This is a genomic window from Pseudomonas mandelii (assembly GCF_900106065.1).
Classification (GTDB): Bacteria; Pseudomonadota; Gammaproteobacteria; order Pseudomonadales; family Pseudomonadaceae; genus Aquipseudomonas; species Aquipseudomonas mandelii.
The window spans coordinates 3,924,289-3,981,959 of the sequence record NZ_LT629796.1 but is presented as its reverse complement, the minus strand read 5'-3'; the positions used below and the strand labels follow the sequence as shown (position 1 = coordinate 3,981,959).

The 57,671-nt window shown below is 57.5% G+C and carries 49 protein-coding genes and 1 riboswitch (1 of these 50 running past the window's edge); of the genes, 21 read left to right on the top strand and 28 right to left on the bottom strand.

What is annotated here, in order from left to right; all coding sequences use genetic code 11:
* Both alaS and ltaE read right to left on the bottom strand, forming a co-directional pair.
* Positions 1 to 1,841 carry the 5' portion of an alanine--tRNA ligase gene (alaS, locus tag BLU63_RS18375; RefSeq protein ID WP_010457228.1) on the bottom strand. Its footprint begins 784 nt before the window's first position, so the window shows 1,841 of its 2,625 coding nt (coding positions 1-1,841); its start codon is at positions 1,839 to 1,841; the stop codon falls past the left edge of the window.
* Positions 1,842 to 1,987: 146 nt separating this feature from the next.
* Positions 1,988 to 2,992 (bottom strand): low-specificity L-threonine aldolase, encoded by a 1,005-nt coding sequence (ltaE, locus tag BLU63_RS18370; protein WP_083375933.1) that lies wholly within the window; start codon positions 2,990 to 2,992, stop codon positions 1,988 to 1,990.
* 197 nt (positions 2,993 to 3,189) lie between these two features.
* A riboswitch (FMN riboswitch) is annotated at positions 3,190 to 3,361 on the top strand.
* 102 nt (positions 3,362 to 3,463) lie between these two features.
* Here ltaE and BLU63_RS18365 point away from each other — a divergent pair.
* Positions 3,464 to 3,973, top strand: a complete 510-nt coding sequence (locus BLU63_RS18365; RefSeq protein ID WP_007943897.1) for a 6,7-dimethyl-8-ribityllumazine synthase — start codon at positions 3,464 to 3,466, stop codon at positions 3,971 to 3,973.
* A 125-nt stretch (positions 3,974 to 4,098) separates the two neighbouring features.
* Here the strand turns inward: BLU63_RS18365 and astE are convergent, their stop codons facing one another.
* From astE to BLU63_RS18330, 7 genes are all read right to left on the bottom strand, one after another.
* Complete coding sequence (gene astE, locus BLU63_RS18360) at positions 4,099 to 5,109, bottom strand: succinylglutamate desuccinylase (RefSeq protein WP_010457232.1); 1,011 nt, start codon at positions 5,107 to 5,109, stop codon at positions 4,099 to 4,101.
* A gap of 12 nt (positions 5,110 to 5,121) precedes the next feature.
* Positions 5,122 to 5,409, bottom strand: a complete 288-nt coding sequence (locus tag BLU63_RS18355) for a hypothetical protein (RefSeq protein ID WP_010457234.1) — start codon at positions 5,407 to 5,409, stop codon at positions 5,122 to 5,124.
* A 20-nt stretch (positions 5,410 to 5,429) separates the two neighbouring features.
* Positions 5,430 to 6,776 carry an N-succinylarginine dihydrolase gene (gene astB, locus BLU63_RS18350; RefSeq protein ID WP_083375932.1) on the bottom strand — a complete coding sequence of 449 codons (1,347 nt, stop codon included), beginning with the start codon at positions 6,774 to 6,776 and terminating at the stop codon, positions 5,430 to 5,432.
* A 161-nt stretch (positions 6,777 to 6,937) separates the two neighbouring features.
* On the bottom strand, positions 6,938 to 8,407 hold the full coding sequence (gene astD / locus BLU63_RS18345) for a succinylglutamate-semialdehyde dehydrogenase (protein WP_167362295.1): 1,470 nt from the start codon (positions 8,405 to 8,407) through the stop codon (positions 6,938 to 6,940).
* On the bottom strand, positions 8,404 to 9,429 hold the full coding sequence (gene astA / locus BLU63_RS18340; protein ID WP_010457241.1) for an arginine N-succinyltransferase: 1,026 nt from the start codon (positions 9,427 to 9,429) through the stop codon (positions 8,404 to 8,406). Before astA ends, astD begins: the two co-directional genes overlap by 4 nt.
* Positions 9,430 to 9,499: 70 nt before the next feature.
* Positions 9,500 to 10,519: an arginine/ornithine succinyltransferase subunit alpha gene (gene aruF / locus BLU63_RS18335; RefSeq protein ID WP_010457242.1), complete on the bottom strand. Its 1,020-nt coding sequence runs from the start codon at positions 10,517 to 10,519 to the stop codon at positions 9,500 to 9,502.
* A 203-nt stretch (positions 10,520 to 10,722) separates the two neighbouring features.
* Positions 10,723 to 11,943 (bottom strand): aspartate aminotransferase family protein, encoded by a 1,221-nt coding sequence (locus tag BLU63_RS18330; RefSeq protein ID WP_083375931.1) that lies wholly within the window; start codon positions 11,941 to 11,943, stop codon positions 10,723 to 10,725.
* Between the two features lie 286 nt (positions 11,944 to 12,229).
* Here BLU63_RS18330 and BLU63_RS18325 point away from each other — a divergent pair, with 286 nt between their 5' ends.
* The gene (locus BLU63_RS18325; RefSeq protein ID WP_083375930.1) at positions 12,230 to 17,095 is read left to right on the top strand and encodes a dermonecrotic toxin domain-containing protein; all 4,866 of its coding nucleotides are present in this window, start codon (positions 12,230 to 12,232) and stop codon (positions 17,093 to 17,095) included.
* 2 nt (positions 17,096 to 17,097) lie between these two features.
* Here BLU63_RS18325 and BLU63_RS18320 read toward each other — a convergent pair whose 3' ends face one another.
* The 7 genes from BLU63_RS18320 to acs all read right to left on the bottom strand — a co-directional run bounded on the left by BLU63_RS18320 (position 17,098) and on the right by acs (position 25,137).
* Positions 17,098 to 18,078: a GlxA family transcriptional regulator gene (locus BLU63_RS18320; protein WP_010457247.1), complete on the bottom strand. Its 981-nt coding sequence runs from the start codon at positions 18,076 to 18,078 to the stop codon at positions 17,098 to 17,100.
* A 247-nt stretch (positions 18,079 to 18,325) separates the two neighbouring features.
* On the bottom strand, positions 18,326 to 19,090 hold the full coding sequence (locus BLU63_RS18315) for an ABC transporter ATP-binding protein (protein WP_010457249.1): 765 nt from the start codon (positions 19,088 to 19,090) through the stop codon (positions 18,326 to 18,328).
* Between the two features lie 27 nt (positions 19,091 to 19,117).
* Complete coding sequence (locus BLU63_RS18310; protein ID WP_083375929.1) at positions 19,118 to 20,230, bottom strand: M14 family metallopeptidase; 1,113 nt, start codon at positions 20,228 to 20,230, stop codon at positions 19,118 to 19,120.
* A 1-nt stretch (position 20,231) separates the two neighbouring features.
* A complete protein-coding gene (locus tag BLU63_RS18305; RefSeq protein WP_010457252.1) occupies positions 20,232 to 20,930 on the bottom strand; it encodes an ABC transporter permease in 699 nt (232 codons plus the stop codon).
* A complete protein-coding gene (locus BLU63_RS18300) occupies positions 20,927 to 21,616 on the bottom strand; it encodes an ABC transporter permease (RefSeq protein WP_010457254.1) in 690 nt (229 codons plus the stop codon). Before BLU63_RS18300 ends, BLU63_RS18305 begins: the two co-directional genes overlap by 4 nt.
* Before the next feature lie 91 nt (positions 21,617 to 21,707).
* Positions 21,708 to 22,481, bottom strand: a complete 774-nt coding sequence (locus BLU63_RS18295) for an ABC transporter substrate-binding protein (RefSeq protein ID WP_010457256.1) — start codon at positions 22,479 to 22,481, stop codon at positions 21,708 to 21,710.
* Positions 22,482 to 23,181: 700 nt separating this feature from the next.
* Positions 23,182 to 25,137, bottom strand: coding sequence for an acetate--CoA ligase (acs, locus tag BLU63_RS18290; protein ID WP_083375928.1), 1,956 nt, complete (start codon positions 25,135 to 25,137; stop codon positions 23,182 to 23,184).
* A gap of 460 nt (positions 25,138 to 25,597) precedes the next feature.
* Between acs and BLU63_RS18285 the strand changes: the two genes are divergently transcribed.
* The 4 genes from BLU63_RS18285 to BLU63_RS18270 all read left to right on the top strand — a co-directional run bounded on the left by BLU63_RS18285 (position 25,598) and on the right by BLU63_RS18270 (position 29,378).
* Positions 25,598 to 25,861, top strand: a complete 264-nt coding sequence (locus BLU63_RS18285; protein WP_010457261.1) for a DUF2790 domain-containing protein — start codon at positions 25,598 to 25,600, stop codon at positions 25,859 to 25,861.
* A 188-nt stretch (positions 25,862 to 26,049) separates the two neighbouring features.
* Entirely contained in the window at positions 26,050 to 26,334 is a 285-nt protein-coding gene (locus BLU63_RS18280; protein WP_077748655.1) for a hypothetical protein, read from the top strand.
* A 517-nt stretch (positions 26,335 to 26,851) separates the two neighbouring features.
* Positions 26,852 to 28,102 carry a ribonucleotide-diphosphate reductase subunit beta gene (locus BLU63_RS18275; RefSeq protein WP_017340233.1) on the top strand — a complete coding sequence of 417 codons (1,251 nt, stop codon included), beginning with the start codon at positions 26,852 to 26,854 and terminating at the stop codon, positions 28,100 to 28,102.
* A 118-nt stretch (positions 28,103 to 28,220) separates the two neighbouring features.
* Positions 28,221 to 29,378 carry a hypothetical protein gene (locus tag BLU63_RS18270; protein WP_083375927.1) on the top strand — a complete coding sequence of 386 codons (1,158 nt, stop codon included), beginning with the start codon at positions 28,221 to 28,223 and terminating at the stop codon, positions 29,376 to 29,378.
* A gap of 260 nt (positions 29,379 to 29,638) precedes the next feature.
* On the opposite strand, the gene BLU63_RS18265 is transcribed toward BLU63_RS18270, so the two are convergent.
* Complete coding sequence (locus tag BLU63_RS18265; RefSeq protein WP_083375926.1) at positions 29,639 to 30,502, bottom strand: DUF3226 domain-containing protein; 864 nt, start codon at positions 30,500 to 30,502, stop codon at positions 29,639 to 29,641.
* A gap of 2 nt (positions 30,503 to 30,504) precedes the next feature.
* Positions 30,505 to 32,679 (bottom strand): AAA family ATPase, encoded by a 2,175-nt coding sequence (locus tag BLU63_RS18260; protein ID WP_083375925.1) that lies wholly within the window; start codon positions 32,677 to 32,679, stop codon positions 30,505 to 30,507.
* A gap of 599 nt (positions 32,680 to 33,278) precedes the next feature.
* Here BLU63_RS18260 and BLU63_RS18255 point away from each other — a divergent pair.
* Positions 33,279 to 33,812 carry a BRO-N domain-containing protein gene (locus BLU63_RS18255; RefSeq protein ID WP_083375924.1) on the top strand — a complete coding sequence of 178 codons (534 nt, stop codon included), beginning with the start codon at positions 33,279 to 33,281 and terminating at the stop codon, positions 33,810 to 33,812.
* 176 nt (positions 33,813 to 33,988) lie between these two features.
* Here BLU63_RS18255 and BLU63_RS18250 read toward each other — a convergent pair whose 3' ends face one another.
* Positions 33,989 to 35,086, bottom strand: coding sequence for an HNH endonuclease (locus tag BLU63_RS18250; RefSeq protein ID WP_083375923.1), 1,098 nt, complete (start codon positions 35,084 to 35,086; stop codon positions 33,989 to 33,991).
* Between the two features lie 627 nt (positions 35,087 to 35,713).
* Here BLU63_RS18250 and BLU63_RS18240 point away from each other — a divergent pair.
* A complete protein-coding gene (locus BLU63_RS18240) occupies positions 35,714 to 36,712 on the top strand; it encodes a hypothetical protein (protein WP_083375922.1) in 999 nt (332 codons plus the stop codon).
* Here the strand turns inward: BLU63_RS18240 and BLU63_RS18235 are convergent.
* Together BLU63_RS18235 and BLU63_RS18230 are read right to left on the bottom strand one after the other, a co-directional pair.
* Positions 36,698 to 37,870 (bottom strand): hypothetical protein, encoded by a 1,173-nt coding sequence (locus BLU63_RS18235; protein WP_027923910.1) that lies wholly within the window; start codon positions 37,868 to 37,870, stop codon positions 36,698 to 36,700. The two genes, BLU63_RS18240 and BLU63_RS18235, sit on opposite strands and share 15 nt — an antisense overlap.
* 101 nt (positions 37,871 to 37,971) lie before the next feature.
* Positions 37,972 to 38,787, bottom strand: a complete 816-nt coding sequence (locus tag BLU63_RS18230) for a sulfite exporter TauE/SafE family protein (protein ID WP_083375921.1) — start codon at positions 38,785 to 38,787, stop codon at positions 37,972 to 37,974.
* A gap of 112 nt (positions 38,788 to 38,899) precedes the next feature.
* Between BLU63_RS18230 and BLU63_RS18225 the strand changes: the two genes are divergently transcribed.
* The 3 genes from BLU63_RS18225 (at position 38,900) to BLU63_RS18215 (ending at position 40,362) form a co-directional block, all read left to right on the top strand.
* Entirely contained in the window at positions 38,900 to 39,667 is a 768-nt protein-coding gene (locus BLU63_RS18225; RefSeq protein WP_083375920.1) for an AraC family transcriptional regulator, read from the top strand.
* Between the two features lie 93 nt (positions 39,668 to 39,760).
* Entirely contained in the window at positions 39,761 to 40,078 is a 318-nt protein-coding gene (locus tag BLU63_RS18220) for a helix-turn-helix domain-containing protein (protein ID WP_010457271.1), read from the top strand.
* A gap of 11 nt (positions 40,079 to 40,089) precedes the next feature.
* Positions 40,090 to 40,362: a helix-turn-helix domain-containing protein gene (locus tag BLU63_RS18215; protein WP_010457272.1), complete on the top strand. Its 273-nt coding sequence runs from the start codon at positions 40,090 to 40,092 to the stop codon at positions 40,360 to 40,362.
* A gap of 101 nt (positions 40,363 to 40,463) precedes the next feature.
* Here the strand turns inward: BLU63_RS18215 and BLU63_RS18210 are convergent, their stop codons facing one another.
* On the bottom strand, positions 40,464 to 41,993 hold the full coding sequence (locus BLU63_RS18210; protein WP_083375919.1) for an amidase family protein: 1,530 nt from the start codon (positions 41,991 to 41,993) through the stop codon (positions 40,464 to 40,466).
* Between the two features lie 113 nt (positions 41,994 to 42,106).
* The gene (locus BLU63_RS18205; RefSeq protein WP_083375918.1) at positions 42,107 to 43,183 is read right to left on the bottom strand and encodes an MBL fold metallo-hydrolase; all 1,077 of its coding nucleotides are present in this window, start codon (positions 43,181 to 43,183) and stop codon (positions 42,107 to 42,109) included.
* 213 nt (positions 43,184 to 43,396) lie between these two features.
* Between BLU63_RS18205 and BLU63_RS18200 the strand changes: the two genes are divergently transcribed.
* Together BLU63_RS18200 and BLU63_RS18195 are read left to right on the top strand one after the other, a co-directional pair.
* Complete coding sequence (locus BLU63_RS18200) at positions 43,397 to 44,005, top strand: TetR/AcrR family transcriptional regulator (protein ID WP_083375917.1); 609 nt, start codon at positions 43,397 to 43,399, stop codon at positions 44,003 to 44,005.
* 139 nt (positions 44,006 to 44,144) lie between these two features.
* Complete coding sequence (locus BLU63_RS18195; protein WP_077748664.1) at positions 44,145 to 44,681, top strand: DUF1003 domain-containing protein; 537 nt, start codon at positions 44,145 to 44,147, stop codon at positions 44,679 to 44,681.
* Positions 44,682 to 44,688: 7 nt separating this feature from the next.
* Here the strand turns inward: BLU63_RS18195 and BLU63_RS18190 are convergent, their stop codons facing one another.
* On the bottom strand, positions 44,689 to 45,630 hold the full coding sequence (locus BLU63_RS18190) for a LysR family transcriptional regulator (protein WP_083375916.1): 942 nt from the start codon (positions 45,628 to 45,630) through the stop codon (positions 44,689 to 44,691).
* Between the two features lie 15 nt (positions 45,631 to 45,645).
* Between BLU63_RS18190 and BLU63_RS18185 the strand changes: the two genes are divergently transcribed.
* Together BLU63_RS18185 and BLU63_RS18180 are read left to right on the top strand one after the other, a co-directional pair.
* Entirely contained in the window at positions 45,646 to 46,350 is a 705-nt protein-coding gene (locus BLU63_RS18185) for a CTP synthase C-terminal region-related (seleno)protein (protein WP_083375915.1), read from the top strand.
* Positions 46,347 to 46,676 (top strand): antibiotic biosynthesis monooxygenase family protein, encoded by a 330-nt coding sequence (locus BLU63_RS18180; RefSeq protein WP_010457282.1) that lies wholly within the window; start codon positions 46,347 to 46,349, stop codon positions 46,674 to 46,676. Before BLU63_RS18185 ends, BLU63_RS18180 begins: the two co-directional genes overlap by 4 nt.
* A gap of 112 nt (positions 46,677 to 46,788) precedes the next feature.
* Here the strand turns inward: BLU63_RS18180 and BLU63_RS18175 are convergent, their stop codons facing one another.
* Entirely contained in the window at positions 46,789 to 47,115 is a 327-nt protein-coding gene (locus BLU63_RS18175; RefSeq protein WP_010457284.1) for a DUF2025 family protein, read from the bottom strand.
* Between the two features lie 235 nt (positions 47,116 to 47,350).
* Between BLU63_RS18175 and BLU63_RS18170 the strand changes: the two genes are divergently transcribed.
* The 3 genes from BLU63_RS18170 (at position 47,351) to BLU63_RS18160 (ending at position 50,363) form a co-directional block, all read left to right on the top strand.
* Positions 47,351 to 48,478, top strand: coding sequence for a glycerophosphodiester phosphodiesterase (locus BLU63_RS18170; RefSeq protein ID WP_083375914.1), 1,128 nt, complete (start codon positions 47,351 to 47,353; stop codon positions 48,476 to 48,478).
* A gap of 248 nt (positions 48,479 to 48,726) precedes the next feature.
* A complete protein-coding gene (locus BLU63_RS18165) occupies positions 48,727 to 49,032 on the top strand; it encodes a PepSY domain-containing protein (protein WP_083375913.1) in 306 nt (101 codons plus the stop codon).
* A 137-nt stretch (positions 49,033 to 49,169) separates the two neighbouring features.
* Complete coding sequence (locus BLU63_RS18160) at positions 49,170 to 50,363, top strand: GAF domain-containing sensor histidine kinase (RefSeq protein ID WP_083375912.1); 1,194 nt, start codon at positions 49,170 to 49,172, stop codon at positions 50,361 to 50,363.
* Here the strand turns inward: BLU63_RS18160 and BLU63_RS18155 are convergent.
* Both BLU63_RS18155 and BLU63_RS18150 read right to left on the bottom strand, forming a co-directional pair.
* Positions 50,360 to 50,689 (bottom strand): hypothetical protein, encoded by a 330-nt coding sequence (locus BLU63_RS18155; RefSeq protein WP_083375911.1) that lies wholly within the window; start codon positions 50,687 to 50,689, stop codon positions 50,360 to 50,362. The genes BLU63_RS18160 and BLU63_RS18155 overlap by 4 nt on opposite strands.
* 208 nt (positions 50,690 to 50,897) lie before the next feature.
* The gene (locus tag BLU63_RS18150) at positions 50,898 to 52,520 is read right to left on the bottom strand and encodes a methyl-accepting chemotaxis protein (protein ID WP_010457295.1); all 1,623 of its coding nucleotides are present in this window, start codon (positions 52,518 to 52,520) and stop codon (positions 50,898 to 50,900) included.
* Positions 52,521 to 52,796: 276 nt separating this feature from the next.
* On the opposite strand from BLU63_RS18150, the gene BLU63_RS18145 reads away from it, so the two are divergent.
* Entirely contained in the window at positions 52,797 to 53,819 is a 1,023-nt protein-coding gene (locus tag BLU63_RS18145; protein ID WP_010457297.1) for a transporter, read from the top strand.
* A gap of 212 nt (positions 53,820 to 54,031) precedes the next feature.
* Positions 54,032 to 55,648, top strand: coding sequence for an inorganic phosphate transporter (locus BLU63_RS18140; protein WP_077748672.1), 1,617 nt, complete (start codon positions 54,032 to 54,034; stop codon positions 55,646 to 55,648).
* Between the two features lie 130 nt (positions 55,649 to 55,778).
* Here the strand turns inward: BLU63_RS18140 and BLU63_RS18135 are convergent, their stop codons facing one another.
* Positions 55,779 to 56,675 carry a LysR family transcriptional regulator gene (locus tag BLU63_RS18135; protein WP_083375910.1) on the bottom strand — a complete coding sequence of 299 codons (897 nt, stop codon included), beginning with the start codon at positions 56,673 to 56,675 and terminating at the stop codon, positions 55,779 to 55,781.
* A gap of 121 nt (positions 56,676 to 56,796) precedes the next feature.
* Between BLU63_RS18135 and BLU63_RS18130 the strand changes: the two genes are divergently transcribed.
* Positions 56,797 to 57,555: an SDR family NAD(P)-dependent oxidoreductase gene (locus BLU63_RS18130; protein WP_010457302.1), complete on the top strand. Its 759-nt coding sequence runs from the start codon at positions 56,797 to 56,799 to the stop codon at positions 57,553 to 57,555.
* Positions 57,556 to 57,671 lie beyond the last annotated feature (116 nt).

Here is a 57,671-nt window from a genome sequence, read left to right as displayed (position 1 = left end):
ACGATGTCTTCCAGGGCCTTCAGTTGCTCAGGCTTGATGGCTTCGAAGTGGCTGAAGTCAAAGCGCAGGCGCTGACTGTCGACCAACGAGCCTTTCTGCTGAACGTGATCGCCCAGCACTTTACGCAACGCCGCATGCAGCAAGTGAGTGGCCGAGTGATTCAGCGAAGTGGCGTGGCGCACCTCGGCTTCAACGTGGGTTTCAACCGGCGAACCGATGATCAAGCTGCCCGATGCCAACACACCGTGGTGCAGAAATGCGCCGCCGGTCTTGGTGGTGTCACGCACGTCGAAGCGGCCACCGCTCGATTGCAGATAACCGCAATCGCCAATCTGGCCGCCGGACTCAGCGTAGAACGGGGTCTGATTGAGAACGACCACGCCTTCTTCGCCTTCACTCAGTACGTCGACCGCCTGGCCTTCTTTATAGAGGCCAACAACTTTCGCCGAACCGCTGGTGGCTTTGTAACCGGTGAATTCGGTGGCCACATCAACCTTGACCAGGCTGTTGTAGTCCATGCCGAAGGAACTGGCGGAACGGGCACGGACGCGCTGGGCTTCCATTTCGCGTTCGAAGCCTGCTTCGTCGATGGTCAAGTTGCGCTCGCGAGCGATGTCGCCCGTCAGGTCCATCGGGAAGCCGTAGGTGTCGTAGAGCTTGAACACCACATCGCCCGGCACCACGTCGCCTTTGAGTTCGGCCAGATCCTGCTCAAGGATTTTCAGGCCCTGCTCCAGGGTCTTGGCGAACTGCTCTTCTTCGGCTTTCAGGACGCGTTCGATATGTGCCTGTTGAGCTTTCAGCTCAGGGAAGGCTTCGCCCATCTCGGCAACCAGGGCCGCTACGATCTGGTAGAAGAAGCTGCCCTTGGCGCCCAGTTTGTTGCCATGACGGCAGGCGCGACGGACGATCCGGCGCAGCACATAACCCCGGCCTTCGTTGGACGGCAGCACGCCGTCGGCAATCAGGAAACCGCACGAACGAATGTGGTCAGCCACGACTTTCAGGGAAGCCTGAGCGTCGTTGGTGCAGCCGATAGCCTTGGCCGATGCGCTCAGCAGACTCTGGAACAGGTCGATTTCATAGTTCGAGTGAACGTGCTGCAGCACGGCACTGATCCGCTCCAGGCCCATGCCGGTGTCGACCGACGGCGCTGGCAGCGGGTGCAACACGCCATCGGCGGTGCGGTTGAACTGCATGAACACGTTGTTCCAGATCTCGATGTAACGGTCGCCATCTTCTTCCGGCGAGCCCGGCGGGCCGCCCCAGATGTCGGCGCCGTGATCGTAGAAAATCTCGGTGCAAGGACCGCACGGGCCGGTATCGCCCATGGTCCAGAAGTTATCGGAAGCGTATGGCGCGCCCTTGTTGTCGCCGATGCGGACCATGCGCTCGGCCGGAACACCGATCTCCTTGGTCCAGATGTCATAGGCCTCGTCATCGCTGGCGTAGACGGTGACCCAGAGCTTTTCCTTCGGCAGGTTCAGCCACTGCTCGGAGGTCAGGAAGTTCCAGGCGTAGGTGATCGCGTCGCGCTTGAAGTAATCACCGAAGCTGAAGTTACCCAGCATTTCGAAGAAGGTGTGGTGACGGGCGGTATAACCGACGTTTTCCAGGTCGTTGTGCTTGCCGCCGGCGCGCACGCATTTCTGGCTGGAGACAGCGCGGGTGTACGCGCGCTTTTCCTGGCCCAGGAAGCAGTCCTTGAACTGGTTCATCCCCGCGTTAGTGAACAGCAGGGTTGGGTCGTTGCCCGGAATCAAAGAGCTGGAGGCTACACGGGTGTGGCCTTGCTCTTCGAAGAAGCGAAGGAAGGCTTCACGGATTTCTGCGCTTTTCATTAGGTTCTTCCACGGAGGCTGCGGCCAAAGGCCTGTACGAAACGTCAACAGACGAAGCGACGGCAAAGGGCCGCATTATATCGGCCCAGCGCGCGGGGTACAGCGTGTTTATACGATAGAAACGGTCAATTGGACCGCCAAGGCGATCAGTTGCGAGAAAACTCGACGAATGTCGCGACGACCTGCTCAATTTGAGCGCGGTCAACGTCCATGTGCGTGACCATCCGCAGGCGTCCGGCAGCGCTCAGCTTGATGCCACGCTCGGCGGCAAAGGCCTTGATCGCCTCGGCCTTGTCGCCCATGTTCACGTAAACCATGTTGGTCTGCACCGGCTCGACTTCGTAACCGGCCTTTTGCAGTCCGTCGGCCAGAAATTGCGCATTGGCGTGATCGTCGGCCAGACGCTGAACGTTGTTATCCAGCGCATAAAGCCCCGCCGCGGCCAAAAGACCGGCCTGGCGCATGCCACCACCGACCATCTTGCGCAGGCGACGCGCCTTGCCGATCAACTCTGCCGAACCGCACAACACCGACCCGATCGGCGCGCCCAGGCCTTTGGACAGGCAGACCGAAACCGAATCGAAGTGCTGTGTGATCTCGCGGGCATCAACACCCAACTTGACGGCCGCGTTGTAAAGCCGAGCGCCGTCCAGGTGCAGCTGCAACCCATGTTCACGGGTAAGACTGCGTGCCTGGGCGAGATATTCCAGCGGCAGGACTTTGCCCTGCATGGTGTTTTCCAGCGCCAGCAACCGTGTACGAGCGAAATGGAAGTCGTCCGGTTTGATCGCGGCGACGACGTGCGCCAGGTCCAGCGAGCCGTCAGCCTGCACTTCCAGCGGCTGCGGCTGGATCGAGCCAAGCACCGCCGCGCCGCCACCTTCGTACTTATACGTGTGCGCCTGCTGGCCGACGATGTATTCGTCACCCCGTTCGCAATGAGCCATCAGGCCCAGCAGATTGCTCATGGTGCCCGTCGGCACGAACAACGCAGCGGCAAACCCCAACCGTTTTGCCAGTTCCGCTTCCAGGCGGTTGACCGTCGGATCTTCGCCATAGACGTCGTCACCGGTGGGCGCACTGGCCATCGCGTCGAGCATTCCGGCGGTCGGTTGGGTAACGGTGTCGCTGCGAAGATCGATAACGCTCATGAATCTGGCCTCGGTAAGCAGGGGAAAATCCCTTTCAGGTAGGAATTACTGCGGTCATGACAACGATTAATCAACCCCAAGCGAAGGAAAAGACCCGTCAAGTGAGCGAAAAAGTCGATAGCAATCATCAGATAGCAGCAATGCACAGGCAGGAAATATGTGTTAAAAAAGCTGCGCCGCCAAACAATCTGGCGGCAAAACGTTCTCAGGGCGGGGTGCAACTCCCCACCGGCGGTAATTGCGCGCAATGCGCATAGCCCGCGAGCGCTTGGTGACAGACACGGCTTCGGTGGTGTCTGGCGGCAAGGTCAGCAGACCCGGTGTGATCCCGGGGCCGACGGTCATAGTCCGGATGAAGAGAGAACGGGATTGGCGCCAAAGGGCCGTCCGCAGGCATTCGTGCGAGCGTGCGTACCCTTAAATCCCATTCGATTCATATGCCCTGTTTTTTACATAAACAGGAGTCAGAACATGCAACCCACCGCAATCGATAGCAAAAGCAAAAACCATCAGGGCGAGCGCGTTGCGTTCATCCAGGCCTGCTGGCACAAGGAAATCGTCGACCAGAGCCGTAAGGGCTTCGTTGCCGAAATGATTGCCCAGGGTTATCAGGAATCGGAGATCGATTTCTTCGAAGTCGGCGGCGCCTTTGAAATTCCACTGCACGCCAAGCTGCTGGCCAAGTCTGGACGTTATGCCGGCATCGTCGCGGCGGGCCTGGTGGTCGACGGCGGCATCTACCGTCACGAATTCGTCGCCCAGTCGGTGATCAGCGGCCTGATGCAGGTTCAGCTGGAGACTGAAGTGCCGGTGTTCTCGGTGGTTTTAACCCCGCACCACTTCCATGCCGGCGAAGAGCATCAGAAGTTCTTCTTCGAGCATTTCGTGCATAAAGGCCAGGAAGCGGCGAAGACCTGTGCCGATACGCTGCACAAGATGCGAGCGTTGCGTCGCAGCGAGCCTCGCGCGGTAGCCGTCTAAACCCCGAGCCAGTCCCCGTAGGAGCGAGGCTTGCCCGCGAAGGCGATTTCACAATCAACATTGATGTTGAATTTAAAATCGCTTTCGCGGGCAAGCCTCGCTCCTACAGGGGACTACTGTGTCTGTTATGCCAGGTTTTCGTCGGTGGCGGGCACGATCAGGATGCCGGCGCGCAGGCCGTTTTTGACCTTGGGGTTCGGGAAGATGATCCGGGCGCCCTTCTCTTCGATGATCCAGCGGGTCTGGGCGATGTCTTCGGCCAGTACGTAACCCACGTCCAACTCCGAAAAGTTCTCGATGTCCGCCGGCAGGTTCAGGCGGAAGCTATCGCTGTGCTTGATGATTTCCCGCGCCACGCTGAACAACTGCAAACCGTCCAGGCCTTCGTCGGTCACCGCAGGCTCGGTGCCTTCGATAATCTGCTGGAGGCGGGTTTCAAGCAGCGAGACGTTCACACCGTCGTTCTGCCCAAACGGCCGCGCCTTGCCCAGCTCAAGGGTGAAAGACTCGGCAGCGAGCTTGTCGTAGGTGTAAGAGCTGAACACAATCGACGGCTTGTTCTGCAACAGCACCGCTTCCATACCGGCAGCACGCAAACGGGCCAGCTCGAGGCGTGAATGCTGGCGCCCCTCTTTCCAGGGATACAACGCGAACTGCTCGATTTTCGAACCACGAATCGCAGTGTGCAGGTCGTAATGCAGGCGGCTGCGATCCGGCAGGCTGAAGAAACTCGCCGCCAGCCGCTCCAGTTCACAGGCGCGCAGGGCTTCGGAGCCGCTGGTTTGTTCGTGACGGCCGTTGAACAGCCGATTGACGTCCTGCTCGACGAAGCGCTCGCCTTTGCGAATCGCTTCCGGGTTGCCAAACAGGAACAGAATGCGTGCGCGCGGTTTCAAGTCGCCGCGAGCGATGTCATGCAACAGGCGATCGAGCAACTCGATCGGCGCTGTTTCGTTGCCATGGATACCCGCTGACAGCAGCAGGTCCAGGCCATTGTCGCGCGCCTCAGGCGGCCGGACTTCCAGCGCACCTTCGCTCAACCAGCGCATGCGCACGCCTTCGACAGTCAGTTGAGTCTTCTCCGCCGGTTCGCGGCCGGCGAGGGTCAGTTCAAGCAGTTTGCCGAGGGCGAGCATAGAGCGATTTCCTTAGTGGTCGTGTGCGCAATCCGGGCCGTGCACGTGGTCTTCGTCGCCGACTTCAGCCGGTTCCATTTCCAGTTGCAGACTTACCAGATTAGTCGCCAATGGGCGCAGCAGCAGGTTTGCGTATTCGGCATCACCTTCTTCAACGTCCACGCCGATCAGCAGCTGGCCGCGGCCGTCCTGCTGGATCCACAGCTCTTTGCCTTGCCACAGGACCGCGACGCGGGTGCAGGACGTTTCCAGTTGCGTGCCGTCGGTGTCTTCAAGGATCAGCTGCAGGGTATCGCTCATGTTTTTTACGCTCTCGACGTTCAATTGATCTGGAAAGGATAAACCGCGCCCAGTTTAAGGATTTGCGTCAGTTCATCCAGTGCCGTCCGGCACTCAAGCAGCAATTGCGGGTCCGCCAGGTCGGTTTCGGCCATGCGGTCACGGTAGTGCTTGTCGACCCATTCGGTCAGCGTGCCGTACAACGGTGCCGTCATGATAACCCCTGGATTGACCGCCGCCAGTTCGGTTTCATTCAGTGCGACACGCAACCGCAGGCAAGCCGGGCCACCGCCGTTCTGCATACTTTGTTTCAGATCGAAAACCTTCACTTCGCGGATCAGGCCGCCGGAGCTGGTCAAACCTTGCAGATACTGCCAGACGCGTTCATTGCCACGGCACTCTTCCGGCACGATCAACAGCATCGAACCGTCAGGGCGGGTCAGCAATTGGCTATTGAACAGGTAGGAACGAACGGCGTCTTCGACGGTAACGGCAGAACGCGGGACGCAAATTGACTGGAATTTCCCACCGACTTTTGCGAGTTTGCCCTGCAGTTCAGCGAGCATCTGCTCGGTGTCGAGGAACGCGTCCTCGTGATAGAACAGCACCTCGCCGTTACCTACCGCGATCACGTCGTTGTGGAACACGCCCTGATCGATCACCGATGGGTTCTGCTGAGCGAAGACCACGCCGTCATCGCTCAAGCCGTGCAGGCGGGCAACGGCTTGCGAGGCTTCAAGCGTCTGGCGCGCCGGGTACTTCTGGGGAGCCGGGTAGCGGGTGTCGAATGCGGAGCGACCGAACACGAAGAACTCGACGCCGGCGTCACCGTATTCACGGCAGAAACGGGTGTGGTTGGCCGCGCCTTCGTCGCCGAACTGCGCCACCGCCGGCAAGGCGGCGTGGTGAGCAAAGTGTTTCTGGTCAGCGAACATCGCCCCCAGCACGCGGCTGGTGGTCGGGTGTTCGATGCTGCGGTGGTATTTGCAGTTGAGGTTGGCAGCGGTGAAATGCACGCGGCCATCCGCAGTATCGGCACTCGGGCTGACCGTGGCGGCGTTGGCCACCCACATGCTCGACGCCGAGCAACTGGCGACCAGCAAGGGCATCGCGTCTTTGGCGGCTTTCTCGATCACTTGCGCGTCGGTGCCGCTGAAGCCCAGACGGCGCAGGGCCGCAACGTCAGGACGTTCCTGAGGGGCCAGAACGCCTTGCTGAAAGCCCATTTCCATCAGCGCTTTCATTTTCGCCAGGCCTTGCAGCGCGGCTTCCTTCGGGTTCGAAGACTGCTGGCTGTTGCTCTGGGACGCGACGTTGCCGTAGGACAAACCGCCGTAGTTATGGGTCGGCCCCACTAGACCGTCAAAATTGACTTCATAGGATTTCATCAGCGAGGCTCCACAAGAATCTGTTGTTATGGCTTCAGTAACTATTCAGTAAGACCGCGTCGCGGCCATCGCCAGCAAGCTGGCTCCCACAGTGATGGGGTCGTACACAAAATGTGTGAACACCACCGAACCTGTGGGAGCCAGCCTGCGGGCGATGGGCATCACGCCATCTTCACGCCAGGCGTAAGCGATGCAGGCAACACCAGGTTCGGCGTTTCCAGCGAAGCCACCGGGTACGCGCAGTAATCTGCGGCGTAGTAGGCGCTGGCGCGGTGGTTGCCCGAAGCGCCGACGCCGCCGAATGGCGCGCTGCTCGCGGCGCCGGTCAGCTGCTTGTTCCAGTTGACGATACCGGCACGGCTTTCCAGCCAGAACTGCTGATAACGCGCTTCGGAATCCGACAGCAAACCAGCCGCCAGCCCATAGTCCGTGTCGTTGGCTTCAGCAATCGCCGCTTCAAAATCAGCGTAGCGGATCACTTGCAGCAACGGGCCGAACAGCTCCTCGTCAGGACGATCGGCGACAGCCGTCACGTCCAGGATGCCCGGTGTCAGCAACGCGGCTTGCGCCTGAGGCTGAGTCATTTCCAGCAGCGCCACGGCGCCATTGGCCAGCAGATGCTCTTGCGCATCCATCAGCGCTTTCGCCGCGCCGAGGGAAATCACCGAGCCCATGAACGGCGCCGGTTGCTGGTCAAACGCACCGACTTCAATCGTCGAACTGACCGCCACCAGACGCGCCAGCAACGTGTCGCCCCAGGCGCCCTGCGGTACCAGCAAGCGACGGGCACAGGTGCAACGCTGGCCGGCGGAAATGAATGCCGACTGGATGATGGTGTAAACGGCAGCATCGAGGTCTGCGACCTGATCCACCACCAGCGGGTTGTTACCGCCCATCTCCAGGGCGAGGATCTTGTCCGGACGACCGGCGAATTGCTGGTGCAGGTGATTGCCGGTGCGGCTCGAACCGGTGAAGAACAGACCGTCGATGCCCGGGTTCGCCGCCAGGGCGATACCGGTTTCGCGAGCGCCTTGCAGCAGGTTCAACACACCCGCTGGCAGACCGGCTTCGATCCAGCATTTAACCGTCAGTTCGGCGACTTTCGGCGTCAGTTCGCTGGGCTTGAACAGCACGCTGTTACCGGCCAGCAGTGCCGGCACGATGTGACCGTTCGGCAAATGCCCCGGGAAGTTGTAAGGCCCGAACACCGCCACCACACCGTGTGGCTTGTGGCGCAACACGGCGGTGGCGTCGCCCAGCGGGCCGCTCTTCTCGCCGGTACGCTCGCGGTAGCTCTGCACCGAGATCGCAATCTTGTTGACCATGCTGGTCACTTCCGTTGCGGCTTCCCACAACGGCTTGCCGGTTTCCTCACCAATGGTGCGGGCCAGTTCGTCAGCGTGGTTTTTCAGCGCGGCGGCAAAGGCTTCAAGCACGGTAATGCGCTCGTCCAGGGTGCGACGGGCCCAGCCCGGAAACGCCTGACGAGCAGCCTGCACGGCCGACTCAACCTGAGCGGCGGTCGCGCCTTCGCCGGTCCACAGCACTTGCTGGGTCACCGGGTTCAGTGACTGGAAGGCTTCGCCCTGACCGGCCAGCCATTCACCTGCGATGTATAGCGAATTCATTATTTCGACTCCCTGGCAGCAGACAACGGAACGGCGCGCACTTGATCACCGGCGTTGAGTTGAAGACGTTTGGCGGTCAGCGGATCAACGACCAACGTACCGGCGGCGAAGCGTGCTGGCGCGGCAGTGATGCGGCAGTCTTCGCGCTTGCGGTTGTGAATCAGGAACGGAGTAGCGTCATCACCCGGCGTGCCGATGGCCAACACCAGTGCCTGGCTGTCGCGCACGGCGCGGATCTTGCCGGTTTCGCACTCGACCGCAGGGCCGGCGTCGAAGATGTCGACGTAGCCTTGGTAGCTGAAACCTTCGCTCTTGAGCATGGCCAGCGCCGGCTCGGTGTCAGGGTGAACCTGACCGATGACGTTGCGCGCGTCTGGCGACAGAAAGCAGGTGTACAGCGGAAATTTCGGCATCAGTTCGGCGATGAACGCCTTGTTGCCCACGCCAGTCAGGTAATCGGCCTGGCTGAATTCCATCTTGAAGAAGTGACGGCCCAGGCTTTCCCAGAATGGCGAGCGCCCGGCTTCGTCGGACACGCCGCGCATCTCGGCAATGATCTTGTTGCCAAACAGCTGCGGAAACTCGGCGATGAACAGCATCCGCGCCTTGGCCAGCATGCGGCCGTTGAGGCCCGTGCGGTAATCGGCGTGGAGGAACAGCGAGCACAACTCAGAGTTGCCGGTCAGGTCGTTGGCCAGGAACAGCGTCGGGATCTCGCGGTAGATGTTCAGCTCTTGCGAAGCGCTGACCGTCAGGCCGACCCGGAAGTTGTACCAGGGCTCACGCAGGCCGACAGCGCCGGCGATGGCGGAAATGCCCACCACGCGGCCATCATCGTCTTCGAGCACGAACAGGTAGTCTGCATCGCCCCGCCCGGCTTCACCGCGAAAGGTCTTCTCGGCCCAGCCGACCCGATGGGCCAGTCGTTCTTCGTTGGCCGGCAAGGTGGTCAGGCCAGTGCCGGTGCTGCGGGCCAGGTCGATCAGAGCGGGTAAATCGCTGCTGCGTACAGGACGAACGATCATGCTATCTCCTCAAACGGGCCGCTTGCGCCACCCGCGAAACTTCGCTGCTTTCTAAACACTCAAGCAGTCGTTAAACCGCCACCAGGCGCACGCTCGCACCCTCACCGACGCCCAGGGCTTCGGCCGCTTCAAGATCCAGGGTCACGGGTTTGCCCGGCGCGTAATCGAGCTCAAGCAATACAGCGCGGTAATCCTGCAACTGGGCGTTGGCCACCAGGTACTGACGACCGACACCTTTGACCGCCTCGCCAATTTTCACCGGCACCACACGGCTCTGCGCGATCGAGCGGATCCCGGAGACGCGGGCATGCAACGTCGGGCCGCCGTCGAAAATGTCGATGTAGTGATCGGTCTCGAAGCCTTCGCGCATCAGGATGTCGAAGGTGATCTGGGCTCGCGGATGCACCTGGCCCATCGCTTCTTGAGCGGTGTCCGGCAGCAAAGGCACGTAGATCGGGTAATGCGGCATCAGTTCGGCGAGGAAGGTCCGGCTCTTCAGGCCGCACAGACGCTCGGCTTCGGCGTAGTTGAGGTCGAAGAAGTTGCGACCGATGGCGTCCCAGAACGGCGAATCGCCATTTTCGTCGCTGTAACCGACGATCTCGGTCACCACGGAATCGGCAAAGCGCTCCGGATGGCTGGCAACGAACAGCAGACGACCACGGGAGTTGAGCTCGGCCCAGGGCGAACCCACCAACTCGCGCTGCACGTAGAAACTGGTCAGCAAGCTGTTGCCGGTCAGGTCGTGGCACTGCGAGAGCACGTGAATCTTGTTATGAATCTTCAGCTCGCGGGAGGCGTGCACGAAGGTTTCATTGCGAAAGCTGTAGAACGGCTCGGAGTAACCGGCGGAGGCAACGATTGCAGAGCAACCGACCAATTTGCCGGTGGTCGAGTCTTCGAGGACGAAGAAATAGCTTTCTTCGCCGTTGAAGCTGACTTCCGCGGAAAACGAGGCTTCGCTTGCGGCGATCTTGTCGCTCAGGCGTTCAACGTCATCCGGCAAGGAAGTGACACCAATCGGGCTGTCCGCAGCCAGACGCTGTACCTCGCCCAGATCAGCCATTTGCGCGGGGCGCATCACCAGCATGGTGTCACTCCTTTCTCGTAACTCTTTTGGGGGAAATAAGCCGAACCCTTGCAGGAGCGAGGCTTGCCCGCGAAAGCGGTGTGTCAGCCAATAACAAGGTGTCTGACACGCCGCTTTCGCGGGCAAGCCTTGCTCCTACAGAAGAGCGGGTCCGGCATAAAAATTGGGTTCGACACCTGAAATGTCAGGCGCCGAAGGGTCTATCAGGCTTGCGTCAACTTGGCCACAGCGCGTTCGAAGCGGTCCAGGCCCTCGTCGATGTCTGCGTCTTCAACCACCAGGCTTGGGGCAAAACGCACCACGTCGGGGCCGGCTTGCAGAATCATCAGGCCTTCACGCTCGGCGGCGTTGAAGACGTCTTTGGCCTTGCCTTTCCAGGCGTCGCTCAGTACACAACCGATCAACAGGCCCATGCCGCGGACCTTGGTGAAAATGCCGTACTTCTCACCGACCTGCTCAAGGCGCGCCTTGAACTTGGCATGCTTGGCCTTGACGCCAGCCAGCACTTCAGGGGTGTTGACCACGTCGATCACCGCTTCCCCGACCGCGCACGCCAGCGGGTTGCCGCCGTATGTGGTGCCGTGGGTGCCGACGACCAAATGCTTGGCCAGGTCTTCGGTGGTCAGCATCGCCGCGATCGGGAAACCGCCGCCCAGGCTCTTGGCGCTGGTCAGGATGTCCGGGACTACGCCGTAATGCTGATAGGCGAACAGGTGGCCGGTGCGACCCATGCCGGTCTGCACTTCGTCGAAGATCAGCAGCGCATTGTGCGCGGTGCACAGATCGCGAGCGCCTTGCAGGTACTCAAGCTCAGCCGGGATCACACCGCTTTCGCCCTGGATCGGTTCCAGAACCACGGCGCAGGTCTTGTCGGAAATGGCGGCTTTCAGCGCAGCCAGATCGTTGTACGGCACGTGGGTGATACCGGTGATCTTCGGACCGAAACCATCGGAATACTTGGACTGGCCACCGACGTTCACGGTGAACAGGGTACGGCCGTGGAAGCTGTTGAGCGCGGCGATGATTTCGTACTTCTCGCTGCCGAACCGATCAAAACCGACGCGACGGGCCAGCTTGAAGGCGGCCTCGTTGGCTTCGGCGCCGGAGTTGCAGAAGAAAGCACGCTCGGCAAAGGTGGCGTTGACCAGCTTATGTGCCAGGCGCAAGGCCGGCTCATTGGTGAACACGTTGGACACGTGCCACAGCTTGTTCGCCTGCTCGGTCAAGGCACTGACCAGCGCCGGGTGCGCATGGCCCAATACGTTAACGGCAATCCCGCCAGCGAAGTCGATCAGCTCGCGGCCAGACTGGTCCCAGACATGGGAACCGGCACCACGCACTGGAATGAATGCGGCAGGCGCGTAGTTGGGAACCATTACCTGGTCGAAATCGGCGCGTTCTACCGCAGCGTGCTCAACGGACATCGGAGTCTCCTGAAGAGGAACACTCGCCGGAAACTGGCGAGCGATGGGGGGATTGTAAGGACAGTTTTCAGCCCGGCCTTGCCGCCAAGCGACAACTTCTTATAGCGCAAACCCCGGTTTCAGCCGGGTTTACGGCAATGCGACATATAGGGTCGCAAAGGCGCAGTTTAAACCGCCGGCACAGGTTATAGGCAGGCTTGTCGAGCGGTGCGGTAAATATGTACCGCACCCGCCCCGTCATCGTCTGTTTTGCTGGCGACTCATCCAAACGCTAAGGGAATAGCGCATGAGTCGACACGAAAACGATCGCCCTTCAAATGTCGGTGGCAATGAATCCGCCACGCAACCGGACGATCACTACCATCATCTGTTCAACAACCTGCCGGCCTGGGTATTGGAAGCCTCGCCCGCGACACGCGATGCCCTCAAAACCGCCTCGCTTGCCGCGCCGCACTGGCACGGCACCGCGACATCCCTGCAACACCAGTCGCTGAAAAAGCTCAGCCAGGAACATTGGACCCAGCGAAATCGTCTGGACTCAACGCTGTTGAGGCTGCAAAGCGCACGCGCCTTCGCCGAAGCGTTGCTAAGCCCGGCCTTAAAAACCCGGTTTGATCTGGAAGTGGACGTTAAAACCACCTTCCTGCGCCTGTACATTCCACAAGCCGTGCCCTGGTTCGGGATCAAGACGGGCGCTGCGCGCACCTGGACCGTGTCGCTGCTCGACGCCGCCTTGCATAACTTTCAGGCATCGGAAATGGCGGCGGATGCTTACGAGCCCGCCTCGACGTTCATTACCGAACCATCGCCCGCAGGGCAGTTCGATACGCTGCCGGCGGTCAATCAGAAACTGACCATCGCTGCCTTTGTGAGGCTGTGCCGGGAACTGGACATCGGCGCCCGCTACACCACGTACCTCAAAGACAATCTTGGGCTGACCAACCCGGTGGCCGGCGCGGTGTTGAAAGCGAAGGTGATCAGCTCGCATAAAACGGCACTCAAAGCCGCGCTGCAAATGGCTCAAATCCGCAAGGATATTACGGAGGATGCCTATCACTCGATCCTGCGCCTTGTGGAAGGTCGTTCCGGGGCGCGACTCAATGGCCAGCCGCTGTACGGTCATGACCTGACCCTCATGTCCTCCTCCCTGACCGGGATTGTCGTCTTCGCGCCGAGCCTGGAGCGCGCGCGCAAGGGAACACGGATCATTGCCTACATTCCCGACGATCCCGAGCACCCGCTCAAGGAGTACCCGAACACCCTGGCGTTCATGACCGAGCTGACCCGCAAGCTACGCGCCCCGGCCTACCAGACGTTCTTCAGCCGCTTCGTCGAGCATAAGGAAAGGGGCCCTTTTTTTGCTGATCTCAACCGCCGCCTCCAGCGCGTGACCTGGCATCAACACAAGCGTGGCGACCCACTGCCGAGCTGGCGCGAAACACCCATCGACAGGCCTAACCTGCGGTTTTCAATGACGCCGTTCAGCGCGGACCTGTGGAACCATCTCTATCAGCGACAACTGAACAAGATCCTCAACGACGCCAGCACGCTGGCCGTCTCCACCGCCTCCGCCGACCGAAACGCGCGCTGGGCTTTGTGGGATGCCGTCAGCAAAGTAGCTTCGACGCTGCTTGAAATCGCAACATTCGTGGCATTGCCGTTCGTCCCGTTTCTTGGCGAAATAATGCTGGGTTATATGGCTTACCAGTTACTCGACGAAACATTCGAAGGCATCGTAGACCTGGCCGAAGGACTGAAAACAGAGGCGGTCGGGCATTTGATTACACTCGCTGAAACAGTGGTTGAGGTGGGCACATTCGCGGTGGGTGGTGCGATCGCTGCCGGCGCCTTCAGCCGTTTGCTTTCGCGCGAAGCGGTCGCGCTGGTCGACCCGCTCAAACCCGTCGCAACGCCGAAAGGAAAAACCCGCTACTGGAAGCCGGATCTGACCCCTTACGAACAGGCACAGCGTTTGCCCGAAGACGCCAAACCCGATCAGCTTGGCCTCTATCGCCACGGGGGCAAGACGCTGCTGCCTCTGGAAGGAAAACTGTATGCCGTGAAACCCGACGGCACCTCCAACGCGTTTCAGATTGAGCACCCGACCCGCGCCGATGCTTATCAGCCGTCTTTACTGCACAATCACCACGGCGCCTGGCACACCGAGCTGGAACAACCGCTGGAGTGGGATCGGGAAACGGTCATGCGTCGAATCGGCCAGGGTGTCGAGTCGTTCAGCAACGCCGAGCGCGAGCAGATCCTGCGGGTCAGCGGTTTCCACGACAACGCCGTGCGCGAAATGCATGTCGAACATTACCGCCCGCCTTCGCTGCTGACCGACACGATCAAGCGTTTCAAGATCAACCGGGACATCGACACCTTTATCGAGCAGATCGGCAGTGATCAACCCGAGCACTATCGAAAGGCTGATTCGACCCTGCAACATCAACTGCTGAGTGGCTACGACGGCTGGCCTGTCGACACGCCAATGCCGACAGCGCAAGCCCAAACATCAGCCTTCAGACAACGCACCGCAGAACTGGCCCGGGATTACCGCAAATCGCTGTTCGATCTGCGTTATCGCGCGCTGGAAAAAACCGATGACCTGCGGGTTCAGCGGCTGATTGATGATGTGCGGGGGTTACCTACCGATATCGCCGAGGAACTGGTGAGCAATGCGTCCGGCACGGAACTGAAACAGCTGCACAACGGCCGCACGCCCCAGCGTCTCAAGGACGCCGCGCTCAAAGCCATGGAGGCCGTGCGTGCTATCCGAGCCTCTGAAGGTTTTTATTCCGAAGCGTTGGACACCACCGACACCCACCGACTGGCCTTGCAAAGCCTGAACTCACTGCCCGATTTACCAGCCGGGTTGCGTATCGAAGTGCGGGACTACTCGGCCGAGGGGGCTTTGCGCGACAGCATTGGCCAACCCGATGCGCCCCTACAAAAAATACTGGTTCGCGCTGAAGACGGGACTTACCACGTACACCAAGACTCGGATTCGTCGCCGGAGGATTTTTATCAGGCCTTGTTCCGGGCGCTGCCGGATGCGCAACGCAACAAGTTGAACCCTTCGATCACAGATGCCCAGGTTCTTAAACAACGCATCGCCGAACACGCACTGGAGCAACCGGCCTTACGCAGGCTGTTTGCAAAAAATCCCCATCGGAAACCGTTCTATGACCCGACCACCATGCGCCTGCCCGGTGGTACCGAGGGCTACAGTCGAATCGCCCGCGAGACACCGACGCTCAACGACCGGGTGCGCGAGGTTTACCCCAACCTGCCTCAGGAAGAAATGCAGTCCATTGTCCAGACACTGCAACTTCATCCCGACGGTGCTCGCGTAGAACTTTCACGCTTGAGGAGGGAGTTGGCCCGACTGCATCAGGACCTGCGCGCCTGGGTCAGTGATTCCCCCACAACCCATCCTGAAACCGGAAGCCCGCTCAGTGAGCTTGATCAACAAGCCGAGCGAAACAACCGACGGTTGCTGGCCCAGGAAATCCAGCGCAGCTGGCGTCGACAGTCCGACCGGGATTTCGACACACCGGAGGGGGTGACCCAATATGTGCTCAGGTTTGCAGAGCCGATCCTCGGCGACTTGCCGTCGTTGACTGCCGATTTCAGTCATGTGTCGCAGCTGTCCCTGGAAGGCACCCGCAGCGCACAGGCCATTCCCGCGTTTCTACGAGGTTTCAGCGGGCTGCGCCGCCTGGAATTGCGCCGCTTTTCCCTGAACACCCTCCCCGACGCCATCAGCCAAATGCCCGACCTTCACGCCTTGGTCTTGAGCGATTGCGGCATCCGGGTCGACGCCGCCACGTGGTCGAAGCTGGCATCAATGAAGCAACTGGCCATGCTCGACCTGTACAAAAATCCGTTTGAAACCTTGCCGCATATCGACACGATGAGCGAGCTGGCGCACCTGGACCTGAGCGACACCCGCCAGACAGGGATTGCGGCCAGCCTTCTGCAACACCCGAAGCTTCAAACCCTCCTGCTGATGAACAACCACATCAGCGAGTTGCCTGCCGGGTTATTCGAGAGTTCGCTTTACGACAAGCGCGGCCTGCACCTCACCGACAACCCACTGTCGAACAGCGCGCGAGAATTGATCAAGCAACACCACTTCGAAACCGCCTACGACATGGGCGTCTATGCACCCGAAGCCGATATCGATCGGGTCAAGGCGCTGTACCCCAGCATGGAAATCGAGCAGGCGAGCGAGTTCGTCTACGAATTGCCGGGGACTCTGGAGGATGGCCGCAGCTATTTGACGCGCCTTGAACAAGAGCTCACCCAGCTGAAAAACGATTTGTCCGCGTGGACCGCCGATGTTCCGCAGCAGCACCCGGTGACGGGCGAACCGTTCAGTGACGAGCAACTCGTTGCCGAGCAAACGAACCGCGACGAATTCAAGCAAGCGCTCGAGAAGTGCTGGCAGCGCGAGTCGGAACTGGATGAGTTCAACGAAGCACTTGAGCCGACGTTCGAACTCAGGGTCCGTCCGGTCATCAATGGCGAACTGCCGACCTTGAGTGCGGACTTCAGCCATGTTTCCGCGCTTGAGGTTGACAGTGCCGAGGGCGCAACACGCCTGGGGCGTTTCCTTGAGTCCTTTCTCAACCTCAAAAGCCTGCGGCTACGCGAGTGTGACCTGGGTGACATTCCCGATTCGGTGTTCAAGATGGGACGCCTGCGCTCGCTGTCGCTCCCCGATTGCCGGGTCAGCCTTTCAGCGGAGTCGGCAAGTGCATTGGCGGGAATGGAGCAGCTTGATTACCTCGACCTGAGCTTTAACCCGTTGGGGCGCACGCCGGATCTAAGCCAAATGCCCGACTTGTCGACCGTGCTGCTCAACGACACCGGCATCACTGACATACCCGACGGCCTGCTTCAGCTGGCGGATCTCGACTGGGCTGACCTGAGCATGAATGCAATAACCGAGGTGCCCAGCGACCTGCTGGAATTGCCGGTGGAAATTGCTGAAAACATCACCTTGAGAGGCAATCCGTTTTCCCAGGAAAGCCTCGCGCGACTGGTCCGCTTCTTTGAACTGACCCGTGCGGATTTTGGCGTGGAGGAGGTCATCAACCGAGGGGAAATACAGGTGTCGACCTCAGAGGGTTCCGAGATCGACGAGTAACATCAGCCGCGCTCCGACGGCACCGACGACAACTCGAATGGACTGCTGCTGCGCCGCTGGTTGCGATCTTCCCGCGGCGTGGCACCGAAGAAGTTGCGGTAGGCGCTGGAGAAATGCGGCCCCGATGAGAAGCCACAGGACAGGCCGATCTGAATGATCGACTTGCTGGTTTGCATCAACATCTGCCGGGCCTTGTTCAGGCGAAGTTCCAGGTAGTACTGGCTCGGCACGCGGTTGAGGTATTGCTTGAAGATCCGCTCCAGTTGTCGACGGGACACGCACACGTGCTGGGCGATTTCATCGGTGGTCAGCGGCTCTTCGATGTTGGCTTCCATCAGCAACACCGCTTGGGTGAGCTTCGGATGGCTGGAACCGAGGCGGTTCTGCAGCGGGATGCGCTGGCGTTCGCCACCCTCGCGGATACGCTCGACTACCAGTTCTTCCGACACAGCGCCGGCCAGTTCGGCGCCGTGATCACGGGCCAGCACGGCCAGCAACAGATCGAGTACCGACAAGCCGCCACACGCGGTCAGTCGATCACGATCCCAATCGAACAGATGGCTGGTGGCGATCACTTTAGGGAAGCGTTCGGCGAAATCGTCCTGCCAGCGCCAATGCACGGCAGCGCGGTAACCGTCGAGCAAACCCAATTGCGCCAACGGGTAGACACCGGCAGACAAACCACCAATCACGCAACCGGCACGCACCAGTTGTTTCAGCGAACTGCTGAGCGCCGGCGCGAGGGTGGTCGGCGGCTCATCGGCGAGCAGAAACAGCTTCTGGAAGTTTTCGAGCTTGCCGGCCCACGGCTCACCCGGCAGTTGCCAGGCGCCTTCGGTCGGTGGTTCGGCCTGCAAAAACGACAATTCGTAGACAACATCCGGATGCACACGCTGGGCAACACGCAAGGCCTCCTCAGCCAGCGCAAGCGTCAGTGCTTTAGTGCTGGGCCAAATCAGGAAACCAATTCGATGGGCAGTCATGGCGGGCAATCCGAAACGAAAACAGTGATGAAGGCATGGGCCAATGCTAGCCCGTAAATGAACGCAAATCTCGAAACCTGCAGCATTCCCCTGTTGGAGCGAGGCTTGCCCGCGAGAACGGTGGTTCAGTCAACATGATTGCTGTCTGAACCACCGCATTCGCGGGCAAGCCCCGCTCCTGCAGGGATTGGGACCAGCCTTTAGGTTGCGAAGCATGCACTATCCCGGTGCGCAACGGGAGTTCGGTTTACTTCAGGCTGCCCGACAGGAATTGCTGCAAGCGTTCAGACTGTGGATTGACCAGCACTTCACGCGGGTTGCCGCTTTCTTCAACGATACCTTTGTGCAGGAACACCAGCTGATTCGACACTTCACGGGCGAAGCCCATTTCGTGCGTCACCACGACCATGGTCCGGCCTTCCAGCGCCAGGGCCTGCATCACTTTCAGTACGTCGCCGACCAGTTCCGGGTCGAGGGCCGAGGTCGGTTCGTCGAACAGCATCACCTCAGGCTCCATCGCCAGCGCACGGGCAATCGCCACGCGCTGCTGCTCGCCGCCGGACATGTGGCCCGGGTAAGCGTCTTTACGATGGGCCACGCCGACCTTGTTCAGGTAGTGCTCGGCTTTTTCACGGGCCTCGGCCTTGGACATGCCCAGCACGTGAACCGGCGCTTCCATGATGTTTTCCAGCGCGGTCATGTGCGACCACAGGTTGAAATGCTGGAACACCATCGACAGGCGCGAGCGCATGCGTTGCAGCTGTTTCGGGTCAGCCGCTTTCAGCGCGCCGTCCTTGTTCGCCACCAGTTTCAGCTCTTCGTTGTTGAGCAGAATCTTGCCCGCGTGCGGCTGCTCGAGCAGGTTGATGCAGCGCAGAAAAGTACTTTTGCCAGAGCCACTGGAGCCGATGATGCTGATCACATCACCAGCCGCCGCTTTCAGGGACACGCCCTTGAGCACTTCGTGACTGCCATAGCGTTTATGCAGGTCTTGGACTTCAAGTTTGTACATGCGGTCGGTTCTCACAAAAACAGTCAGTCAGTCGTTGAGCAAGCGCCCGTGACGCAGCGCTTCGCGCCCCGCCACCTTGGCCAGCCAGAAACCGGGTTGGGCATAACGCAGCCGTTCAATGGCAAACAGCACCCCGGACGTACCAGCACACACCGTGCTGACCCGATCCGATAACGGATCGATCACTTCGAAAATCTCGTCACCGGCTTCGATCCACTCACCGGGTTTACGCAAAAAGCTGATCACACCCGGGTGCGGCGCGAACAGCAACTCGGTGCCCTCGAACGGCATGCCTTCGCACGCCTCTTGCGCAGGCTTGGGCCATTCGCCGCTGATCAAGCCTTGCTCGGCGAGGAACGCCAGAATGCCTTCGGCATAAGCCTCGGCGTCCGCGCGACCGGTATCAGCCTGACCACCCAGTTCGATGGTTGTCGCCAGACAGGCCAGCGGAATCTGCGCATCCGGGAACTGACGCGACAAACGCAGCCACGGCAGCGAGCACGCCTCGTCAAAGGAACTGCCGCCGGAATCTTCCGCCAGCAGCCCCACTTTCACATTCAGGTGCGCGGCCAGCGAACGCCATTGCGGCCAGTGTTGCGGCAAGGCGTACATGTGCAGCGCCGCTTCGGCATCGCAATGCAAATCCAGCACGACATCAGCGGTGCACGCGTGGCTGAGCAAGATGCGCTGCATGCCTTGCAACTGACTCGCCGCCGGAGGCAATGCCGCCAGTGCGTCGCTCATGGCTTGGCGGATCAAGCGGATATTGGCGTGCAGATCATCGCCCAGGTGCCCGTCCAGCTCAGCGGCCACTGGCGCGCTCAGCTCGACGAAATCGCGGTTGAAATTCTTGCCGCTGCCCGCTTCGAAACGACCTTGATGGCTGCCTTGCAACAGTTGACCGAGGCCCAGTGGATTGGCCACCGGCACCAGCTCGATCACGCCGTTGAGCAGGCCTTGGGTTTCGAGTTCGGCCAGGCGCTTTTTAAGCTCCCAGGCCGTGCGCATTCCCGGCAGTTCATCGGCGTGGAGGCTGGCCTGGATGTAGGCCTTGCGCTCGCCACTGCCGAAGCGGAACACCGAGATCTGGCGCTCGCTGCCCAGGTGGTTCCACGGCAATACGTGATCGATGCGTTCCATATCAGTGCTTCCGCGGGGCCAGATAGCCCAGCCAGCGGCGCTCGGCCAGTTTGAACAGCTTCACCAGAATGAAGGTCAGGCACAGATAGAACACGCCGGCCGTGATGTACGCTTCGAACGGCAAGTAGTACTGAGCGTTGACCGTGCGCGCGGCGCCGGTGATGTCGATCAGGGTCACGATGGACGCCAGACTGGTGGTCTGCAGCATCATGATCACTTCGTTGCTGTACTGCGGCAGCGCCCGGCGCAGAGCCGATGGCAGCAGGATGCGCTTGTACATTTTGTAGCGCGACATGCCCATGGCCTTGGCCGCTTCGATCTCGCCGTTCGGCGTGGCGCGCAGGCTGCCGGCGATGATTTCGGCGGTGTAGGCGCTGGTGTTGATCGCAAAGGCCAGGCACGCACAGAACGTTGCACTGGACAGCCACGGCCACAAGAAGCTTTCACGTACCGCTTCGAACTGCGCCAGACCGTAGTAGATCAAGAACAGCTGCACCAGCATCGGCGTGCCGCGGATCACGTAGGTGTAGAGCCAGGCCGTCATGTTGACGACGGCGTTCTTGGAGACGCGCATCAAGCCCAGCGGCAACGCACACAGCAGGCCGAAAAACAGCGACAGCGCGAGCAATTTGAGGGTGGTCACCAGGCCGCCGAAGTACAGCGGCAAGGCCTCCCAAATGACGTTGTAGTCGAAGATCATAGATCAGCCGCCCTTACGCCTACCGAGTAGCGCTTCTCAAGGTGACGCAATGCCAGCAACGAGACACTGGTAATCACCAGGTACATCGCCGCCACTGCGAGGAAGAAGGTGAAAGGCTCGCGGGTGGCGTCTGCCGCCTGCTTGGCCTTGAACATCATGTCTTGCAGACCCACCACCGAAATCAGCGCGGTGGCCTTGGTCAGTACCAGCCAGTTGTTGGTGAAGCCCGGAATGGCCAGACGGATCATCTGCGGCACCAAAACCCGGAAGAACACCTGGAAACTGCTCATGCCGTAGGCCATGCCGGCTTCTGCCTGACCTTTGGGGATCGCCATGAAGGCGCCGCGGAAGGTTTCCGACAGGTACGCACCGAAGATGAAACCCAAGGTGCCGATACCGGCGGCCAGCGGGTTCAGGTCGATGTAGTCGTCAAAGCCGAGCATCGGTGCCACGCGGTTGAGCAGGTCCTGACCACCGTAGAAAATCAGCAGGATCAGTACCAGATCGGGAATACCGCGGATCACCGTGGAATACAGGTCGCCCAGCCAGGCCAGCCAGCGAACCGGCGACAGACGCAATGCCACGCCGATCAGGCCCAGAAAGATGGCCAGGACCATGGAGGACAAGGCGAGCTGAAGCGTCAGCCATGCGCCATCGAGGATGACAGCCCCGTAGCCTTTCAACATGATTCAGGTCCTCGAATGTTGGGATGAAAAAATGGCGCAAACCTCAGAGATCCTGTTGCTTGCGCCATTTCGGACTTGTCGCCGGGACGTGTTACTTGCCGTAGATGTCGAAGGCGAAGTATTTGTCCTGGATTTGCTTGTACTTGCCGTTCTCGCGAATGGCAGCGATCGCGGTGTTGATCTTGTCTTTCAGCGCGTCGCCCTTGCGAACCGCGATACCCACGCCGTCGCCGAAGTATTTGACGTCGGTGAAGGCCGGGCCAACGAAGGCGAAACCTTTGCCAGCGTCGGTTTTCAGGAAACCGTCATCGAGCAGCGTAGCGTCTGCCACGGTGCCGTCGAGGCGGCCAGCGGCCACGTCAAGATAGATTTCGTTCTGCGAACCGTAAGGCTTGATCTCGGCACCCAGCGGGGCCAGGACTTCGCGGGCGAAACGCTCGTGGATCGAACCACGTTGCACGCCGATGTTTTTGCCCTTGAGCTCAGTCAGGCCTTCGCTGACTTGAGTGCCGGCCTTCATGACCAGGCGCGCCGGGGTGTTGTAGTACTTGTTGGTGAAGTCCACGGATTTCTTGCGGTCTTCAGTGATCGACATGGACGACAGGATCGCGTCGATCTTGCGCACTTTGAGCGCCGGGATCAGACCGTCGAACTCTTGCTCGACCCAAGTGCACTTGACCTTCATCTCTTCGCACAGAGCGTTGCCGATGTCGTAGTCAAAACCAACAATGCTGCCGTCCGGTGCTTTGGAAGCAAACGGAGGGTAAGCCGCTTCGATACCGATTTTCAGAGGTTTTTCATCAGCGAAAGTCGGCAGGGACAGCACGGACAGTGCCAGGGCGCCAAGCAGCACGAGTTTCTTCATCTTGGGACTCCATCGGTAAAGGGCTAAAACGGCAGAGTGAGCGACAGCCCAATATGCGAATGAGTGGAACCGCAAAGCGGTGCTGCGTCGTAGGAACCGCGCGCTTTTTTCAACGCGAGCCACAACGAGCGAGTGATCGGCATTCTAACGACAGGCCCGAAGCCGATATTTCTTCAATGCGACAACTAATTACAGATGCACCGAGAAAGCCGCTTGAGCGCGTTGACAGCCCTGCAAATTCATGCAAGAGCAAAAGACAGTGAACCGATCACTGCTGCAAATTGCGGGCCTATTATTGGCAAACCCTTCTAATCCGGCAAGCGCAGCGTTGTGTCTTATTTTTTAGCCGGGCTGGAGAGGCCCGGGAGTGGGGGTTGGCGTTTCCCAATGCCCCGCATCGGAGCGCGCGGTTACACATTCAGTTACTTGAAGGGTGGCGGGTAACAGTGGGAAAGCACCTACAAGTGAAGTCGATAATTATTGGGCGTTGTTTATTGAGTGCCTGACAGATCGCCATCGCTAGCAGGCTAGCTCCCACAGGGATCTCCAGGGGATTCGCAATTTGAAACGAGCGCAGTTCCCTCTGTGGGAGCTAGCCTTCTAGCGATGAGGCCCGACCGGCCAACACAAAAACCTCAGACAAAAAAAGCCCCATCCGGCACAACACCGGATGGGGCTTTTACTGACTCAGAGATGTCGGTTAAGCGACATTCATGATCTTGTGCTCATCAATCAAATGCTGCACCACACCCGGATCCGCCAAGGTGGAGATATCACCCAACCCATCGTATTCGGCGGTCGCAATCTTGCGCAGGATCCGGCGCATGATCTTGCCCGAACGGGTTTTCGGCAGCCCCGGTGCCCACTGGATCACGTCCGGCGAAGCAATCGGACCGATCTCTTTACGCACCCAGTTTTTCAGTTCCAGACGCAGTTGCTCGCTCGGCTCTTCACCCGCGATCAACGTGACGTAGACATAAATGCCCTGCCCCTTGATGTCGTGCGGCACACCGACCACGGCCGCTTCGGCAACTTTCGGGTGCGCAACCATCGCGCTTTCGATCTCGGCGGTGCCCATGCGGTGGCCGGACACGTTGAGCACGTCGTCCACACGCCCGGTGATCCAGTAGTAACCGTCTTCATCGCGACGTGCGCCGTCACCGGTGAAGTACATGCCACGGAAGGTCTTGAAGTAGGTGTCGACGAAGCGGTCATGGTCGCCGTACAGCGTGCGCGCCTGGCCTGGCCACGAATCGAGAATCACCAGGTTGCCTTCGGCCACGCCTTCGATGATGTTGCCCAGGTTGTCGACCAACGCTGGCACCACGCCGAAGAACGGACGCGCCGCCGAACCCGGCTTGAGGGCGTGGGCGCCCGGCAGCGGGCTCATCATGTTGCCGCCGGTTTCGGTCTGCCACCAGGTGTCGACGATCGGGCAACGGGACTTGCCCACATTCTTGTAGTACCAGTCCCAGGCTTCCGGGTTGATCGGCTCACCCACCGAACCCAACAGACGCAAACTGCTGCCATCAGCACCTTCAACAGCGGCTTGACCCGACGCCATCATCGCGCGGATCGCGGTCGGTGCGGTGTAGAGGATGTTGACCTTGTGCTTGTCGACGATCTTCGCCACCCGGGTGATGTCCGGATAGTTCGGCACGCCTTCGAACAGCAGCGTGGTTGCGCCGTTGGCCAATGGGCCATAGACGATATAGCTGTGGCCAGTGACCCAGCCGACGTCGGCGGTGCACCAGTAAACTTCGCCCGGGCGGTAGTCGAACACGCGCTCGTGGGTCATGGCGGCGTACAGCAAGTAACCGCCGGTGGTGTGCTGCACACCCTTCGGCTTGCCAGTCGAACCGGAGGTGTAAAGGATGAACAGCGCTTCTTCAGCGCCCATCTCTTTCGGCGCGCAGACACTGCCCGCCACTTTCATCAGGTCTTCGTACCAGATGTCGCGATGCTGGTTCCACTTGATGTTGCCACCAGTGCGCTTGCACACGATGACCTTCTGGATGCTGCTGGTTTCCGGGTTGGTCAGCGCGTCATCGACGTTGGACTTGAGCGGGATCTTCTTACCGGCACGAATGCCTTCGTCAGCGGTGATGACCACTTTGGATTTGCAGTCGATGATGCGACCGGCCAGGGCTTCCGGCGAGAAACCACCGAACACCACCGAGTGAATCGCGCCGATCCGGGTGCAGGCCAGCATGGCGACCACGGCTTCGGGGATCATCGGCATATAGATAGTCACCACGTCGCCGCGGTGCACATCCTGGCCGCGCAAGGCGTTGGCGAACTTGCAGACTTGTTCGTGCAGCTCGCGGTAGGTGATGTTGCGGCTTTCGGCCGGGTCATCCCCTTCCCAAATGATCGCCACTTGATCGCCGCGCTCGGCCAGATGACGGTCGAGGCAGTTGTAGGAAACGTTGAGGGTGCCGTCGGCGAACCATTTGATGTCGACATGGTGATCGTCGAAGGAGGTTTGCTTCACCGTGGTGAAAGGCTTGATCCAGTCGAGGCGCTTGGCTTGCTCGCGCCAGAAGCCGTCCGGGTTGACGACCGACTGCTGGTACATGGCTTTGTAGGTTGCCTCGTCAGTCAGCGTATTGGCCAGAACCTCGGGACGAACGGGATACAGAGAAGCCGCACTCATCTTTCTTACCTCGGTGGAATAGTTGTTTTTGTATGGCCCCAGTTGTAGCCGGGCCGGGCCTATAGAACCATTCGACGATGGTAGTAACAAGCCCCTACAAATTACCGTGATAAGCCTGGAATGCGCCGCTAAAAGCACACCACCCCCCTGTGGGAGCGAGGCTTGCCCGCGAAGAACGATAACGCGGCCCACCAGAAAACCACATCACCGAGATCGCCAATTGTTCGGTTTCTACCACCTTAATCGGTGATTGTTACGAAATCTGTCAAAGGTGTTTATCAAAACCCCACCTATATGAATGCACCCCCCACGCCTAAAATCAGCCCGCCAACAAGGCAACGTGATTAACCAAGTTGCAGCCCCCACGAAGGCCGTTAATCCAAGACTCTTTAATCAAGCTCCACACGCAACCCCAAAAAGGTTGCGTGACCCCATTCGACCTCTAAAAGGTAAATCTGAAATGAAAGCTTTATTAGTTCTGGCCCTCAGCAGCCTGTGCGCAACCGCCATGGCAGACGAGGTCCCGACTGATGTCGCACAGCAGAAACCCGCCATCGAGGAATACACTTACTCGACTCACCTGGACATCGCCAAAGTTATCTCCATGAGTGAAGTTCCTAATGTGTGCGAAGTTGTTCCGGTGAAAATGGAATACGACGACTCCCAAGGTCAACGCCACATCCTGCGCTACAGCATCATGGGCAACGGCTGCACTAACGGCTGATCACCCGCCCGCCTCATAACGGTTCGACCCATCCGCCCCGCCCTTTCAAGGCTGATGCAGCGCCGAACCGTACATATCGATTAATACGATTATTTTAAGCATTTATTTGCGCTTTTTAATCAAATTAGTTGGCGTAGCATTCACTCCATACCCAAGGCACAAAACGCCAACGAACCTGGAGCACTACCATGAAAACCAAACTGATCCTCGCCCTGACCCTTTCTGTTCTGGCCGCCAACACCTTCGCTGCTGACGGTTTCGACCGCACTGTCGCTTCTGACGGCTACGACCGTACCGGTACGGCTTCCTTTGCCGCCGATGGTGCCGATCACGTCGGTGCAGCCAAACTGGCTTCGGATGGCTTTGATCACACCGGCGCCGCCAAAGTCGCCGCTGATGGCTTCGATCACACCGGTGCGGCCAAACTCGCTGCCGATGGCGCCGATCACGTCGGTGCGGCACGCCTGAGCTGATCATCGAGCGTGACTTTACAGCCCGGCTTCGGTCGGGCTTAGTTGTGTCTTGAACCACCGAAAACCGATTCAAAACACAACATGTAGTGAAAAACCGGTTTTTTTGCCTATTTTTTGAACAAAAAAGTAGCGCATCAAAATTTATGAAAAAAAATCTTAACCCGCGATCTCCAGCCAAAGCCCTGTAAACCCTCGCTCCGACCGAAAAACCCGCCTTCTCGACCGCTCCATGCGCGGATTCGCCCCACCACGGCCGCAAAAATTTCCCTATAATGCCGGCTTAAACGGGCCTGCAATATTCCCTTACAGGGATAACAGCCAGTCTGAAGCCCACGCCGACGTCCTCACCGATTTCTGCGCCCCTCAGAGGCTCTCGGAACCCCGTAAAAATTTATGTTTATTTGCCTGCGTGTACCGCTGCAAAAAACGCTATCCAACGCGGCCAGTACGGCCGTGTGAAAAATAACCAATCAGTTTTCACACGGGCATCTGGCCCTCACGCAGGAGACGACACGTCATGCTGAGCTGGGACGAATTCGACAAAGAAGACAGCGGCGAGACCGTGGTAAAAGGCGCCAACGCCGGCCACGCGACTGAAGCCAACATGGACCGACTCGACACCGCTGGTGGTGTCGCCGCTCAAGAAGCTCGCGCCGTTACCGCGAACGACTCTGCCGCCATCGCCCGTGCCAAAGCAGCCCTGGACAACCTCGACATCGCCGAAGGCCTCGCCGAACTCGAAGGCGCCTCCGCCCGTGTAGCAGTCGACGAAAAGCGCATGATCAACTGCCGCGCCGACCTCAACCAACTCGTACCGTTCAAGTACGACTGGGCCTGGCAGAAATACCTGGACGGCTGCGCAAACCACTGGATGCCGCAAGAAGTCAACATGACCGCCGACATCGCCCTCTGGAAAGACCCGGAAGGCCTGACCGACGACGAGCGCCGCATCGTGATGCGCAACCTCGGCTTCTTCTCCACCGCCGACTCCCTGGTTGCCAACAACCTGGTCTTGGCCGTGTACCGCCTGATCACCAACCCGGAATGCCGCCAGTACATCCTGCGCCAGGCGTTCGAGGAAGCGATCCACACCCACGCCTACCAGTACTGCATCGAATCGTTGGCCATGGATGAAGGCGAGATCTTCAACATGTACCACGAGATCCCATCGGTCGCGAAAAAAGCCACCTGGGGCCTCAAATACACCCGTTCGATCTCCGATCCGAAGTTCGAAACCGGCACCGTCGAAACCGACAAAGAACTGCTGCGCAACCTGATCGCCTACTACTGCGTTCTGGAAGGCATCTTCTTCTATTGCGGCTTCACCCAGATCCTCTCCATGGGCCGCCGCAACAAAATGACCGGCGTCGCCGAGCAGTTCCAGTACATCCTGCGCGACGAATCCATGCACCTGAACTTCGGCATCGACGTGATCAACCAGATCAAAATCGAAAACCCGCACTTGTGGGATGCCGAGATGAAGGAAGAGGCTTCGCAGATGATTCTGCAGGGCACTCAGCTGGAGATCGAATACGCACGTGACACCATGCCTCGCGGCGTGTTGGGCATGAACGCGGCGATGATGGAGGACTACCTGAAGTTCATCGCTAACCGTCGTTTGAGCCAGATTGGTTTGAAGGAAGAGTATCCAGGGACGACTAACCCGTTCCCTTGGATGAGCGAGATTATGGACTTGAAGAAAGAGAAGAACTTCTTTGAGACTCGGGTTATTGAGTATCAGACTGGTGGGGCGTTGAGTTGGGATTGATCTTATCAACCCGCTGACCTAAAGTTTTAAACTTGGGCACAGACACAAAAAGCCCTGCTATACGCGGGGCTTTTTTATTAGGATTAGTCGACGATAATTAAAACAACGAGGGTAGATAATGGACGAAGGTATCGAAACAACCCCAACCGAAAACTCACCACTCTCTAAATTCCCTACCTCTCCAAAGAGGACTAGAACAAAAACCAAGCCCGCAGCTAAAAAACCACCTCAAAAAAAGAAAACTGCTGTAACAACAAGAAAAAAAACAGCACCACCTAATAGCTCAAAAACAGCAAAATACCCTCGTCACACATTAGAAAAAGTTCTTCGAATCCCTCAAGCAATACAAGAGCAAAACGCAGGACAGCCCTGTTCTGAAAGAGAGGCGGCTCAATTTTTAGGGGTTGGGTTTGGTGGCTCATTCCAAGTAGAAGTTAGTTCTGCTTTAAAGTATGGCCTCCTGGAGCGCAAAGGTCCCGGTCAAATAGCCATCACAGACTTATCGCGAAAAATAATACGCCCTCAGCAACCCGAAGATGAACTAATTGGCCTGAGAGAAGCCGCAATCAAAGCCCCTGACATCGGTGAAGTTTACCAACATTATCGCGGCGAGAATCTTCCAGATCCGCAGTTCTTTAGAAACGCTCTTATTGATAAGTTCAAGATACCAGAAGACAAAGCATCTGAGTTCGAAAGCATTTTCTTAGAAACAATGCGAGAAGCAAAACTTTTAGATGAACATAGTGGAAAACGAAGAATTTTAGATGTTTCGAAAGAGCCATCAACCGATGCAAGTGATGACCGGCTAAAAAAACTAGGAAAACAAGTTTCAATAAAAAGCACCGATACATGTTTTGTAATGATGCCTTTCGCAAACCCGATTGGTTCGTACTACTCCACAATCTACGAACCCGCCATTCAAAAAGCGGGTCTAACACCAATTAGAGCGGACGCAGATATTTTTGGCACAGGAAAAATCATTGATCAGATCTGGCAAGGTATAAACAACTCAAAAATACTCGTGGCAGAACTAACCCATAGAAACCCAAATGTTTTTTACGAACTTGGCCTCGCCCACGCACTTAATAAACCAGTAGTACTCATATGTTCAAACGAGTCAGACGTACCATTTGACCTTCAACATATTCGAGTGATTTACTACGATGTAACTGATCCCTTTTGGGGAAATAAACTGATAGAAAAAATTGCTGAGAATATTTTGTCTGCTCTAAGAACACCTGAGGAAGCAGTATTCAAAGCAGCACTGCAAGCTTAAAAGTATAAACAACAAATTATGGGGCTACCCACGTGGCCCTTCTCTGCTGCTTCCATACAACCTCACGCAAACCTATGCAAAATAAAAACCGGTGGATATTAATAAGATAAATCCCAAACAATAACTCGGCAACCCCATCAAAGTTCATCACACGAACAACCATGCCATACACCTTCCTCAGCATGGCAAGACGACAATTAAAATAAACTGTCACTTTAAGAAACCTCGCAAAAACACGAGGCTTTTTTTCAAAAAAATAATCACTCAAACTGTGCAAACTTTTCTATAAAAACAACCAAGTCATTCACAGATCGACTTTCACGAAGGGTTTGATTACTAATTAATTTCGCTTGTTCCAAAACAACATTCATTGAAGAGCCTGGTTTCTTTCTTTGACCAATCGCGGTAATAATTGCCTTCTTCCTGCGAGCGATTTCGGCCACTGATCTTTTTAGTTCTCCACTACCAAGATCCCAGCTAAAAGCTCCATCTATATAGTGCTCCGCTCGCTCTATACACTCTGAATTTTCCACTGCAAAAATCGGATGCAATAAATCTTCGAGCGTGCCTCTTTCTGGTGTTTCCCCCCATATATATATAGCTTTATTGTCACTTATAGCGGCGAATGGATTACTTGTATCTTGATCCCAGGGAGAAAGCATCCATCGCTCGCCCTCAATTACTTCTTCAAAGGCGGCAAAGGCTTCACTTCTTACACGCGCAGCTCCTATATCATCGGCATCGTAAAAGAAAAGATACTTCGTCTCACTCACAAACTCGGTTGCCCCCTGCAAAAATACGCTCGCATTATTCAACATCGGAACGACATCAGACAAAAGCTCTTTTATTTTTGCAATTTGTTCTTTACCGCCACTATTGAACAGTAGAACTAGATCATTATTACGCTTAAAAACCTGATCAGGAAGAAAAAACTTATGCGCCATATCTAGCGCCATATCGCGCGCGGCATGCTTATCAACACTACTCTTGAATAGCTGGTTAAATGGCGATGGATACTCACTAAACTTCCATGCTACTCGCTGAAATGAAAAAATTGATTCCATGATTTTTTTAACAAATGCAACATCATGCGGTCCTTCACAAAAAATCATAAGCGCTTTCATTCTTACTTAGCCTTCCGCAAGTCGACGTTACCAGCTAGAACAAGTTGCTTAAACTCTCCTCCTGAAAACTCTCGCACCTCAATATGGGAAGGATCATCAGCGCTCGTGACTAAAGCATGACAAGATAGATCTTTACTTGAAGGCGTGCCTAAAACGAATGCATCAATACACTCTTTACTGTGGCTGGTCAGAAAAACCTGAACATTAAACAATTCTGACAAACCGTGTACAAAAGGTGCAAATTTTTCAATGAGGTCCGCATGAATTGCATTTTCAAACTCATCAATCAAAAGCACACCATTTTGTGCTGAGGCAAATAACAGACATATAAAAAATATCCGTTGCAGACCTTCCCCATACACCATCAAATCAAGTGCCGACGCGTACTCCCCGTCATCAACCAGAAACCGCTGTAGCTCATCAACAAGCCTAATATCATTCAAAGTTGGCAATATTTCATGTCGAATAAAGTCAAATATTTTCGGCAAAGCTTTTGATTGAAAACTTTTATGATAAAAAGCGGTATAACGGTGTGGTTCATTCAGAAAGAAAGGACTGCTATACACCACATGACTAATAATTTTTATCGAGTCTGCAAGAGTTTCACGATCCCGCCCCTTAAATAGATGAGTTAGAGACTCTTGTTTATTAGAGCCAAACTCAGAAGCAATTTCAACACTACCAAGATACCTAGTCCTATCCAAACCACTGTTAGTATCGGAAAAATCCCGAACAGACACGGATGCAATTTGATTGTCGAACACACCCGATATCTTTATTTCTCCCGATAACTGCTCCATTAACCACTCAGGATTTATATGATCTTCAGGTATCTTGCCTCTACGCCTTATGACCTCAAGAATCCCAGCAAAATCATTCTGGCGACTTAATAAGTAAATCGACTCAAGCAGCGTAGTTTTACCGCAATTATTAAACCCGGCAAAAATATTTATTTTTGACAGTTTGTTTAACTTGAGGCCTTTAAGTTTTTTATAAGATTCAATATGGAGTGAACTGTAATGCTTATCTACGCGATCGTGAAAAACAGTTTTTTGCTCCACTCCCAACAGCCCCGAACCACGGGTCCTGTCGACAATCCCTTGTAAACGGCCTAGTGCACTTTCAAGATCAGGCAACTGTTTACTATCAATAGCCAGTTGACTTAGAGTCGCAATATCGCTTGTCACGGATTTTATAGCTAATTCTTGTCGCTCTTTAAAAACGAGATCACTCGCGCGGTAAGCCGCATTAAGATCTCTATGGGCGATTAAATTAGCCAGAGCCCTTTCATCACCGATTATTTGACCTAACGTTCTTATATCATCTCGTTTGGTGATCGCTGGCTCCAGGTACTTATCATTAAAACTAACCTGACCACTATCATCTTCCTCCTCTAGAGGTTCCAAAGACATTAATGAAAAGAACACGTCGGCATTTGTCTCATGAGTAACTTTAAACGTTGACTCATCCCATACCAACCAAGTCTTCAAAGCCGAGTTTCTAGCCGCTTCACGAAATATCGGAAATTTGGCCTCATCAAACTGATCACCATAATCTGATTCAGCATATTGCTGAACCAGCGAAAGCGCTCTTAAGCTTCTACGGAGCTCAATTTTTGAGATGCCAATTCGGTTACAAATCTCGTCCTCACCCAATTGATATGTGGTATGCATTTTTTCTAAAAGCTTTGCCTGATTCCACTCACCCCATTTTTTATTGCCACTAATATGCTTCAGAGCCATAAGAGTTAGGTGGTGCATTTCATCAGCATCTGTGTATAGAACAACGGGAATCCTGGTAAAAATAGCAGGATCCAACCGTCCTAGTTCAATACTTCTTTGCTCAAACTCATTCTCCAGATACTTGAGAGCTGCTATACGCCTGTTGCCCTCAACTACAACATAACCACCATCAGGCAATTCGCGAACTTGTATCTGATCTACAGGCAAGTAGCCGTTAGACTTAAAACTATCTATAAGATCTTGAATATTTTGATTACGATCACCACTAATAAGCCTTAATGTGCGCTGCGCTACAGTTTTATCCTTTATCTTATCCTCAGGAACTTCAACCTGCTCTTTTTCATGAATCAAACGATAGTTATTTGGATCAAGATATAAATTCTTTAAACTAAAACGCTTAGAGCTTGAATCAACACTTTTTGCCGAATCACTCATTGACCTGACTCCTTTTCTCGGAAACCAATTGGAACGGTTCCAAATACCTACCCAACATACTAATGCTCGTGACTATCCCACAATTTTACGTCCTAAAAAAGACAGAAACTCAAATAGTTTTCTCGCAGAGGACATCATTTTTTCAGACCGATCTATCCCATAAATCAGCCGTTTCTTGCCCCACCACACGATTATTCATACAACAGACATTTCCTTTGGCCAAACCTCTTCTTATTTCCCTTCGGTTCATAAATAGATATTGACCTCGGACTCGCATGCCAATAGCCTTCATTGCTGGTGCCTAAGAAACACCTCACACAGCGGACTGACCGCACCCGACAGTAGCGGCTTTTTTGTGCCTACGGTTTCTCCGTGGGCATCAAAAAATCTCTGTTATGCCGGGAGTGGGCTAATACAAGACCCGAAAGGGGAATATGTCCGGCCCTCTGTGTGGGGTTTCTTAACTCCCGGCACCCAGCCCTAAGAAAGCTGACATCACACAGAGGTAAAGGATATGCCTAAAAATCTCTCCTTCTCTCCGAAGGCAATCTGCTTTAGCTGCTTCACTGTCCCAGCGCTTCCATCCCTGGAGGCTCGCCATGACTGATCCCTACATCCCCACAATTTTCACCCGCCATAACCTCTCCCTCCACGCTCTCCTCCTGGAAAACCAACCATGGTTCTGCGCCCGCGGCCTAGGTCGCTTAATGGGCTTCCATCTGAATGATCGCGTGGTCAGCAAATTGGACGAGGATCAGCGACATACATTGTTGATTGAGTACCACGGCCAACCGGAAAAACGGCTGATGCTCAGCGAGTCCGGTGTATATGCATTGTTGGTGTATCACTACGCGCCGGGGAATCGGTTGTTGCGTGAATGGCTGACTCATCAAGTGGTGCCGGCCCTACGCGATGCGGGGCAGTCGAAGAATGCAGATCGGCCGATGTTGAGTTTGTTGGATTGGCCGGAGATGTCGTTGAGTCTGTTGCATTGGCAGGATGAAGGCTGGATTCGATTGCGGGACATGCCTTATCTGTTGCTGAATCGCACGCGAAGGCGCGTTCCAGCGGTTAAGCCTTGGTGGCGTAAGGTCTTAGAGGCGTTTCACAATTCGAAGCATTCGGTCGGTTAGACCTTTTAGGATCGACAGAAAGAAGCGTCGCAGTTCTCTGTAGGTATTTTCGTAGACACGCCACTCAGTATCCTCCGAGGGTTTTCAACCCTCGGAGATGTTATGAGCGTAAAGAAGAAAGAAAGCGACTGGAGCGCACCTGAGATTAGGGCCAATTGCCTTGGCACACCGCTCAATCAGCGCTCAATAACTTCCAACCGCTGCTTCAGCCTTTCATTCACCAACGCCCCGTGCACTCCAGAATGAATTTCCCGATGACAACTTGGGCATACAGCCCCCACATAGCGTGGATGATCTAACCCACCATCTGAGAGCCGGTTGACGTGATGCGGCTCTAGGTAGGGCCTGCCATCCTTCTTCATAAAAGGAGCCGGCCTCTCACAGCTCTCACACTCCCCCTGAGCGCGCATCAGCACATAGTGCGCAACCTTACGGCTGCGCTGATAGATCTTACGAGGAGCGGATTGCCCTAACTCATCACTGCCAGGCTTACATGCAGCCAGTGCAGCCAACCGCGCAGCAGCCAGAGAGTCGGGAAGGTCAGCCTTTTCCTCATCCTCTTCTTCATCCTCAATCATTCCACTAGGAATGCCCACAGGGACTAATCGAAAAACAATTGCCGTCCGAGCCTGGCCGCTCACATCCGGCTGGGTTCGTTGAAACATGTCAGCGCAAGAAAACTCGCCCACGTAAGCGTAGCCATTACCTTTGCCGCGGGACTTAAACAAGTGCAGCGCTCGGCCATCATTGGCATGTTCAGCAATGGCTCGGTTGCCTCGAGTCAAAGTCATCGGCCCGCGTTGTCCTTGACCGGTGTAAAAGAAGGCGCCGTCTTCCCAATGGTCGGCATACCCGTATTGCTCACCGCTATCGCCCGTGAACAAAAAAATCGCAGGGTAGATAGCGGACGCTGCAATGCCGTTTTGCAGGCTTCCACCGAACGGTCCATTGATCTCAGTTTTTCGGTCGTAAACAGCGCCCGGTGTGAACTGCAATACAGGCGCGCACTCCCCACGCGGTAACTCCACAATAGTGAAGCCTCGCTTTTCTAGGTAACTGTTGGTGGGGTGTCCACCGGAGAACTCGCCTACGGCAATACCGGTCGCCAAAGAGACGATTTTCTTCGCCGGATACAGTTCACCGCCCGCGTGAACCGCATAACGGTGAGCTAAATTGTTTTCCCAGCCTTGCCACTCACGCCTACTCCGAAATTTATGATCAAACTCCAGCATTGCTTTGTCTATTCGCTCCTTCGAAACCGCTTTGATCGCCACGAGCGCTGCCCTTTATCGACAATTGCCGTAGGAAAATTCCTACCGTCGCCAAAGTACCAAAGGGTTTCAATACGTAACAGGGCGAATAGCCACTATTTCTAAGAGTAATTGCCTCACAGGTGACTCTCAAATCCCTCGGTGATGTCCTCGGCGGGCGTCTGAAAATCCGCGTAAATTCGGATTTTTCCCTTCAACCGCGCCGGCTTACGTGCCCGAGATGTTTTGATATGAGGCAGCTGGTTTAGATAGGGCTTGCCGTCCTTGGTGATCACAACCGTATCGCCCCGCCAGACTCAGCGAGTTGATCGAGTTGGGATTGAGCTTCGTGCATGTTTACTTGTAGCCGTTCAGTCATATGGCACCTCCATGGAGTTGGCCACGCTAGCTGAAGGCTGAGATTTTCGATAGGCGTGGCGAACCTGCTCTTGGCGGTGTTTCGCTGAAGGTTGTGAATAATGGTGCGTAGAACAGATATTTAGTGGCGCTCTGAAGTTTTTCGCGAGCAAGCTTCGCTCCTACAGGGGACGGTGTGTTACCGCCGATTTTGCGATGTGTTGAAAACAGTCAGTGCAACCCGCCCCGCCTCCCGCTATTAATACCCTTCCCCCTCAAGGACCCGAGCCTGCCATGAAATTCGACCTCGCCTACTGCCTCAGCCTCGACGACAAGCTGTCGATCTATGACGTGCGCGATCTCAATTTCGACGAAACCATGGAGTTCGATTCCGCCAAGGAGCACTTCCAATGCCCCAACGACGCCTGTCGTTTGGCCTTCGATGCGGCGAATGTACTGACGACGTTCAACGCCAAGAACGTGAATTACGTTCGCACCCCGCACTTCAAGAACACGCCCAGCACCCGGCATGTGGCGGATTGTCCTTATGCCAGTCTCAAGGCGTCGGCGTCAGGTGTGGACGGTGCGGAAACGGATGACAGTCGCGAGGAGCATTTCCCGTCGGAGTTGTTGCTGACTCGGCGTGAGTATGTGCGTAAGCCGTCGAACCCGGCGGTGGCGGCGGATGTGGTGCGGGACGATCCGAAGCCAACCACTGAGGCTAGCAACACAGAACACCCAAGCCGTGAATCGGCGCCGGACAAGACCAGTGTCTTCGCCCATCCGGTGGAGTGTTTTGTGTCGAACTTCGAAGACAAGGACCTGCTCAAGCGCATGCCGCTGAAGATTGGCGAGCACACGGCGCCTTACGGGTCGTTCTTCAAGAAGATCGAATACCTGACGGATAACAAGGGGCTGATTTACTGGGGCAAGATCAAGGAGATCAAGGATTACACGCAGAGCTTTCGCATCGATTTCGAGCAGAAGGTCTGGTTCAAGCAGGCGGACGAGGCGAAGAAGAAGCCGTATTCAGTCAACGTTTACCTGAGCAAGAAGTTGATCGAGAACTACCGCAAGCGCAAAGCGTTTCTGGAAGAGATCAAGCACGCCATCGACAGTGAAGCGGAGTTGTATTGCTTCTTTTATGGCGTGACGCCGGAGTTGAAGCAGGTGCCGAGCAAGAAAAACCCCGAGCAGACGTTCGGGGTGTTCAGTGCGAATATCGAGAACCTGGATCACTTTGTTATTCGTGAGGCGCCGGGGTTATCGGGTACGCAATCAGGGCAGCTGTAGCGCAACGCCGCCGGGGTGTTGCTTGATCAGGCTATACGGCAGGACACCCCAGCCCACATTTCCACACACTGCGGCCACGTGAGGAAAGGACGGATCTAACTTGATCCCCTGCTCGGTGAAATACCAGGAAGGAAAACTCCAGCGGTCCTCGTCATCGTAGTCGCAGTCGTCGTCCCCTTCTGGTGTGACCGTCATTTGATTGGGATAGAGATTAAGCAATTGCGCCACCAGCCACGGCGCCAGCTCTTTGCCGCGGTAATCAGAATAGGCACTGAATGACTCAGACGAAGAAATGTAGGCGTCGTAGTTTTCCTCGTAGTGCAGCGGCTTTCCCTGTCCCACCCACAGCACGTCATCAAGCGTCAGAGATTGGCCCGTTTTAGCATCGAGGTTGAGTGAGTCATTGACCTGATCCGGGTAAGCACCGCCACAGAAGTACTCGGTTGAGACACGGACGCTCATGACGTTCGGCGTCATCCACAGAGGCTGACTCGTCTGTGCGTAGTAGGCGTCAGCGTAGTTAGCGAAGCATCCGTAATACCCCACAACCTCCTGCCACAAACGGCCCATCAATTGCTGATTGATACGCTTACGCTCCTCAGCGTTGTAGCCCGAAACCACTTCAAACAGCTCGGCTTTGGATTGTGGGTCGCGCCACCATTGCAGCGTGTAACCCATGAAGGTTTCAGTCTTGCCTTGTGTAAGCTTCATACCCTGCAAACGCAGGTATTCATAAGGCGCCTTGTCGTGAAGTCTGGCGAGATAGGGCAAGGTGTCAGCGGGAATCTGAGGAAGGTTCGCTGGCTGCAGGTCAATCTTCAAGACTTTGCCTTTAGGGCTAGTCCATTCTCCGGACCAGCCGCTGGACTTTGGTTGTAAGCGAATTGTCGGAAAAGGTTTGTGCTCTCCATATCGCTGGTCACCCTCTTCCAGCACAAGTGCTTTTCCTTCCTTTGAGCCACTAAGCACCAAGTCCTTGCGGTACTTTTGGTAAAAGTAACGACCCTCACTGCCATCGGCGCTCACCTCCAGCACAATCGGCATTTTTCCCAGAGTCCCGGTATAGACCTGCCTGCCGCTGTCGGCCCACAACATCGTAGAAAACGTGGAGCACACCAATACGACAATGCCAGCAAGACGAAACAGTCCTTTAAACATCAAATCATCCTTGAATGCAGCGAGTATTGGCTCGCAAGAAAGAGCGGCGGATTATGGCGAACCCGTGTTCGAGAATCGATAAAAAGCTAACGTGATGACGATCAGTTCAGGCACATGCTGACCATCACCAACACCAGCAACCCCACATAGACCCGCGCATGCACCCGATCCGGAATCCGCCCGATCCAAGGCGTGGCCAACCGAATCCCCACCAACGATCCCATCGTCAACACCGCAAACGCCAGCAGATCCACATAACCGACAAACCACGGTCCCAGATCAAACTCGGTGAACCCCGCCATCGCCATGTAAGTCAGCGTCCCGGCCAACGCCACCGGCAGACTTAACGGATTAGCCATGGACGTCGCCTGACTCATGCTCAACCCGCATCGACGCAACAACGGCACAGTCATGACACTGCCGCCTACGCCGAGAAAGGTCGCGATAATGCCGATTCCTACACCACCGCCAGACACTTCCGCCCTCCCCAACCGTCGTGGGATTGTGGTGTCGGACGCTGTCAGAAAACCACGTCGGAACAGGCAATCCACAATGGTCACGCCCAGGTACGCGATGAAGGCATAACGAATCACCTCGCCACTCACCCACATCGCGGCGAGCGCTCCGAGGATTGCGCCCAGGCCGATGAACCCGCCCAGCGGCCACAGATAATGACGAATGAGATTACCGGCGCGGCGGTGTTTGCCGGTGGCGATCAGTGCGTTGACGATCATCACGCAGGTCGAAGTCGCCACGGCAATGTGCATTGCCGATTGGCTGACGGGGTCATCGGCACCGTGGCTAGCCATGAGCATGCGATAAAGCAATGGCACCACAACGAAGCCGCCGCCAAAGCCGAACAACACCGCAGTGACGCCAGTCACGCACCCGAAAAATGCCAGCAGGAGATAAAACATTGCGCGTCGTCCGTTGGTTGAGAGCGGTCGACAATAGAGCGATGCGCCTTGGCCTGCTTCAGCAAGTCAGCCAATAATGTTCGCGTTTACGCCAACTGTTGGAAAACGCTCAATGCGCAATGTTTCGATCAATCTGCTGGATGACACACCGCGCTCGGTGGTGGCGATCGGTACGGATTATTCCCACGGTCATGTGTTGCCCCGTCATACGCATCGGCGGGCACAACTGCTGTACGGCGCGACGGGGGTGATGCAGGTCAGTACGCACGATGGCAATTGGGTGGTGCCGCCGCAGCGAGCGGTGTGGATTCCGGCCGGGGTGGCGCATGAGGTGCTGATGCTGGGGGTGAGCACGCGCAGTTTGTACATCGAACCTGATGCGGTTGATTTGGGGGATCGTTGCCAGGTGATCAGTGTGTCGCCGTTGATGCGGCACTTGTTGATGGAGGCGGTGGAGATCCCGCTGGCGTACGACGAGGCCGGGCGCGATGGCGCGCTGATCGACTTGCTGCTGCATGAACTGGCGCGCAGTGCTCACTTGCCGTTGCACATTCCGTTACCGGTCTATGCGCGGTTGCTAGGGTTGTGCCAAGGCTTTTTGCAGCGGCCCGACGCGCATCAATCGCCGCAGCAATGGGCCGATCAATTGCACATCAGCTTGCGCACGTTCAATCGGCTGTTCCGACAGCAGACAGGGCTGAGTTTCAGCCAATGGCGCCAGCGGGCCTGCGTGGTGCTGGCCCTGGCGCGGTTGGCGGCGGGGACGCCGGTGACGCGCATTGCGCTGGATTTCGGTTATGACAGCCCGGCGGCATTCTCGACCATGTTTCGCCGCGTATTGGGGCAGGCACCGTCCGTCTGGATGGAGGGGGCGACATAGAAAAAATCAAAAAATGAGTTTGATCCGGGCGCAAAACAACTGTACAAAACAACAGTACTTTTTGGATTAGCACTCTCGAGCCCGGAGAACACCATGGCCTCTCTTGCGATGAAAATCACCCTGGAACGTATCGCCCTTTTCCAATTCACCCCGGCCCACTGTGCCCAGGCCCGAGCGATGCTGGGTTGGAGCGTGGAAGAGCTCTCGGAGGAATCCGGTGTCTCCGTGGACGCCATTGTGCGATTCGAGGCCGAACGCGATGTGCTGGATGTCACCCGGCTGGCGTTGGCGTATCGGTTTGAATCGGAAGGCCTGGTGTTCTTCCCCGGATTTGCGCCGGGTCGGGGGATGAATGTGAGAGGGTCGACGCCTGATCCGGTGGGTCGGGCGGACTACGCGATGGTTGAGTGAGGAGTCAGCAGATGAATGGAATCGATGAATGCGACAGGCTTGGTCATCCGTCTTCGGGTGCTGCCGATGCGGGGGAAATGAGGGCCAAGGCCGAATACCTGATGAAGATCGGCATGCTGCTCGACACCGGTCAGTTGGGCAAGCTGGAAGCGGCGCAGAGGCTTGGACTGTCAGCGGGGGAAATGGATGAAATTCTCGACGGGAATGTTTGCGACCTGACGGTGGCGAAGATCGCGGGCCGCTCCATGGCGAGCGGCCCGACGGCAGAAGATCAGGCGTTCTGAGGCGTGACTGGATCGCCCTTTCAGGAAGGCTCATGGCTTGCCTCGCTGGTCGAGCAGCCACGGCCTTTAACGCCCACCATCACCTGCCTTGGTCTTGGACCTTACTGCTCCCGAAACGCCGGATTCTGACGCTCTAACGACGCTTGTTCATAGCTGTAAGCCAGCGCCAGCAGTTGGGGTTCACTCCAGCGCTGGCCGAAAAAGAACACAGACGTTGGCAGTTCATCGCTGTTCATGCCCGACGGGACGGTAATGGCTGGGTAGCCAGCGACTGCGGCACTGAATTGCGAGTAGCCATCGGCATCGGCGAACATTGCATCCAGATTATGTTCAGCCATTTGCTCATCAATGGCAGCCTTGAAGCTGGCACTGAGCACGCCGAACATCTCGGTTGCCTGTGAGTGGGTCATGTCCAGTTGGTTGATGTCGTTCAGCATTTGCTGCCCGTAACCTTCGGCACCCGGATTCAGCTCGTTGAAATCGATCAACTGTTGAAGCGTCTGAATCGGTAACCCTGAGCGGCTGGCCAGGTACTCGGGCAGTTCATGTTTCATGCCTGCCATGAGGGTGTTGAAGTAGCCATCGATATCCGGCAGTCGGACGCTCAACGGCACCAGGGTCGCGCCTTGCTCTTCCAGTGTGGCCAATGCCATCAGGAATTCAAAACCGGGTCGAAGCACAGTGCCGTTGGTGCCGACGTACTCGGTCGGATAACCGATTCTTTTGCCTTGCAGTGCATCCGTGTTGAGCAGCGCGGTGTAGTCAACGCCCACTGGCGCATCGCTGGTGACAGGGTCACGGGCGTCAATGCCTTGCAGGGCGTTGAACATCAGCGCGGCGTCACGAACGGTGCGCGTCAGGGTACCCGGCGTATCCTGCAGACGGGTGATGGGAATGATGCCCGATCGGCTGAACAGACCCAGCGTAGGCTTGACGCCCACCACGCCATTAGCCGAAGCAGGGCACGCGATGGAACCGTTGGTTTCGGTCCCCATGGCCAACGGTGCGAAACCGGCGGCAACACCGGCGGCTGAACCCGAGCTGGAACCACAGATTTCGCCATTTAACACGTGGGGGTTTTTACCCTGGCCACCTCGGCCACTCCAACCGTGGGGCAAGCCCATTTCCCGGACGTAAGCCCATTCGCTCATGTTGGTTTTGCCGAGGATGACGGCACCTGCGTCACGCAGCTGTTGGACCACAAACGCGTCGTTCGCAGCAGGCTGACCGACCATGGCCAACGAACCCGCGCTCGTTTGCATCTGGTCCGCCGTGTCGATGTTGTCCTTGAGCAGAACAGGAATGCCGTGCAGCGGACCACGCACTTTTCCGTCCTGACGCTCCTGGTCCAAAGCGGTGGCAATGTCGATGGCCTGTGGGTTGAGCTCGATAATCGCGTTGATCGTCGGCCCTTGCTTGTCCAGCGTGTGGATGCGCGCCTGCAAATACTCCACCAGTGTGACTGAGGTGAGTTCGTTGCGCGCCATCCGCTCGGTAAGCTCGCTGACGCTCGCATATTCGAGCGACTGGGCAGTGACGGAGGCGTTGCTGTCTGCGAATGCAGGTCCGGTGACCGATAGCAGAATGATCTGCGCCAGTGCCGTCATGCGGCTTTTTAAAACGTCCTTCATTTACAGCATCCTTGATATGGCCAATTGCGGGTGAGTCATTTCACCCGCCGCACAGCCTACCGAAACCGTAGGAAACAGCTGTCAGTCACAAGGAGCTGTCAATGTAGGAAACATCATCCAGACTTGTAGCCGCTACAAGCTAAACGCCCTTCTTCCTTCACTGTACTTTCCATTTCCGACCACCATGCGGCCCCTCGCTGTGGGTACATGACGTTGAACGCTTCGCCCATTTGCGGCGTGGTGATCGACACATTGCGTTCCCAGGCCAAGGCGAGGATCCGGTCGAAGGGCTCGAACCAGGCGTGCATCGACAAATCGAAAGTGCCGTTGTGGATGGGCAGTAACCAGCGGCCCTTGAGGTCGATGTGCGCTTGCAGGGTTTCTTCCGGCTGCATGTGAATGTGCGGCCACTCGACGTTGTAGGCGCCGGTTTCCATGAGGGTCAGGTCAAACGGGCCATGCTGTTCGCCGATGCGTTTGAAGCCATCGAAATAACCGCTGTCGCCGCTGAAGAAGATCCGCGTGTCGCCATCGATCATCACCCACGAGGCCCAGAGCGTGCTGTTGCCATCGAACAGGCCGCGCCCGGAAAAGTGCTGCGACGGTGTGGCGATGAACTGGATGCCATCGACTTCCGTGCCCTGCCACCAATCGAGTTGGCGCACTTTGCTGGCATCGACGCCCCATTTGACCAGGGTGTCGCCTACGCCCAGTGGCGTCAGGAAGTAGTTGGCCTTGTCCGCCAGTGTGAGCACCGTTTGATAATCGAGGTGGTCGTAGTGGTCATGCGACAGGATCACCGCCTCTATCGGCGGCAAGTCATCGAGGCTGATCGGTGGCTGGTGGAAACGCTTGGGGCCGGCCCATTGCACGGGTGAAGCGCGCTCGGCGAAGACCGGGTCGGTGATCCAGAATTTGTCCCGCAGTTTCAGCAGTACGGTGGAGTGGCCGAGGCGATAGACGCTGTGGTTGGGCGCGGCGATCAATGCTGCGTGGCTCAGGGCTTGCACCGGGACGGGTGCAGTTGGGCGAGTGTCGCGCGGTTTGTTGAAAATCATGTTCCACATGATGCGCAGCATTTTTCGCACGCCTTCACGTTGCACAGGCACATGATTCTGGAACAGTCCTTGTGCCTGACGGGAAGCTTCGGGTGTGGAGGCATTGTCCGCAGGGGAAATTGAGTCGGCCATGTCTGAGTAACTCCAGAAAAACCGCAAAGCGCGGATTTCACGGTGGGACGATAATTGGCCAAAGCACGCACGCATCAGCCGGAAATTCTAGTATTCACTGCACAGGATTAACGAAACATTACACTGCACAGTGTAGTTTCTAGGTTGCATCAAAGCGGATCACAAGTAAACTGCCGAGTGTAATTCTTCTCTGCCGACTGCCGAAGCGTACTTATGACAGCTCCACAGCGCCTCACCGACCGAAAACGCGAAGCCATCATTCAGGCGGCGATTGCCGAATTCCGTGCCAACGGTTTCGACATCACCAGCATGGACAAGATCGCCGCCACCGCTGGGGTGTCGAAGCGCACGGTGTACAACCACTTCCCCAGCAAGGAAGAATTGTTCGCCGAAATCCTCAATCAACTGTGGGCGCGGGTGACCGCCGAACAGGAAACGTCCTACCGCCCTGACCTGCCCCTGCGCGAGCAAATGCGCCAGATGTTGCAGGCGAAATTGCAGATGCTGGGCGATGAAAACTTTCTCGACCTGGCGCGGGTGGCGATCGCCGCCACCATCCATTCTCCCGAGCGCGCGCAGAACATGGTGGCCCGGATGGGCGAGCGTGAAGAAGGCCTGACTGTGTGGATCCGCGCCGCCCAGGCGGACGGTCGGTTGAAGCCGGTCGCCCCCGAATTTGCCGCGCAGCAGATCCAGGGAATGCTTAAATCCTTTGCGTTCTGGCCGCAGATTTCCATGGGGCTGCCCCCGCTGTCAGATGAGATGCAACGCACCGTGGTGGAGTCAGCACTGGACATGTTCCTGGCCTGTTATCAGCGCTGAATCGAGCTGCCATAAATGACAATCTCTGCCGAAACACCGATCACAGCGCGCGCTGAATAAAACGCGGCAATGTGTTTCAAAATGAAAATGGCGCTGGGGCTATAGTGAACGTCAGTCCCAGCGCCACGCAGAGATCATCATGACCACGCCGACCCACGAAACCAAACCCGCCGCTGCCGTCGATCACCTGCGCTTTCACCGCCCCCATGCCCACTTGGAGCCAACGTTCGGCAACGACAAGTTCGCCCTGCGCGCCGAGGCCTTTGCACGGTTCTTCGGCACGCCGACCTTCCTGGGCGCCCAGACGCTGATCGTGGCGATCTGGATCTGCCTTAACGTCTCTGGCGTGACCCAGTTCGACGTTTATCCGTTCATCCTGCTCAACCTGGCGTTCAGCCTGCAGGCGGCGTATGCCGCTCCCCTGATCCTGTTGGCCCAGACCCGTCAGGCGGCGCGGGACAAAGCCCAGACCGATGCCGATGCCCTGCACCGCGAATCCATCGCCGTGGCCAACAGCGAACGCCAGGCACAAGCGGCGCAGAACACCGCGCAACTGCTCGAGCTGCTTGAACTGAACACCCGGCTTACGGAAATGACCAAGAACCTGACCGAACGCATTGAAAGCCTGACCTCGGAAATGCATCAGCATTTAGTGAATGATCATCCGAAGGATTAGCACCCGATCACGGCAGTCGAAGCGCCCGCCCCAGCTCATCGAACAACGTCACCACCGAGCGCAACGCGCGGCAGTCCGGACGGGTCAGCAACCAGAGCGCGGTGTCGTAACCGTGCAGCGGGCCGGTCAGTGGTTGCAGTTCATCACCGATCAAAAAGTCCGGTAACGCCGCAACGCCCAGCCCGGCACGCACCAACTCGGTCACCGACAGCATGCTGTTGCAGCGATAAGCCGGTGTGACGCCGGGCAGTTGCTGGCGCCGCCATGCCACGGTGGGGTGGTCGGGAAGAAAGTCATCCGGCGCGATCCAGGTCAGCGAGGCCAGGTCTTCAGGATCGACTGATTTCAGGTACGCCGTACTGGCACAGACCCGATAGGAAATATCCGCCAGACGTCGACCAACCAGATGCTCGGGCGGTGCGCGAGTCAGGCGCAAGGCGATATCGGCATCCCGACGGCTGAGGTTGGCGAAGTCGTTGGAGGTGCTCAGTTCGAGGGTCAGCGCCGGGTAGGACGGCATGAACTGCGCCAGCGCCGGCAGCAGCAACCCTTGCAGGACAGAATCGGTGCAGGTCAGCCGCACCGTGCCGCTGATGACTTCACCGCCCTGCTCCACGCCAATGCGCGCCGCGTCCAGCGCTTGTTCCGCGCGCTCGGCTTGCTCGGCCAGGGTCTGGGCGAGTGTGGTCGGCAGGTAACCGGCGCGGCTTTTTTCGAACAGTTGCTGGCCCAGCGCGGCTTCCAGTCGGCGAACCGCGCGAAACACCGTCGACACGTCGACCTTCAATAACGCCGATGCCCGGGCCAGAGAGCCGCCGCGCACCAAGGCGAGGATTAGCGCCAGGTCTGGATAGTCGAGTCGATAGTGCGTCGCTGCATTGATCACTTGGGATAACGCCAATATTGAATGCGTGAGCGCCAATCTATAGTGGGTGCCAGGAATCAACAAGCGTCGAGATCACTCATGGAAAGCACTACCCTGCGCATCGCCCTGATCGGTGATTACGACCCACAGGTCACCGCCCACCAAGCCATTCCCGTGGCGCTCGGCATGGCTGCCGAACACCTGAACGTGGATGTGCAATTTCAGTGGCTGGCCACCGATCACATAAACGCCACCCCGTTACACCACGTCGACGGTTTCTGGTGCGTGCCCGCCAGCCCTTACCGCGACATGGACGGCGCGTTGCGGGCGATCCGTTTTGCCCGTGAGCAGCAGCGACCGTTCCTCGGCACCTGCGGCGGTTTTCAACACGCGGTGCTTGAGTTCGCTCGGAACGTATTGGGTTGGGAAGACGCCGAGCATGGCGAAACCCATCCCGGTGCAGCACGCGCATTACTCACGCCGCTGACCTGCTCATTGGTGGAAGCAACGGACAGCATTCGCCTGGTTGAAGGCTCGTTGATCGCCAACGTGTACGAAAGCGTCGAGATCGTTGAGGGATATCGCTGTCGCTATGGCATGAACCCGGCGTTCGAGCGTGAGTTATTGAGCCAACAGTTGTGCGCCGTTGGCCATGACTCGACCGGCGACCTGCGGGCGGTGGAGCTCCAGGATCATCCGTTTTTCGTCGCCACCCTGTTCCAGCCCGAACGCGCCGCGCTCAACGGCACGCTACCGCCGCTGGCCCGGGCGTTGATCGAAGCCTGCAAAAGGCAACAGTCATGATTGCCGATACGCCATCAGCGCCGTACTACGCGGTGATTTTTACCTCGCTGCGCACCGACGGTGATCAAGGCTACGCCGAGGCCGCCGAACGCATGCTGGAACTGGCCCGTGAGCAGCCGGGGTTTCTCGGTGTTGAGTCGGCTCGGGGTGAGGATGGGTTGGGGATTACGGTGTCGTACTGGGCCAGCGAGGCGGCGATTCTGGCGTGGAAACATCATCCTGAGCACAGTGCGATCCGTGAGCGGGGGCGGTCGACGTGGTATTCGGCGTGTCATACGCGGGTGTGCAAGGTTGAGCGGGCGTATGGGTTCAAGGCCGTAAAATGATGCGGTGTTCTTCTGGCCGCCTTCGCGGGCAAGCCTTGCTCCTACAGGTTGCCGGCGCCCTCTGTAGGAGCGAGGCTGCCCGCGAAGAGGCCAGTCCAGACACAGTAAAACTTCAGCCCCGAACCAGACTCCGCACCGCCGAAATCTCCGGCACTTCCCGCCGATTCATGTACACCCGCAACGGCTCGGTCACATTGATCCGATCATCAATATTCTGATCCAGCAACAATTGAATCAACTCACGCTTGAGCGTCATGGCCTGCCCAGGCCCCGGCGCCCAGACAAATTCACTGGTGGGAATGATCCCGTCATCCGCCACGTCCATACCAAACGAGTCTTCGCTGAAACGCACAATGTAGTGGCCAGTTTTGCGATTGAGGCCAACGAAGCCTTTGAGTTGGTCGGCGGCCTGGCAGATAAGCTCGGAAGTGATGCGCATATAAACCTCACAAAAGGTCGTTAACGACCGGTGAACGATGGTTTACACGCAAGGACAGGCATTCGGATTTCCCTCTGCCGGGGAAACGCCGGGGCCAAGAGTACTGCAAAGAAGCGCACAAAAGCGCTGAAAAAATCTGCTTTAAACACGTTTATGTCGGTCTGGCGATAGCGCTGGCGGCGCTCAGTTGTTAAAAGAGACGTCTTTGAAAATTCAACGCGAAAGGACCTCGACCATGCCTGTTACCTTCACCAAAAGCGCCCTGCTGCTGAGCATGCTGCTGGGCTTCGGCCAGGCACAGGCCGCCAACGAGCCCAGCCCGACTGCACTGGCCACCCGTTTGGGCATCCCGCACCCGGCGGTGATCGCCCACCGCGGCGCATCCTACGATGCACCGGAATCCACTGCGGCGTCTTACAGACTGGCCCGTGATCTGGGCGCCGATTACCTGGAACTGGACCTGCAACGCAGCAAGGACGGCGTGCTGTTCGCCCTGCACGACAACAACCTGCAACGCACCACCGACGTTGCCACCAAATTCCCCGATCGCAAGGACAGCCCGGCCAACGCGTTCACCCTCGCCGAACTGAAAACCCTGGATGCCGGTAGCTGGTTCAACGCCGCGTACCCGGATCGCGCACGTCCGTCCTTCGTCGGCCTGAAGATCCTGACCCTCGACGAAATCATCGACATCGCCCAGGGCAATCCGCTGCACAAACCCGGCCTGTACATCGAAACCAAAGAACCAAAGCAATTCCCCGGCCTCGAACGCGACCTCAAGGACAAATTGCAGGATCGCGGCTGGCTGAGCCCGGCCGGTTCCAAACTGGCGAAAAGCAATCTGGCGGTCGGCCAGGGCAAGGGCAAAGTCGTGCTGCAAACCTTCGAGAAGAGCAGCCTCGAACTGCTTGAGAAGGAAATGCCACAAGTGCCGAAGATCCTGCTGCTGTGGGTCGGCGAAGGCAGTATCGAGCCTAAGTCCAAAGTGACGTTTGCCGAGTCCGGCGACAAGGACAAGGCCACCTACTACGCCAAACAGGAACCGAAAGACAAAGCCGAATTCCAGCAATGGGTCGAGTACGCCAAGGCCCAGGGTGCGATCGGCACCGGTCCTTCGGCAGTGTTGACCAAGGGTGGCGATCAGAGCTATTCGGACCTGGTGAAACCGTGGATGAACCAGTACACCCACGATCAAGGCCTGCTGGTGCACGCCTACACCATCGACGAAGCGGTTGATTACCAGAAAGTCATGGACGCCGGCGTCGATGGCATCTTCACCAACCGCGCCAGTGAATTGCTGAAGTTCTACAAGCGCCCGGCGGCCGGGACGGTGGCGCAGTTGCTGCAGAACAACGGGTACTGATCGCTAGCTGACACGACACCGCGTCGTCTTCTTCGCGGGCAAGTCGGATTGCCGCATCACTCGCTCCTACGGGTTTTGAGTCGATCACAAATAATGCGACCGCCCCAAATCCCGTAGGAGCGAGTGATGCGGCAAGCCGACTTGCCCGCGAAATCTTCCAAACGACACGGTGATTGGAATTAAGGGTGAATTAAGTTGCCACAGTTAATCTGGACTCACTTAAACAGATCACCCCAAGGAATGAACCCATGAAAACCCTGACTGCCCTGTTCACCGCTGCTGCCCTGACCCTCACCGCTGGCCTGGCTCAGGCTGACGTTCGTGTCGACCAGATCCCTGCGCTGGTCAAGAGCGGCAAGATCAAGCCACTGGAAGAAATGAACCAGGAGGCTCTGAAACGGCACCCAGGCTCGACCATCACCGACACGGATCTGGACAACCACTTCAACAACTACGAGTACGAAGTGGAACTGAAAACCGCTGACGGCAAAGAATTCGACGTGGACTTCGATGCCACCACCGGCAAAGTCCTGAGCGACAAACAAGACACCTGATACCCGTATCAAACAAAGCCGCACGATCTTCGGATCGTGCGGCTTTTTTGCATGCCGGATTCGCATAATCAACACGCGCCAACTCGGCGGTAGCCCGCTAGAATCCCTCAACGGTGATTACACAGAGATGGATTGAGATGGGGCAAACAGCGGCAGCAGACATCGCCACGATCGGCCGGATCAGCGCGGTGCCGGCGATTCTCCAGGTGATCCGTGAATTGACGGGGCTGCGCTTCGCTGCGGTGGCGCGTGTCACTGAAGACTCATGGACCGCTTGCGCCGTACTCGATCAGCTGGACTTCGGCTTGCAGGTCGGCGGCGAGCTGGAGGTGGTCACCACCTTGTGCCACGAAATTCGCCAGGCGCATCAGTCGGTGGTGATCGACAAGGCCAGTGAAGACCCGCTTTACCGCGATCACCACACCCCTCGCCTCTATCAATTCGAAAGCTATATTTCGGTGCCGATCTTTCGCCCCGACGGACGCTTTTTCGGCACCATCTGCGCCCTTGATCCCAATCCTGCATCGCTCAAATCCAGCACGATCCAGAGCACCATGGAATCCTTTGCGCGAATGCTGGCGTTGCAGATCGAGGCGGAAGAGAACCTGCAAAAAACCGAAGCGGCATTGATGGCGGAACGCAAAAACACCGCGTTGCGCGAACAGTTCATCGCCGTGCTCGGCCATGACCTGCGCACCCCGTTGTTCGCGATCAGCGCCGGCGCCGAAATGCTCTTGCGCAAGCTTCCCGACCCGGCGAATCAGCAACGGGCCCGGCACATTCTGACCAGTGCCCGGCGCGCGACCCGACTGGTCGATGATGTGCTGGATTTCGCTCGTGGTTCGTTGGGCAGTGGTATTCCGGTGGACATCGCACCGTGCCCGGACCTGGGCGACGCCTTGCGGCACGTGATTTCAGAAGTCCAGAACATCTATCCCCAACGCACCCTTCGCATGTCCATTGGCGAGCTGCACGGTATTCAGTGCGATCGCGAGCGGGTCGCGCAATTGCTTTCCAATCTGGTGGCGAACGCCGTTGCCCACGGCGACCCCGAGGGCTCGGTAGACGTGAGCGCGCAGATCCACGACGGGCAGTTCGTGCTGAGCGTGACGAATCAGGGGCTCATCGCCGAGGACGCGTTGCCCCATCTGTTTCGCCCCTACGCGCGACCGGCCCGCGGAACACCGCAGACCGGTCTCGGGTTGGGGTTGTACATCGCCAGTCAGATTGCGCAGTCCCATGGTGGAAAGCTGGAAGTGCGCTCGACAACGAAGGAAGGCACGCAGTTTGTTTTCAGCTTTCCGGTGCAGACAGTTCCGGGAAAAGCTTAAGTCGCAGCAATGACGTTGAAGTTAGAAACGGGCGATACAGCGACATTTCCAGAGTCGTCGGCTAGCGTGTAATTCGCCTTCACGGGACCAAGCTTAATGAACTGTTTTTCAATGTAAAAGTGCACACCTGCCACCTCTTCAACCACCGTGATTGTATGCGTGAACACCGACACGTCATTCCAGATCACTTCAAGCTTGTCCCCTTTTTTGTAGTTCTGGTTGCCTTCGACTAGCGCCCGCAAACCATTTTCGCCTACCGGTTCGGTGAGTTCGCCATCGTCAACCCCTTCTACTTTCAAACGACTTAATTGCAGATCCATAGACATAAAAACGCTCCTTGTGAATACAGCAGCGCCGCTGCGCTGACAGCGCTATCAAACGCTCGTGCACGGCAATCGTCTACTGTCAGAACTAACAGGTGCACCGTAAAACCGAACCAAAATGCCAGGCGCCCGACCAGCGGCGTAACCCTTATGGATCCGAGAGCGACGGGCGTACCGACTCGGTAACCGACCTGATACGCCGCCGTTTCCGTTACGCGCTCAGACGCGCCGTCACTTCATTCAACTGCCCCGACAACCCATGCAAATGACGGCCAGCCGCTTCGGTGCGCTGCACGTTGTCCAGGTTGGTGCTGGCGATGCTGGTGATTTCAGTGAGGTTGCGTGAAATGTCCTCGGCCACCGAGGTCTGTTCTTCGGCGGCGGTGGCGATCTGGCGGTTCATGTCGCGGATGGCTTCCACGGCATGGGTGATCCGCTCCAGCATGGCGCCGGCCTGGGTCACTTGCTCGACGCTTTCCTCACTGCGCGACTGGCCGCTTTCAATCGCCTGAGCCGCGTCCACCGCACCGGTTTGCACGGTCTGGATGATCTGGTTGATCTCGATGATCGATGCCGCCGTGCGCTGGGCCAGGCTGCGCACTTCATCGGCCACCACCGCAAAACCGCGTCCGGCTTCACCGGCACGGGCCGCTTCGATGGCCGCGTTGAGCGCCAGCAGGTTGGTTTGTTCGGCGATTCCGCGAATCACTTCGAGCACCTTGCCGATGCGTCCGCTGTCCGTTTCCAGTTGGCGGATGACCGTGGCGGTGTTGGCGATTTCGCCGCGCATCCGGGTGATGGTGTGAATGGTGCCCTGCATGACTTTTTCGCCGTGTTGGGCGGACTGGTCGGCATCGTCGGCGGCGCGTGCGGCATCGGCGGCGTGACGGGCGACTTCCTGTGCGGTGGCCGACATTTCGTTCATCGCCGTGGCCACCTGATCGGTGCGGTTGAACTGCTCATTGGTGCCGCTGGTCATGAGGCTGGCGATCGAGTTCAGCTCACTGCTGGCGCTGTCCAGGTCCTTGGCGCTGCGCTGCAAACGACTGAACGTTTCGGCGAGGAAATCACGCAAAGTGTTGGCCGCAACCGCCAATTTACCCAGCTCATCCTGACGGGTGCTGGCCACGCGGTCGGCAAACTTGCCCTGGCTGAGTTGCGCGACGTACTCGATCAGTTTGCGAATCGGTTCAATCAGGTTGCGGTTGACCAGCCACAGGCTCAAGAGCCCGATCAACAGCCCCGAGACGAGCATCACAATGAGCCCCAGCAACACGGTGCGATCGGCTTCGGCGCTGATTTGCTTCGACTGCTCGACACCCTGCTTGCGCAATTCGCTGACCAACTCGGTCATCTGTTCGCTGGTCGCACGGTCGACACCTTTGACCGCCGCGTCGCCTGCCGTCGGGTCGGCGCCCGCCGCCACGTAGGCGTCACGGCCCTTCTGATAGGCAGCGCCCAGCAAACGGTGTTCGTCACGCAGGCGTTCGATGCGGGTTTTCAGTTGCGGATCGATACCTTTTTGCACAGCCAGCTCACCGAGAATGCTCTGCACATCGCGCTGACGGTCTTCGAACTGTTTCCAATACTTGTCCAGGTCGGCCGGTTGCTTGCCACGCAGCAGGACGTTTTTCCATTCCTGAACCTGCACCTTGAATTGCAGGTTGGCTTCATCGATCAACTGCGAGGTGTGCAGCGGGCCTTCGATCAGGTTGGCGTAGCTCTGAACGCCGCCGGACAGAAAGTGAAAGCAAGCCAGGGCGATCAACAGTACCGCCAACAGGCTGCCGCTCAACAGGGCGAGAATTTGTGCTCTCAGGGATTTTTGCAGCATCGAGTGATACTCATGACAGGGGGGTGAGACACGCGGCAAACACAGCGTGAAAGGTGTCCGGACATCCCTGTCTGAAACTTGGCTCATGGCCGAAGCCGCGCAAGGTAACTTAAGCAAGATCGGCGGGCCAGAGCGGTTCTTGAATCTATTCCGACCACCGGCAATGCAATCGTTTGCGGTTATTTTTTCGTCACAAAAACGTCATCCACAGTTGCGATGATGCGGCTCAAGTGAACCTGTAAAACCTGCGACAGGCGCCTCCCCTTGCGAGCCCCAATGAACCACAGCATCGACCAAAGCCATCGCGACCCGGACCTGTTCGGTCTGCTCTACGGTTTCAGTTTTCGCCCCGGTGAGCGGGGTCGGGAGATTGATTCGGCGAAAGCGCTGCAATACCTGCAACAGCCGGACGAGAGCGATGAATTCCTGTGGCTGCACCTGAACCTGGCGCATGCCGCGTGCGAGCGCTGGATGAAAAGCCATCTGGCATTGCCGGACGAGTTTTTCGAAGCCTTGCACGAAGGGTCTCGATCCACGCGCATCGAGCATGTGGATTCGGCGTTGCTGGCGGTGGTCAACGATGTGGTGTTCAACCTCAGCAGCATGGTGTCGTCGGATGTGTCGACGCTGTGGGTGTGCGCCCGCAGCCGGCTGATCATCAGCGCCCGCCTGCAACCGCTGCACTCGGTGGACAAGCTGCGCTCGTCGGTGAAGGCCGGCGAGTGCTTTCGTTCACCGCTGGAATTGCTGGTGCATTTGCTCCGCGATCAGGGCGAGGTACTGACCCAGATCGTGCGCAAGACCAGCCTCAGTGTCGATCAGATCGAAGATGAATTGCTGTCCTCGCGGCTGTCGACCAACCGTGCGGAACTGGGTGCCAATCGCCGGGTGCTGGTGCGCCTGCAACGGCTGCTGGCGCTGGAGCCCGGTTCGTTGTTGCGGTTGCTCAACCGGCCGCCGCACTGGTTGCAGAAGGAAGACGTGAAGGAGTTGCGCAAGTCCACCGAGGAGTTTGCGCTGATCATCAACGACCTCACGGCGCTGGGTGAGCGGATCAAGCTGTTGCAGGAAGAGATCGCGGCCAACCTGAACGAGCAGAGCAACCGCACGCTGTTCACCCTGACCGTGGTGACGGTGCTGGCGCTGCCGATCAACATCATTGCCGGTTTTTTTGGCATGAATGTGGGTGGGGTGCCGTTGTCGGGGGATCCGGAGGGGTTCTGGATTCTGGTGGCACTGGTGGCGACGTTTACCGTGATTGCGGGGCGTTGGGCGTTTCGCAAGCGCCAGGATTATTGAGCCTTCACCCCATCCCTGTAGGAGCGAGGCTTGCCCGCGAAGGCGTTTTACCTGATACATAGCTTTCGCGAGCAAGCCTCGCGCCTACAGGGACCGGGTGAATTCTGATTAACGGATCAGCAAAAAAACCAAACCCTGATCTAGGGCAGTTTCTCTGTAACATTTGGCAACGATCATGACAGACACTCCTTCCTTCCTCAGGATTGTCTGTCATGGCTACGCCCTCCTACACCGCCCAAACCCAGGCTCCCGCCCGCAGTGCCAGGCCTCAACTCGATAAAAAACCCAGCCTGCTCACCCTCGTGGTGTTTTTCGGAGTGCTGGCCAGCGGGTTGTTGTTCACCGCCTACAGCCTGATGCACGACATGAGCGAACTCGGCACGGAGGTCACCACCTGGACGCCGTTTCTGCTGTTGGGCGTAGCGCTGCTGATCGCCCTGGGCTTTGAGTTCGTCAACGGTTTCCACGACACCGCCAATGCCGTGGCCACGGTGATTTACACCAACTCGATGCCGCCGAATTTCGCGGTGGCCTGGTCCGGGTTCTTCAACTTCCTCGGGGTGCTGCTGTCGAGTGGCGCGGTGGCGTTCGGCATCATCGCCCTGCTGCCCGTGGAGCTGATTCTGCAAGTCGGGTCCTCCGCCGGTTTCGCGATGATCTTCGCCCTGTTGATCGCGGCGATCCTGTGGAACCTCGGCACATGGTGGCTGGGCTTGCCGGCCTCGTCGTCGCACACCTTGATCGGTTCGATCATCGGCGTCGGTGTGGCCAACGCCCTGATGCACGGCCACGACGGCACCAGCGGCGTGGACTGGGCTCAAGCGACCAAGATCGGCTATGCGTTACTGTTGTCGCCGCTGGTCGGCTTCGGTTTTGCCGCGCTGTTGCTGCTGGCCTTGCGTGCGTTCGTCAAGAACCGCGCGCTGTACAAGGCGCCCGTCGGCAACACGCCACCGCCGTGGTGGATTCGCGGCATGTTGATTGTGACCTGCACCGGGGTCTCGTTCGCCCACGGTTCCAACGACGGCCAAAAAGGCATGGGCCTGATCATGCTGATTCTGGTCGGCACGCTGCCGATGGCCTATGCGCTGAACCGCACCATGCCGGCCGATCAGGCGCTGCAGTTCGCCGCCGTCGCCGAAGTCACCCAGCAAGCGCTGGTCAAAAGCGTGCCGATGCCGGCCCCCGCCGATCCGCGCCCGATCCTCTCTGAATACGTGCGCAGCAAGGAAGCCACACCGCAACTGATCCCGGCCCTCGCCGCCCTTACGGGCAGTATCGGCGCAGAGGTCAAGGGTTATGGCTCGCTGTCCAAAGTACCGGCCGAAGCCGTGGGCAACGTGCGTAACGACATGTACCTGACCAGCGAAACCATTCGCCTGATGGACAAGAACAAAGTCGGCCACTTCGACGCCGACACCACCGGCAAGCTGCAACTGTTCAAGCAACAGATCGACAACTCGACGCGCTTTATTCCGCTGTGGGTGAAGATCGCGGTGGCGATTGCGCTCGGGCTGGGCACCATGGTCGGCTGGAAGCGCATCGTGGTGACGGTCGGCGAAAAGATCGGCAAGACCCACCTGACCTACGCGCAAGGCGCCTCGGCGGAAACCGTGGCCATGCTGACCATCGGCGCAGCGGACATGTTCGGCTTGCCGGTGTCGACCACTCACGTGTTGTCCTCGGGCGTGGCCGGGAGCATGGTCGCCAACGGCGGTGGCTTGCAGATGAAGACCATCCGCAACCTGCTGATGGCGTGGGTGCTGACCTTGCCGGCGGCGATTGTGCTGTCAGGCAGCCTGTATTGGTTGTTCACCCAATTCTTCTAGCCCCAACACATAACCCTGTAGGCGCGAGTGGTGCGAAAATCCGACTTGCCCGCGAAGACCGATAACCCGGTCATTCGGTCAGACCGCGTTATCGTTCTTCGCGGGCAAGCCTCGCTCCTACAGGGGGCGGTTAGGTTGTGGACTGGATGACATTGGCCACCCAGTCCATGAACGCCCTCACCCGCAGCGGCAAATGCCGTTGCCGGGCGTAGAGCAGCGAGACCTCCATCGAGGGTGCGCTGAACTGCGGCAGCACCGCCACCAGATCACCACTGCTCAAGTGCGATTGCATGCCCTTGACCGGCGCCTGAATCAATCCGAATCCCCCCACGCACGCCAGCTCATAAGCATCGGTGCTGTTGACCGTCACGCTGCCCGCCATCGGCAGTTGCCGGGGCTTGCCTTCCACCTCGTACAGAAAGCCGTCCGACCGCGAACCCAATACGCCGACGTAATGCACCATCCGGTGCTGCGCCAGGTCTTCGAGTGTTTCGGGAATCCCGTAGCGCGCCAAGTACGCCGGGCTCGCGCAGTTGACCATGGCGAAATCACACACGCGACGAGCGACCACCGACTGGTCCGGCTGCGACCCCACGCGCAACACGCAATCAAAACCCTCCCGAAGCAGATCGACTCGCCGGTCAGTGGTGCTGATTTCCAGTTCCAGGTGGGGGTGGCGCGCCATGAATTCCGGCAGTTGCGGCATCACCACCTGGCGGGCCAGAAAGTTCGGCATGTCGATGCGAATCCGTCCGACCAACGAGGCCGGGTCTTGGCGAAACAGGCCCTCGATGTCGTCCATGTGCGACAACAAATCCTTGCTGCGTTCGTACAGCACCAGCCCGTCCTGAGTCGCCTGGACCCGGCGCGTAGTGCGTTGAAGCAAGCGTGTCCCCAGCAGCGTTTCCAGCGCTTGAACGTGATCGGACACCGTGGACCGGGGCAGGCCCAGGCTCTCCCCCGCCAGAGTAAAACTCGACATTTCGCTGACGCGAACGAAGGTGCGCAGCAGTTCCAGCTTGTTCATGAGCCGCCCCTGTATTGTTCGGACTAACCGACCAGTGATTCCGATTTCATCCTGTTTATCACTTCAGGGCGGATAAATAAACTTCCTCCACACCGTCACTCACCACCTTTGAGGAAGTCCCATGAACCGTAAAATCGCACTGATCACTGGCGCCAGCCGCGGCCTCGGCAAAAACGCAGCCCTGCATCTGGCCGCCCAAGGCGTCGACATTATCGGCACCTACAACAGCAAGGCCGATGAGGCGCAAGAACTGGTCGCCGACATCGAACGCCTCGGCGCTCGGGCGGTGATGCTGCAACTCGATGTGAGCCAAAGCGAACGCTTCGAAGCCTTCGCCACCCAGGTCGCCGATGTGTTGCACAGCCGTTTTGATCGCCAGCACTTCGACTTCTTGCTCAACAACGCCGGCATTGGCCTGACCGCGAACTTCGTCGACACCACCGTCGCCCAGTTCGATCTGCTGATGAACATCCACCTGAAAGGGCCGTTCTTCCTCACCCAGAACCTGCTGCCGCTGATGGCGGACGGTGGGCGCATCCTCAACGTATCCAGCGGTCTGACCCGTTTCAGTTTGCCGGGTTACGGTGCTTACGCCGCGATGAAAGGCGCGATGGAAGTGCTGACCCGCTATCAGGCCAAGGAACTCGGTGCCCGCGGCATTTCCGTGAACACCCTGGCACCGGGCGCCATCGAAACCGATTTCGGCGGTGGCACCGTGCGCGATAACAGCGACGTGAACAGCTACATTGCCGGCAATACCGCGTTGGGTCGGGTGGGTCAGCCGGATGACATCGGCGCTGCGATTGCTTTACTGCTGGCGCCGGGTAGCCAGTGGATCAACGGCCAGCGCGTTGAAGCATCCGGCGGGATGTTTTTGTAACTGAAACCTGTGGCGAGGGAGCTCGCTCCCGCTGGGTTGCGAAGCAGCCCCAAAATCTCGGTAACTGTCGAAGATTTTGCGAGCGCTTCGCACTCAAGCGGGACGGTGCGGCGATC

Coding starts and splice junctions, on each gene's coding strand:
- ltaE (WP_083375933.1), bottom strand. CDS start 2,992: ATGAGCGTTATCGATCTTCGCAGCGACACCGTTACCCAACCGACCGCC.
- BLU63_RS18365 (WP_007943897.1), top strand. CDS start 3,464: ATGCAACCCACCGCAATCGATAGCAAAAGCAAAAACCATCAGGGCGAG.
- astE (WP_010457232.1), bottom strand. CDS start 5,109: ATGCTCGCCCTCGGCAAACTGCTTGAACTGACCCTCGCCGGCCGCGAA.
- BLU63_RS18355 (WP_010457234.1), bottom strand. CDS start 5,409: ATGAGCGATACCCTGCAGCTGATCCTTGAAGACACCGACGGCACGCAA.
- astB (WP_083375932.1), bottom strand. CDS start 6,776: ATGAAATCCTATGAAGTCAATTTTGACGGTCTAGTGGGGCCGACCCAT.
- astA (WP_010457241.1), bottom strand. CDS start 9,429: ATGATCGTTCGTCCTGTACGCAGCAGCGATTTACCCGCTCTGATCGAC.
- aruF (WP_010457242.1), bottom strand. CDS start 10,519: ATGCTGGTGATGCGCCCCGCGCAAATGGCTGATCTGGGCGAGGTACAG.
- BLU63_RS18330 (WP_083375931.1), bottom strand. CDS start 11,943: ATGTCCGTTGAGCACGCTGCGGTAGAACGCGCCGATTTCGACCAGGTA.
- BLU63_RS18325 (WP_083375930.1), top strand. CDS start 12,230: ATGAGTCGACACGAAAACGATCGCCCTTCAAATGTCGGTGGCAATGAA.
- BLU63_RS18320 (WP_010457247.1), bottom strand. CDS start 18,078: ATGACTGCCCATCGAATTGGTTTCCTGATTTGGCCCAGCACTAAAGCA.
- BLU63_RS18315 (WP_010457249.1), bottom strand. CDS start 19,090: ATGTACAAACTTGAAGTCCAAGACCTGCATAAACGCTATGGCAGTCAC.
- BLU63_RS18310 (WP_083375929.1), bottom strand. CDS start 20,230: ATGGAACGCATCGATCACGTATTGCCGTGGAACCACCTGGGCAGCGAG.
- BLU63_RS18305 (WP_010457252.1), bottom strand. CDS start 20,930: ATGATCTTCGACTACAACGTCATTTGGGAGGCCTTGCCGCTGTACTTC.
- BLU63_RS18300 (WP_010457254.1), bottom strand. CDS start 21,616: ATGTTGAAAGGCTACGGGGCTGTCATCCTCGATGGCGCATGGCTGACG.
- BLU63_RS18295 (WP_010457256.1), bottom strand. CDS start 22,481: ATGAAGAAACTCGTGCTGCTTGGCGCCCTGGCACTGTCCGTGCTGTCC.
- acs (WP_083375928.1), bottom strand. CDS start 25,137: ATGAGTGCGGCTTCTCTGTATCCCGTTCGTCCCGAGGTTCTGGCCAAT.
- BLU63_RS18285 (WP_010457261.1), top strand. CDS start 25,598: ATGAAAGCTTTATTAGTTCTGGCCCTCAGCAGCCTGTGCGCAACCGCC.
- BLU63_RS18280 (WP_077748655.1), top strand. CDS start 26,050: ATGAAAACCAAACTGATCCTCGCCCTGACCCTTTCTGTTCTGGCCGCC.
- BLU63_RS18275 (WP_017340233.1), top strand. CDS start 26,852: ATGCTGAGCTGGGACGAATTCGACAAAGAAGACAGCGGCGAGACCGTG.
- BLU63_RS18270 (WP_083375927.1), top strand. CDS start 28,221: ATGGACGAAGGTATCGAAACAACCCCAACCGAAAACTCACCACTCTCT.
- BLU63_RS18265 (WP_083375926.1), bottom strand. CDS start 30,502: ATGAAAGCGCTTATGATTTTTTGTGAAGGACCGCATGATGTTGCATTT.
- BLU63_RS18260 (WP_083375925.1), bottom strand. CDS start 32,679: ATGAGTGATTCGGCAAAAAGTGTTGATTCAAGCTCTAAGCGTTTTAGT.
- BLU63_RS18255 (WP_083375924.1), top strand. CDS start 33,279: ATGACTGATCCCTACATCCCCACAATTTTCACCCGCCATAACCTCTCC.
- BLU63_RS18240 (WP_083375922.1), top strand. CDS start 35,714: ATGAAATTCGACCTCGCCTACTGCCTCAGCCTCGACGACAAGCTGTCG.
- BLU63_RS18235 (WP_027923910.1), bottom strand. CDS start 37,870: ATGTTTAAAGGACTGTTTCGTCTTGCTGGCATTGTCGTATTGGTGTGC.
- BLU63_RS18230 (WP_083375921.1), bottom strand. CDS start 38,787: ATGTTTTATCTCCTGCTGGCATTTTTCGGGTGCGTGACTGGCGTCACT.
- BLU63_RS18225 (WP_083375920.1), top strand. CDS start 38,900: ATGCGCAATGTTTCGATCAATCTGCTGGATGACACACCGCGCTCGGTG.
- BLU63_RS18220 (WP_010457271.1), top strand. CDS start 39,761: ATGGCCTCTCTTGCGATGAAAATCACCCTGGAACGTATCGCCCTTTTC.
- BLU63_RS18215 (WP_010457272.1), top strand. CDS start 40,090: ATGAATGGAATCGATGAATGCGACAGGCTTGGTCATCCGTCTTCGGGT.
- BLU63_RS18210 (WP_083375919.1), bottom strand. CDS start 41,993: ATGAAGGACGTTTTAAAAAGCCGCATGACGGCACTGGCGCAGATCATT.
- BLU63_RS18205 (WP_083375918.1), bottom strand. CDS start 43,183: ATGGCCGACTCAATTTCCCCTGCGGACAATGCCTCCACACCCGAAGCT.
- BLU63_RS18200 (WP_083375917.1), top strand. CDS start 43,397: ATGACAGCTCCACAGCGCCTCACCGACCGAAAACGCGAAGCCATCATT.
- BLU63_RS18195 (WP_077748664.1), top strand. CDS start 44,145: ATGACCACGCCGACCCACGAAACCAAACCCGCCGCTGCCGTCGATCAC.
- BLU63_RS18185 (WP_083375915.1), top strand. CDS start 45,646: ATGGAAAGCACTACCCTGCGCATCGCCCTGATCGGTGATTACGACCCA.
- BLU63_RS18180 (WP_010457282.1), top strand. CDS start 46,347: ATGATTGCCGATACGCCATCAGCGCCGTACTACGCGGTGATTTTTACC.
- BLU63_RS18175 (WP_010457284.1), bottom strand. CDS start 47,115: ATGCGCATCACTTCCGAGCTTATCTGCCAGGCCGCCGACCAACTCAAA.
- BLU63_RS18170 (WP_083375914.1), top strand. CDS start 47,351: ATGCCTGTTACCTTCACCAAAAGCGCCCTGCTGCTGAGCATGCTGCTG.
- BLU63_RS18165 (WP_083375913.1), top strand. CDS start 48,727: ATGAAAACCCTGACTGCCCTGTTCACCGCTGCTGCCCTGACCCTCACC.
- BLU63_RS18160 (WP_083375912.1), top strand. CDS start 49,170: ATGGGGCAAACAGCGGCAGCAGACATCGCCACGATCGGCCGGATCAGC.
- BLU63_RS18155 (WP_083375911.1), bottom strand. CDS start 50,689: ATGTCTATGGATCTGCAATTAAGTCGTTTGAAAGTAGAAGGGGTTGAC.
- BLU63_RS18150 (WP_010457295.1), bottom strand. CDS start 52,520: ATGCTGCAAAAATCCCTGAGAGCACAAATTCTCGCCCTGTTGAGCGGC.
- BLU63_RS18145 (WP_010457297.1), top strand. CDS start 52,797: ATGAACCACAGCATCGACCAAAGCCATCGCGACCCGGACCTGTTCGGT.
- BLU63_RS18140 (WP_077748672.1), top strand. CDS start 54,032: ATGGCTACGCCCTCCTACACCGCCCAAACCCAGGCTCCCGCCCGCAGT.
- BLU63_RS18135 (WP_083375910.1), bottom strand. CDS start 56,675: ATGAACAAGCTGGAACTGCTGCGCACCTTCGTTCGCGTCAGCGAAATG.
- BLU63_RS18130 (WP_010457302.1), top strand. CDS start 56,797: ATGAACCGTAAAATCGCACTGATCACTGGCGCCAGCCGCGGCCTCGGC.